The following is a 57671-nucleotide window of genomic DNA, read 5'->3' as shown; positions in this document are numbered from 1 at the left end:
CGTGCGGGCGAAGCCTGAAGCGGTCATGAGGGGTGGGCCGGTTATGCGCCATGAGATTGGCGCAGCGCGGTTTCGTTGGAAGCCCCTCGTTGTTTCGCCGCCGTGACGAAGGCGCCCTGTGTGTTACGCCTCGATGAACTGCCGGATGTCGGGTGCGTTCATCGTTATCGTGGCGCAACCTTCACCGAAGGAGAAAACCGGCCACGGGCGGCCTTCCGATGACCTGGCATGGGGGGAGCCGAGTCGGGCAGTTCGGGAGGGCCGGCCGTGACCGGGGCCAAGGGATTCAGACCGCCTCTGCGGTCTCCGGGAGCTCGACGGCGAGCTTCTCGGTGAGGTCCACGATCTCGGCGAGGTCCCCGAAATCGCGTACGGCCGTGTCGACCGTCTTTCGAATACGAGTGTTCACGCGCTCGGAGCGGACCTTCTTGGCGATGTGCATGGCCTGCTCGGCCAGCACCGCGCTCCGCTCGGGCTCACGCTGCAGCAGGTGCACCGTGGCCATGCCGATCAGGTTCAGTGCATACGAGCGCTGGTGCTCGGTGTCCCGGGAGAAGAGCTCGACGGCCTGCTGCATCACGGGCTCGGCCAGGGACGCGTAGGTGGGGCTGCGGCCCGCGACATAGGCGAGGTCTCGGTAGGAGTGGCTGTTCTCGCCGTGCAGCTCGGCCTCGGAGAAGAAGCGGATCCAGTCGGGGTCCGGGTCGTCCCACTCGTCCACATCCGCGAAGGTGTCTTCGGCCATCCGGACGGCCCGCTTGCACTTGCCGGGCTGCCCCATGTTCGCGTAGGCGCGGGCCTCCATCGCATACAGCATCGACTGGGTGCGGGGGCTCGCACAGTCCCGGCTGCCGTACTGCGCGAGGTGGATCAGTTCCAGCGCGTCGTCGGGCCTGCCGAGGTGGATCATCTGGCGGCTCATGCTGGAGAGGATGTACGAGCCGAGCGGCTTGTCGCCCGCCTCCTTGGCGGCGTGCAGGGCGAGGACGAAGTACTTCTGGGCGGTCGGCTGGAGCCCGACGTCGTACGACATCCAGCCGGCCAGCTCCGCAAGCTCCCCGGCGACCTTGAACAGCTTCCTGGTGGTGGCCTCTGGCTGGGGCTCCTGGAGGAGGTCCGTCACCTCGTGCAGCTGGCCGACGACCGCCTTGCGGCGCAGGCCGCCGCCACACTGGGCGTCCCACTGCCGGAACATCACCGTCGTGGACTCCAGGAGGTCCAGCTCGGGCCTGGAGAGCCGGCCGGGCCGGCGGGGCGCGGCCGGCGGCTCCGGCTCCGACTGCGGGGCCTGGGGCGAGGGCACCAGCCAACGCTGCATGGGCTCGATGAGGGACGGGCCCGCGGACAGGGCCAGCGAGGTCCCGAGGAAGCCGCGCCGCGCCAGCATCAGGTCGCTGCGCGAGAACTCGCTGAGCAGAGCCACCGTCTGCGGGCCCGTCCAGGGCAGGTCGACGCCGGACACGGAGGGTGACTGACGGGCCGCGCGCAGGCCGAGGTCCTCGACGGAGACCACGCAGCCGAAGCGCTCGGAGAACAGCTCGGACAGGATCCTGGGGATCGGCTCACGGGGGTTCTCGCCGTCCAGCCAGCGGCGCACCCGGGAGGTGTCCGTGGAGATGTGATTGGCGCCCAACTGGCGTGCCCTGCGGTTGACTTGACGGGCCAGTTCGCCCTTCGACCAGCCGCTGCGCACGAACCAGGACGTGAGCAGCTCGTTCGGGCGCTTGTCCGTGCTGGTCGCGGTCGTCCCGCTTCCGCCGTTGCCGCTCACTGGAACGCCCCCATCCCTGAGACCACTTGTCGCCGAGTGCGCCAAGCCCTATCAGAATGCCGGTAAATACAGCTGCCCGTCCGCCGGTTCTCACCCTTCGAACGGGATGCCGAGTTGCCTCCGGCATACCCACGAGTGCATGTGCCCCCAGGACTCGTGCACTCAAAGTAATCCTACGATCACTGGTCCAGCCATGGCGATCCCAGAAACGCCACCATTCGCCACCCCTTCGAATGAACTCACGGTGGCCTCCACGCGATTCACTTGACATAGACCGATCGGGAGTAGGCGGAGCGAAGCACTCAGGGGCGCGCGTCGCCGAGTTCACCACCCGGGGCACCCCCAGCGCCGCCCGGACCTCGCGGGGCCGGTGCCGTCCGGAAACACAGGGTCACGATCCGCATCCGCGTCGTAACCACCGGCGCGTCGGACCCGTTGGAGGGGGCATGGGCTTCACGATCGGCGGCATCCGGGAGATCCGCTCCGGCTCGCGTCGGCGCGGCCGCTCCTCGGAGTGCACCGCCGTCGCCGAGTTCACCGGGCTCTGGGGCTGGGACGTGGTCCCGGGGGCCCGGGCCGCGGCAGGCGACTGTTCCTGCGGCCGGGCGGACTGCAGCGCACCGGGGGCGCATCCCCTGGAGTTCGCGCCCCAGGTCCAGGCCGGCGCCACGCTCGACGAAGTGACCAAGGCATGGGGCGAGTTCCCCGGGGCGTCGGTCATGCTCGCGGTCGGCCGGGCGTTCGACGTCATCGAGGTGGCCGAGCCCGCCGGCCGCCGCGCCCTGGTCCGGCTGGAGCGCATGGGCCTCCCCGTCGGCCCGGTCACCGCGACCCCCGACGGCCGCGCCCAGTTCTTTGTCGCCCCCGGCGCCGCCGCCGAACTCCCCGAGCTCCTCTACCGCATGGGTTGGGACGACCCGACCTCCCTCGACCTGCGCGGCCTGGGCCTCGGCACGTACATCACGGCCCCGCCCTCCGACCGGGGCGGCCTGGGGCCGGTGCGCTGGCTGCGACCCCCGGCGCTCGATTCGGCCACGAAGCCGCCGGCGGCCCGGCTGCTGCTGGGGACTCTGGCCTATGTGGCGCATCGGTCGCGGGCGTAGATCTACGGCGTACCCGAACCACGACGTACACAGCGAAGCGCCCGGCCCCAACTGCACCTTGGGGGCGGGCGCTTCTTTACATTTCAGACATTCCGGACCGGTAGTGAATTTACCAGGCGCCCGGCGCTCAATCGCCAATAAGCGCATCCACGAACGCCTCCGGCTCGAACGGCGCCAGATCGTCGGAACCCTCGCCGAGACCCACCAGCTTGACCGGCACGCCCAGCTCGCGCTGGACCGCGACCACGATGCCGCCCTTCGCCGTGCCGTCCAGCTTGGTGAGCACGATGCCGGTGATGTCGACGACCTCGGCGAACACTCGGGCCTGCACCAGGCCGTTCTGCCCGGTCGTGGCGTCGAGGACGAGCAGGATCTCGTCCAGCGGGGCGTGCTTCTCGACCACGCGCTTGACCTTGCCGAGCTCGTCCATGAGCCCGGTCTTGGTGTGCAGGCGCCCGGCGGTGTCGATGAGGACGACGTCGGAGCCCATCTCCTTGCCCTCCTTCACCGCATCGAAGGCGACGGAGGCAGGGTCGCCGCCCTCCGGCCCGCGCACGGTGTGGGCGCCGACCCGCTCGCCCCAGGTCTGCAGCTGGTCCGCGGCGGCGGCACGGAAGGTGTCGGCGGCGCCGAGGACGACACTGCGGCCGTCGGCGACCAGGACGCGGGCGAGCTTGCCGGTGGTGGTGGTCTTGCCGGTGCCGTTGACACCGACGACCATCACGATGCCGGGCTTGCTGGTCTCGGGCTCGGTCTTCACCGTGCGGTCGAAGTCGGTGCCGACCAGCTTGAGGAGTTCCTCGCGCAGCAGGCCGCGCAGCTCGGCGGGGGTGCGGGTGCCGAGCACCTTCACCCGCTCGCGCAGGCCCTCGACCAGCTCCTGGGTGGGGGCCACGCCGACGTCGGCGGTGAGCAGGATGTCCTCGATCTCCTCCCAGGTCTCCTCGTCGAGGTGCTCGCGCGACAGGAGCGTGAGCAGCCCCTTGCCGAGCGCGTTCTGGGAGCGGGAGAGGCGGGCGCGGAGGCGGACGAGACGTCCGGCCGTCGGTTCCGGGACCTCGATCTCGGGGATTTCGAGAGCGGGCGGTTCCTCGACGGCGACCGGCGCCGAGCCGTCCGGAAGATCCACCTCCTCTATCGTCCGGCGCGGTTCGTCGCGGGGTGTCTCGGCCTCGTCGCCGACGTGCGGCTCGGCCGGAGGGGCGGTGATGTCGGGCGCGGCGGGCGGCGGCGGGGGCAGCGACTTCTTCCGTCGGCTGCCGATGACGAGCCCGCCGAGCGCGCCGAGCACGACCACGGCGATGACTACAGCAAGGATGACGGTTTCCATAACCCGTCCAGTATCAGTCATGGAGTCCTGCGACACCCCTCTGGATGTCTGACACACCGTCAGCTAACGTCCTCCTGCACACCCGCCCGGTGAAGGGGGACCCCCCATGCCCGTCTCCGTCGTACGTTTCAACCTCGTCGAACCCGGTGCCACCCCCGCCTCGCTCCGCGCCCGCTACCGGGCCGCCCTGGAGATGGCCGCGTACGCCGACGAGCACGGCATCACCACCGTGCAGACCGAGGAACACCACGGCGTCGACAACAACTGGCTGCCGTCGCCGTTCGCCTTCGCGGGCGCGGTCTTCGGCGCGACGCGGCGGATCGCGGTCACCGTGTCGGCGGTGATCGGCCCGCTGCACGACCCGCTGCGGCTGGCCGAGGACATCGCCGTACTGGATCTGCTGAGCGGCGGCCGGCTGGTGACCGTCGCCGGGATCGGGTACCGGCCCGAGGAGTACGCACAGTTCGACGTGGACTGGAAGCGGCGCGGCAGGCTGCAGGACGAACTGCTGGAGACGGTGCTCAAGGCCTGGACCGGGGAGGAGTTCGAGTACCGGGGCCGTACGGTACGGGTCACCCCGCGCCCCTTCACCGACCCGCACCCCCTGCTCCTGGTCGGCGGCTCCTCCAAGGCCGCCGCCCGCCGGGCCGCCCGCCTCGGCCTCCCCTTCTTCCCCAGCGCGCATCTGCCGGAGCTGGAGGCGTACTACAAGGAGCGGCTCGTCGAGTACGGCACCGAGGGCTGGACCATGATGCCCGCCGCCGAGACCCCGCTGCTGCACCTCGCCGAGGATCCAGACCGGGCGTGGGCCGAGCACGGCGAGCACTTCCTGCACGAGGCGCGGACGTACGCCTCCTGGCAGTCCGGCGACATCCGCTCGGCGGTGAAGTCGGCGGCCACGAGCGTGGACGAGCTGCGCGCGGAGGGCGTCTACCGGATCCTGACGCCGGACCAGTGCGTGGAGCAGGGGCTGGACAACCTCGTGCTGCATCCGCTGGCCGGGGGAATGCCGGTGGAGGAGGGGTGGCGGAGTCTGCGGCTGTTCGCCGAGCGGGTGCTCCCGGCGCTGGAGGGCTGATGCGGAGCGATATCCGATGGTCCGGTCCGGCGTGCGGGTGATCCACTGGCTCCCATGAGCCTGTTGGTGGAGGTCTTCGTCCGCGAGCCGGACGGCGGCATACGGATCCTCGACGTGCCGGACGACGTGTACCAGTCCGGCGGGTTCGAGTCCTGGCGTACGACGGTGTGGGGATCGGAGTTCGTACGCTCGCTGGGTGCCCGCTTTCTCCCGGTGCTGGCGGACGACGACCTCTACGTCGAGGCCGAGGAAGTGCCGGAGTTCCGGCGCGAGGTCGCCCTGCTGCGCTCCCGTCTCGACGAGCTCGCCCACGGCACCGAGCGGCCGCGGACGGTCGAGGAGCACCGGCACCAGATCGAAACGCGGCTGCGGATCATCGAGCAGAGCGTCCGCAAAGCCCTGGAGATCGGCGGGGGCGTCCTCATCTGGTGAGACAAGGGGCCGCCGCCCCCGCCCGGGCAGTGCCGGGCGGGGGCGGCGGACGGTACGAGGAGAGGGGCAGCGGGGACTTGGCCCTTCTCCCCGAGTGTGCGGGGCTGCTCAGCCCATCTCCTCCAGCGCCTTGCCCTTCGTTTCCTTCACGAACTTCAGGACGAAGGGGATGGAGAGCGCCGCGAAGACCGTGTAGATCACGTAGGTCGCGGAGAGGTTCCAGTCGGACAGGGACGGGAAGCTCGCGGTGATGGCCCAGTTGGCGATCCACTGCGCGGAGGCGGCCACGCCCAGGGCGGCGGCGCGGATCTTGTTCGGGAACATCTCGCCGAGCATGACCCAGACGACCACACCCCAGGACAGGGCGAAGAAGAGGACGAAGATGTGCGCGGCGATCAGGGCGGTCCAGCCCTGAGCGGCCGGCAGCTTGCCGTCGACCAGGTGGTACGAGAAGGCCCAGGCCTCCAGCGCGAGACCGATCACCATGCCGACCGAGCCGATCAGGGCCAGCGGCTTACGGCCGACGCGGTCCACGAAGATCATGGCGATCACGGTGCCGACGATGTTGATGATCGACGTCGTGAAGGAGTAGAAGAACGAGTCCGTCGGGTCGACGCCGACCGACTGCCACAGGGTCGAGGAGTAGTAGAACGCGACGTTGATGCCGACGAACTGCTGGAACACCGAGAGGCCGATGCCGACCCAGACGATCGGCTTGAAGAAGAAGCCGCCGCCGAGCAGATCCTTGAAGGCGGACTTGTGCTCGCTCCTCATCGCGTGCTCGATCTCGTTCACGCGGGCGTCCAGGTTGCCGTGCTCGCCCTCGACCTCGGCGAGGATCTCGCGGGCGCGCTCATGCCTGCCGACGGAGATCAGGAAGCGGGGGGACTCGGGGATGGCGAAGGAGAGCAGGCCGTAGAGGACGGCCGGGATCACCATGACGCCGAGCATGACCTGCCAGGCCTCGAGGCCCATCAGCTTGCCGCGCTGGTCGCCGTCCGCGGCGTTCAGCAGACCCCAGTTGACCAGCTGCGAGATCGCGATGCCGATGACGATCGCGGCCTGCTGGAAGGAGCCGAGACGGCCGCGGTACGCGGGCGGGGCGACCTCGGCGATATAGGCGGGGCCGATGACGGAGGCCATGCCGATGGCGAAGCCGCCGACGACGCGCCAGAGCGCGAAGTCCCACAGCGCGAAGGGCAGCGCCGAGCCGACGGCGCTGACGGTGAACAGCACGGCGGCGATCTGCATGACCCGGATGCGGCCGATCCGGTCGGCGATACGGCCGGCGGTCGCGGCGCCGATGGCACAGCCGATCAGGGCGATGGCGATGACCTGGGCCAGGGCCGCGGAGCCGATGCCGTAGCGGTCCCGGATGGCTTCGACCGCCCCGTTGATCACGGAGCTGTCGTAGCCGAACAGGAAACCGCCCATCGCGGCCGCCGCCGCGATGAAGGTGACGCGCCCGAGGTGCTCGGGACGCGCCGTTCTGGCTCCTGACTTCTGTGCCTGCACTGTGCTGGTCACGTTCAACTCCTCGGGCCACCGGCAGCGCTGCCGGGTGGGGGACCCTTCCCGGTAGGTAATACCTGAAGGTAAAAACAACGTTGCCGAGACTATGCCTTCAAGTATCGAAGTCAAGAGGTGACGGCTGTGACTTTTCAGCGCAGTCGTGACGGTAATGTGTTCAACTCTTGAAGAGGGTGTCTCGGCGCAGTCGCTGGCTTCAGCGCAGCCGCTGGCTGATGACCTTCGACACGCCATCGCCCTGCATGGAGACGCCGTACAGCGCGTCGGCGACCTCCATGGTCCGCTTCTGGTGCGTGATCACGATCAGCTGCGAGGCTTCCTGCAGCTCCTGCATGATGCGGATCAGCCGCTGCAGGTTGGTGTCGTCGAGCGCCGCCTCGACCTCGTCCATGACGTAGAACGGGCTCGGCCGGGCCTTGAAGATGGACACCAGCAGCGCGACGGCGGTGAGCGAGCGCTCGCCACCCGAGAGCAACGACAGCCGCTTGACCTTCTTGCCCGGCGGACGGGCCTCGACATCGACACCCGTGGTGAGCATGTTGTCCGGGTCGGTCAGGATCAGCCGCCCCTCACCGCCCGGGAACAATCGGCTGAAGACGCCCTCGAACTCCCGGGCCGTGTCCCGGTAGGCCTCGGTGAAGACCTGCTCGACGCGCTCGTCGACCTCCTTGACGACCTGGAGCAGGTCGGCGCGGGTCTTCTTCAGGTCTTCGAGCTGCTCGCTGAGGAACTTGTGGCGTTCCTCCAGTGCGGCGAACTCCTCCAGGGCGAGCGGATTGACCTTGCCGAGCTGCTGGTAGGCCCGCTCGGCGGCCTTGAGCCGCTTCTCCTGCTCAGCGCGGTGGAAGGTCTTGGGCTGGTTGCGGGGATGCTCCGGGTCCTCGGGCAGCTCCTCGCCCTCGGCGGGCGGGGAGGGCGGTACGAGCTGGTGCGGGCCGTACTCGGAGACGAGCCCGGCCGGCTCCACGCCCAGCTCCTCCAGCGCCTTGGTCTCCAACTGCTCGATCCTCATGCGCTTCTCGGCACCGAGCACCTCGCCGCGGTGGACGGAGTCGGTCAGCTTGTCGAGCTCGCCCTTGAGGTCGCGGCCGGCGCTCCGGGCAGCGGTCAGCTCCTGTTCGCGCCGGGCCTTGGCGGCGTCGGCCGCGGTGCGTTCCTCCTCGGCCCGGGCGAGGGAGACCTCGACGTGCGCGAGCAACTGGCGTGCACCGGAGGCGACGGCTTCCGCCACGGCGGCCTCGTGCCGCAGCCGCGCCCTGCGCTGCTCGGCACGCGCGCGTGCGTCACGCTCCGCTCGGGCGGCGCGGTCGAGGGAGTCGGCGCGGCCGGCGAGTCCTTTGACGCGCTCTTCGTGTGTACGGACCTGGAGCCGGGCCTCCATCTCGGTCTGGCGGGCGTTGGCACCGTCGGCGGCGAGACGGTCCCGTACCGACGTGTCCGGCTCCTCCTCGACGGGCATCTCCTCGGCGACGGCCAGACGTTCGGCAAGGACCTCGACCTCCTCGAGGGCCTTGTCCAGCGCGTCCTGCGCCCGCGCGGCAGCGGCGACGGTCCGCTCCGCTTCGCCCGCGGCCCCCCGTGCCTGCCCGGCGAGCCGTCCGAGCTGCTGGGCCACGGCCGACTTCTCCCGGTCGGCGGCGCGGCGGCGCTCTCCGAGCTCCTCGACCGCCGCGGCGCATTCCTTGCGCCGCTCCCCTGCCGCTTGCTGCGCCTCGGTGAGCTCCGCGCAGCGCACGGCCAACTCTTCGAGCTCGGCGGCGGCCTCGTCGACGGAGGCCTGCACCTCCAGCAGGCTGGGTGCGCCGGCGGAACCGCCGTGTGCGAAGTGTGCGCCCAGGAGGTCGCCTTCTGCGGTTACGGCGGTGAAGTGGGGGTGCGTGTATACGACGTTTTCGGCGTCTTCGAGGGTGTCGACTACGACGATGCCGTGCAGTAGGCGACGGATGGCGGGCATGAGGTCCGAAGGCGCGCGGACGAAATCTGCCGCATGAGGTTGTTGGGCGTCTACGGGTTCGTTGTGGCTGGTCGCGCCGTTCCCCGCGCCACTTTGGGGCGCGTCCGGCGCCCCCGCCAGCAGCAGTGCCGCTCGGCCACCGTCCTGCTTGCGCAGCAAGCGGATCGCGTCTGCCGCGGCCGACGGTGAGGTCACCGCCAGGGCGTCTGCCGCCACGCCGAAAGCCGCCGCCAGGGGGACCTCGTAGCCGGGAGTGATCGTCAGCAGTTCGGCGGCCGGACCGAGCAGGCCGGAGAGACGATCCTTCGCGCCGAGGAGCGCGCCCGTGCCGTCCTTGCGCCGCAACCCCATCGCCAGCGCTTCATGCCGGGCCTGCGTCGCGGCCCGTTTCCGCTCCGCCGCGGTGGCCGCCTCGCGGGCGGCGGTCAGGGCGGCCTCCGCCTCGGCCAACTGCTCCTTCGCCGCCGCGTGCTGCTCGCCCAGTTCCGCGTCGCCCGCGTCAAGGCCGTCGACCTCGGCCTTGAGTACCTCGTACTCCTCCTGCGCTGCGACGGCCCGCTCCTGGGCCTCGTCCCGCGCTGCGGCCAGGCGGTCGATCTCGGCCTGGGCGGAGGCGGCGCGCGAACGGGCCGCGCCCACCTGGCCGTTCAGCCGGGCGAGGCCCTCGCGGCGGTCGGCGATGGCACGGGCGACGTCCTTCAGACGCCGTTCTTCCTGCGTGAGTTCGCGCTCCAGCTCGGCCCGGTGCGCGACCGTGTCCTCCAGCGCCCGCTCGGCCGCCTCCAGGGCTGCTTCGAGCTCGGCCTCCTGCTCACGGATACGGGCGGCCTCGCGCTCCATGTCCTCGGGGTCGCGACCACGGCGCTCCTCCGGCGGCGCCGAGGTGGCGCTCTTCACACGCGCGTCGGCCAGCGAGATCGTGCCGCGCACCCGCTCGGCCAGCTGCGACAGCTCGTACCAGGTCTGCTGGGCCCGCTGGAGCCGGGGAGCGAGCTGCCGTACCTCGTCCTCCAGGAGCGCCTCGCGCTGCAGTGCCTTCTTCAGCTCCTGCTCGGCGGCTTCCTTGCGTTCCTTGAGCGCGGCCTCGTCCGCGACCTCGGCTTTCAGTGCTTGCCGCAGCCGTACGAGATCGTCGGCGAGGAGGCGCAGACGCGCGTCGCGGAGGTCGGCCTGGATGACGGCGGCCCGCCGGGCGACGGCCGCCTGGCGGCCCAGGGGCTTGAGCTGTCTGCGCAGTTCGTCGGTCAGGTCCTGCACGCGCGCGAGGTTGGCCTGCATCGCGTCGAGCTTGCGCAGGGCCTTCTCCTTGCGCTTGCGGTGCTTGAGGACGCCGGCCGCCTCCTCGATGAAGGCGCGGCGGCCCATGGGGTCGGCGTGCAGGACGGAGTCGAGCTGGCCCTGGCCGACGATGACGTGCATCTCGCGGCCGATGCCGGAGTCGGAGAGGAGTTCCTGGATGTCGAGGAGACGGCAGGTGTCGCCGTTGATCTGGTACTCGCTGCCGCCGTTGCGGAACATGATCCGCGTGATGGTGACCTCGGCATACTCGATGGGCAGGGCGCCGTCGGAGTTGTCGATGGTGAGGGACACCTCGGCGCGGCCCAGCGGCGGGCGCCCGGTGGTGCCGGCGAAGATGACGTCCTCCATCTTGCCGCCGCGCAGCGACTTGGCACCCTGCTCGCCCATCACCCAGCTCAGGGCGTCCACGACATTGGACTTGCCCGAGCCGTTCGGTCCCACGACACACGTGATGCCCGGCTCGAACCGGAGCGTGGTCGCCGAGGCGAACGACTTGAACCCGCGGAGGGTCAGGGCCTTGAGGTGCACGCCGCTGGACTCTACCTTCCGCCGGTATCCCACTCCATGAACCCGCGGTTTCACCCTTGAACGTGCAGGGCACACCAAACGTTAAAGAGGTTGAAAGGATGCGCGGGGAAAGAAAGAAGGGACGCCGAAGCGTCCCTTGCAAACTCTGACAACTTAGCGGTTGATACGGGCGGCCCAACCACTGCTGTCGTGGTTCGATGCAGTGATCAGGTGAGCGCAGGCTCCGCCTGGTGTGCGTCGATGCTCTCCATGATCCTGTCGTGAGAAGCGGCAGCCGCGAGCGCGTCGTTCTCCGCCTGGATCCGTACGAGCTCGGATTCCAGGTCCTGGACGCGCTGCTGGAGCCGTCGCATCTCGGCGAGGAGTCGAGGGTCGGAGCCGCCGACGTAACCGAGAAGCGCCTTTGCCATGATGGATGGTCCTCCACACTGAGTGACCGACCGAAGCGGTGTGGGTCGTGAGGGAATCGCACCCGCGGTGCTTGACACTCTTGAGTTCATGCTGCCGTTCATCCATGCCAAACAGCTAAGGTGCGCGGGGTGCTTTCAGCGTCTCACCAAAAAGTTTGACGGTCAACACGATCACGCCCTGTATTGGCGGGCAACCCCGGGGGCGCGCGGCCTGAAAACGGCGGCGCTGCGACTCCTGCGGGGCTCTCAGGGCGTGGCGATCATTCTTGGGTGCGCAGCCTGCCACGACAAGCGGTTCTTGGCAACCACCAGGCAATTTCTGCTCCGGGCACCTGCCGGTGGCATGTCCGTCCGCTTTCACCGGGGGCTCTTTACAGAATCGGCTCAGCGGATGGCGAAGCCGTCGTACCCCCCGCGAGGTGTGTCCCAGATCTCGGTGACACCCTCGACGCGGCCGGGCGTGTCGTCGCCCTGGAGCCAGCCGAGCAGTCCCTCGCACCGCTCCCGGGGGCCCTCGGCGACCACCTGGACCCGTCCGTCGCCCAAATTGAGAGCAAAACCACTCAGGCCGCCGAGCTCGAGGGCCTTGGCCCGCGTGAACCAGCGAAAACCCACACCTTGGACGCGTCCCCGCACCCAGGCAACCAGTCGCACATCCTCGCTCATGGGTGCAACCTAACCGGCCAATGTCTCTCGGGACACTTCCTCCTCTGACGCCATGCGGTACCGTCCCCACCCAATGAATCTCATATGAAACTCACTCGATCGAGTGAGTTGGGTCACCCGCAAGATCATATGGGACACGTTGATCGCAAGGACGAGGAAGGCCAAGACATGGGACGCCACCGACGCTCCGCCGCCGGCCGCGCCGCCACAGGCCGCGCCACGGGGGTCACAGGTAGGGACGGCTCGTACGCGAGCAGCTACGACCCCCAGCAGTACTCGTACAGCTACGACCCGCCGGAGGCCGGCGCGGGCGACGATCGGCCCACCCTGGGCACCGCCCCGTATCTGAACTCCACGGAGTACGCCGAGGCCTCCGCGAGGAGTGCCGCGTACCTGTTCGCCAGCGAGGACGACTACGCGACGGTGTTCCCGGAGCACGGGTTCACACCCGACAAGGGCGCCCGGCGAGGGGGATCGCGCCGCCGGAGGAAGGCCGTGACTCCGATGCGTACCGGTTTGCTCGGGGTCTCCGCCGCCGTCGCCATCGGTACGGTCGCGGTCGCCACGGGTGCGATGCCCGGCCTCGACAACTACAAGCTGGGCGGCAGCGGCAGCTCCGACAAGGTGCAGGCCGCGAACACGCCGTCCAACTCGGCGACCGAGCAGGGCGGCACGTCCGGAAGCGCCGCCGGCCGCGACGAGGGCTCCTCGACGAGCCGCGACGCCGACCGCTCGGCCTCGCCCTCGCCGAGCCCCTCGACCTCTTCGGCCGCGCCGACCGAGGCGCCGCCGAAGAAGCAGAAGACCACGCCCACCAAGAAGCCGAAGACCACGCCTCCGAAGAAGGAGACCAAGCCGCCCGAGCAGACCACCGCCCCGGTGGCGGTCTCCGCACAGGCAGCCGCCGAGGCGGAGGTGCTCAAGCTGGTCAACGAGGAGCGGGCCAAGGTCGGCTGCACTGCGGTCTCCGCCAACAGCACCCTGTCGGAGCTGGCGGAGAAGTTCAGCGACGCCATGGCCGCCGAGGGTTTCTTCGACCACACCGACCCCAGCGGCGCCTCGCCGTGGGACCGGGCGGCGAAGCTCGGCATATCCAACCTCGGCGGCGAGAACATAGCCCGGGGCCAGTCCGACGCGGCCGCCGTGATGGAGGCCTGGATGAACAGCCCCGGCCACCGGGCCAACATCCTGAACTGCGACTTCAAGACGCTGGGCGTCGGCGTGCACTTCGGGTCGGGCGGCCCCTGGTGGACGCAGGACTTCGGGTACTAGACGAGGCGGGCACTGGACGAGGGCACACTAACTGCCAGTTAGTGCAACCTGTTGGTTAGCGCTGCCCTCAAGTACGCTTGAGGGATGGACACCACGCAGGAGCTCATGGAGGCGGCCAACCTCCCGTACAACGTGTTCGCCAAGGCCTGTCCCTCGCGCGGCACGCTCGAGCACGTCACGGGACGCTGGGGCGGGCTGACCCTCTGCGCCCTGTTCGAGGGTTCCCTGCGCTTCAACGAGCTGCGCCGCCGCGTCGACGGCGTGAGCGAGAAGATGCTGTCCCAGACCCTGCACGCGCTGGAGCGCGACGGCCTGGTGCACCGCGAGGCCCAGCCGACGAACCCGCCCCGCGTGGACTACGAACTCACCCCGCTCGGCCACGAGGTCGCCGAGCGGCTGCTGGCCCTCGTCCATCTGCTGGAGGGCCGCATGGACGACGTCCTCGCAGCCCGCGAGCGTTACGACGGGACGCGCGGCGACCTCTGACACTTCGGGCAGAAATAGCTGGACCGGTTCATCCAGGGGCGCCGCCGCATCGGCGTGGCGCACCTCTTGCAGGGCAGACCCTCCCGGCCGTACGCATCCAGCGACCGGTCGAAGTAGCCCGACTCCCCGTTGACGTTGACGTACAGGCTGTCGAAGCTGGTGCCGCCCACGGCGAGGGCCTGGTTCATCACATCCCTGATGTGGCCGAGGAGTTCGGCGGTGCGCGGGCGGGTGAAGTTCGCGGTGGGGCGTTCGTAGTGGATGCGGGCGCGCCAAAGGGCCTCGTCCGCATAGATGTTGCCGACTCCGCTGATCAACGACTGGTCCAGCAGGGCCCGTTTGATGGTGCTGCGCTTGCGGCGCAGCGCCTGGTGGAAGGCCTCGTCGTCGAACAGCGGGTCGAGGGGGTCGCGCGCGATGTGCGCGATGACATCGGGCAGGCCCTCGGGGGTGCTGTCGTGCAACGACAGGCCGCCGAAGGTGCGTTGGTCGACGAAACGGAGTTCCGTCTTGAGGCCGTCGGCGAAGCGGACGCGGATCCTGAGGTGCTTCTCGTCCGGGGCCGCGTTCGGCTGGACCAGCAGCTGGCCGCTCATGCCGAGGTGGGCGAGGACCGACTGGTGGGTGTCCTCCAGGGGCAGCCACAGGTACTTGCCGCGGCGGCTGGGGACGCCGATGCGGTGGCCCTTGAGGCGGTGCGCGAAGTCGTCGGCGCCGGCCACATGACGGCGTACGGCACGCGGGTGCAGCACCTCGGCGTCGGCGACGACGCGGTGGGCGACCCACCGCTCCAGGCCGCGCCGGACGACCTCGACCTCGGGCAACTCGGGCATCGGGACCCCCGTACGGACTGTGGATGAGCCGAGCGCCCGCCCCGGGGTGGGACGGGCGCTCGGGTCGCTGTTCGTCAGACAGAGACGTTCGTCAGGCGGAGACGGACGACGGTCCTTCGCCGTCCTGGGCAGCCTTCTCGGCTGCGGCCTCCTCGGCCGCCGCCTTGGCGCGCTCGTCCGCCGCAGCCCGGATGGACCGCCACGCGGATTCCGCGGCCTGCTGCTCCGCCTCTTTCTTGCTGCGGCCGGTGCCGGTGCCGTACGAGACGCCTCCGACGCGGGCGGCAGCAGTGAAGGTCTTCTCGTGGTCGGGGCCGGTCTCCGTGACCAGGTACTCGGGCACGCCGAGGCTCTCGGTCGCGGTGAGCTCCTGGAGGCTGGTCTTCCAGTCCAGGCCGGCTCCGAGGTTGGAGGACTTCTCGATCAGCGGGTCGAAGAGCCGGTGGACGAGCTCGCTCGCCGCATCGAGACCCTGGTCGAGATAGACAGCACCGATCACCGCTTCAAGGGTGTCGGCGAGGATGGACGCCTTGTCCCGGCCGCCCGTACCCTCTTCACCCCGGCCGAGCCGGATGAAGGAGCCCAGGTCGAGCCCTCGGCTGACCTCCGCCAGCGCACGCGAGTTGACCACCGCGGCCCGCAACTTGGCCAGCTGGCCTTCGGGCAGGTCGGGGTGGGTGGTGTACAGCGTGTCCGTGACCACGAGACCGAGCACGGAGTCCCCGAGGAACTCCAGCCGCTCGTTGGTCGGCAGACCGCCGTTCTCGTACGCGTACGAACGGTGGGTCAGCGCTCGCACCAGAAGGGCGGACTCGAGCTTGTACCCGAGCCGCCCTTCCAGAAGCGTGTGGGACGAGGCTGTGTTGTCCGACTTTTTCCTGGCGGTTGGGTCCGCCATGGCGTCATCCGCCTTCTTGGCAGTGGACACGGTGCCTCTCACCAGCCGCTCAGACCTCGAGGACCTGGCGCTTGTTGTAGGTGCCGCAAGACGGGCACGCGATGTGCTGCTGCTTGGGCTCGTGGCAGCGCTCGCACGCAACCAGGGTGGGGACCGCAGCCTTCCACTGCGACCGGCGGTGGCGCGTGTTGCTGCGCGACATCTTCCGCTTCGGAACAGCCACGGCTACTTCTCCTGCTTCTCGTCGACGCCCGCTTCGGCGCCGCTCATCTCGTCCTTCTCGCCGTCTCCGAGTGAGCCGGCGAGTCCCTGCAGTGCCGCCCAACGGATGTCGACGGCGTCATGGTGGTGGTCCGGGTCGTCCGCCAGCCGTGCTCCGCACTCGGAGCACAGACCGGGACAGTCTTCCTGGCACACCGGCTGCATCGGCAGTGCGAGCACCACCGCATCGCGCAGCACGGGCTCGAGGTCGAACAGGCCGTCCTCGATGAAGAGCCTGTCCTCGTCTTCCTCGGCGTCGTCGGCCGGCTCCGCTTTGGGGCGGCCCCGGTCATCGGCGTCAGGGTACGAGAACATCTCCTGGAATTCCGCTTCGACGTCCAGCTGAAGCGGCTCCAGACACCTTACGCACTCCCCCTCGGCCTGTGCACGGGCGGTGCCTGTGACAAGCACCCCTTCCATGACCGACTCGAGGCGGAGTTCGAGCTCCACCGGGGCGCCTTCCGGCACTCCGATGACTCCCGCGATCCCGAGATCCTTGGGAGCGTCGATCTCGCGGGTCAGGCGCTGCAGCGCACCAGGCCGCCGCCCCAGCTCGTGTGTGTCGAACACGAGAGGCTTGCGGTGGTCGAGGCGGGCGTTCAGAGCCATTCCTGCTTTCGATCTTCCAGCTCAGGGGGACGCTGCCCCTCGGTGTCCCTGGGCAGCGCTGATCGCGGACGTGCACGCGACCGAAGAGCCAGGATACTGGACCATTCGCTCACGGCCCAATCCGGTGGCTGCTTACTGGCCGCGCCCCTGTTCGTAGGCTCTCAGCTGCTCGGGCGTGATCATGCCGGTGTCGAAGAGACTGGTCTCGTCGAGGGCGTACGACTGGTGCGCCTGCTGCGTCTGGTGCCCCTGCTGCGCCTGCTGCGCCTGGCCGGGGTCGTACGCCGCCTGCTGGGCGTCGTAGCCCTGGTAGGCATAGGGGTCGGCCTGCTGGTAGCCGTACGCGTCCTGCTGGCCGTACGCCTGCTGCTGGTACGCGCCGCCGTACGGGTCGGTCTGCTGCTGATAGCCGTACGCCGGCTGCGGCTGCCCGTAGTCCTGCTGCTGGGCGGGCTGCTCGGCCGGGGGCTTCGGCTCCGCGACGGCGGCGAGGTCGGCCAGGTAGTCGGCGTCGCTGGAGTGCTGGAAGGACGTGGCGTCGTCGGCGAGGGCACCGAGGTCGTCGGTGGCGATACGGCCGTGCAGCTTCTGGCGGCCGCGGCCGACGGCCTCCAGGGTCTTGGCGAGGACCGCCTCGAAGGCGCCGAGCTTGGCGTCGACGTAGGCGTCGGCGTCCTTGCGCAGGGTCTCCGGGTCGTGGCTGCGCTCGGGGGCGTCCTCGTCCTCGTAGCCCTGCTCGTCGAGGCCCGGGCCGGTGCCGAGGAGCTTCTCGCGGCCGCGGCCCACGGAGCCGAGGGTCTTGGTGAGGACGACCTCGAAGTTGGCGAGCTTGGAGTCGACGTAGTCGTCGGCCTCCGCGCGGACCTCCTCGGCCTCCTGGCGGGCCTCGGCGAGGATGCGCTCGGCCTCGGCCTGGGAACGGCGGGCGACCTCGGTGTCGGAGATCAGCGAGCCGCGTTCCTGGTGCGCCTGCCCGATGATCCGGTCGGCCTCCTGACGGGCCTGCTCGACCATCTGCTCGCGGTCGCCGATCAGCTCCTGGGCCTGGGCGAGGGAACCGGGCAGCGCCTCGCGCAGCTCTTCGAGCATCGAGAGCAGATCGGCGCGGTTGACCACGCACGAGGCCGACATGGGCATCGACCGGGCGCCGGAGACCGCGGCGACGATCTCGTCGAGCTTCTTCTGCACGTCCACCGTGTGCTCGCCACTCTCTACAGCTGTGTTGGAGACGGACGGGACGACTGTAGCCCCATCAGTCCTTGCGCAGGCGCTTGTTGAGGGCCTCCAGGACCATCGGCGGCACCAGGTGGGAGACGTCTCCGCCCCAGGTCGCGACCTCCTTGACGAGCGAGGAGGACAGGAAGCTGTAGGTGGGGTTGGTCGGCACGAAGAGCGTCTCGACCCCCGAGAGGCCGTTGTTCATCTGCGCCATCTGCAGCTCGTAGTCGAAGTCGCTGACCGCCCGCAGGCCCTTGACGATGGCCGGGATGTCGCGTTCCTTGCAGTAGTCGACGAGGAGACCGTGGAAGGCCTCGACGATCACGTTGCCGTACTCGGCGGTGACCTCACGGATCATGTCGATCCGCTCGTCGATCTCGAACAGGCCCTTCTTGGACTTGTTGATCATGACCGCGACATAGACCTCGTCATACAGACGAGAGGCACGGGAAATGATGTCGAGGTGTCCGTTGGTGATCGGGTCGAACGACCCGGGACAGACGGCGCGGCGCACTAGTGATCCCTCGCTCTCCGGTCCGGTCATCGTGCGTCTTCGCACGTAGAGGCGGCGCGACCGTACCAAAACGTTCCCTCGCCGTAGCGACGGGCCTTGACCGCGTCGAAACCATCGGGCCACCTGAATTCGCCGCCTCTGGTGCTGCGCTCCACGGTGACGATCGCCTGCGGTGCGAGCCAGCCTCCCGAGCGGAGTGTGAGGAGAATCTCGCGAAGATCGTGATCTGTGACTCGGTACGGGGGGTCGAGGAAGACGAGGTCGTACGGGTCTGTCGGCGCCGGGGTCTGGATGATCTGTTCGGCTTTGCCTGCCCTCACCTCGGCGCCGGGGAGTCCGAGAGATCTGACGTTCTCGCGGATGACCCGGGCGGCGCGGGCGTCCGCCTCGACGAGGAGGGTGTGGCTCGCGCCTCGGGAGAGGGCCTCCAGGCCTACGGCGCCGGAGCCGGCGTAGAGGTCGAGGACGCGTTCGCCTTCCAGGGGGCTGCCCAGGAGGGACTGCCAGGTGGAGAAGAGGCCCTCGCGTGCGCGGTCTGATGTCGGGCGAGTGCCATTGCCTGGCGGCACGGCGAGGCGACGTCCGCCGGCTGTGCCGGCGATCACGCGGGTCATCTTTGGTCCTTGGTCTGGGGTGGTTACTCAACCAGTTTGGCAGCAGGTTCATCGTGGTTGCTCGCGCCCGCGCGACGGAGCCGCACATCGACACAGCCCCGCGCCCCTGTCGGGGCGCTCCACCTCACCCCTTTTCCAGGTACTGCTCCCTTTCCTCGTCCAAGAGGGCGGCCAGGGCCGTGCGCAGGCCCGGGAGGTTCTCCAGCTCCGGGTCTGCCGCCACCACCGCCGCAGCCTCCTCCCTCGCCTCCGCGATCACCTCCTCGTCCTCGATGACCGCCAGGACCCTCAGGCTGGTGCGGGCGCCCGACTGGGCCTGACCCAGGACGTCGCCCTCGCGGCGCTGCTCCAGGTCGATGCGGGAGAGTTCGAAGCCGTCGAGGGTGGAGGCGACCGCGGTCAGGCGCTGGCGGGCCGCGCTCGCCTCGGGCATCTCGGTGACCAGGAGGCAGAGGCCGGGGGCCGAGCCGCGGCCGACGCGGCCGCGCAGCTGGTGGAGCTGGGAGACGCCGAAGCGGTCGGCGTCCATGATCACCATGGCGGTGGCGTTCGGGACGTTGACGCCGACCTCGATGACCGTGGTGGCCACCAGGACGTCGGTGTCGCCGGCGGCGAAGCGGCGCATGACCGCGTCCTTGTCGTCGGGGTGCATCCGGCCGTGCAGGACCTCGACGCGGAGGCCCTGGAGCGGGCCCTTGGCGAGCTGGTCGGCCACTTCGAGGACGGCGAGCGGGGGGCGCTTCTCGGCCTCGTCCTCGGGGGATTTCTTCTTGCCGGACTTCTTCGGGTCGTCCTCCTCGTCGCCGATGCGGGGGCAGACGACGTACGCCTGATGGCCGCTCTCCACCTCCTCGCGGACCCGCTCCCAGGCGCGGGAGAGGAAGTGGGGCTTGTCGGCGGCCGGGACGACGTGCGAGGCGATGGGCGAGCGGCCTGCGGGGAGCTGGTCGAGGACGGAGGTCTCCAGGTCGCCGAAGACGGTCATGGCGACCGTGCGCGGGATGGGGGTGGCCGTCATGACGAGGAGGTGCGGGGGCTGTTTGCCCTTGCCGCGCAGGGCGTCGCGCTGTTCGACGCCGAAGCGGTGCTGTTCGTCGACGACGACCAGGCCCAGGTCGTGGAACTGGACCTTGTCCTCGATCAGCGCGTGCGTGCCGATCACGATTCCGGCCTCGCCGGTGACCAGGTCGAGCAGGGCCTGGCGGCGGGCGGCGGCGCCCATGGATCCGGTCAGCAGCACCACCTTGGTGGAGTGCTCGGTCCCGCCCAGCATCCCGCCCTCGGCCAGGTCGCCCATCATCTCGACGACGGAACGGTGGTGCTGCTGGGCGAGCACCTCGGTGGGCGCGAGCATGGCGGCCTGGCCGCCGGCGTCGACCGTGGCGAGCATGGCGCGCAGGGCCACCATGGTTTTTCCCGATCCGACCTCGCCCTGCAGCAGCCGGTGCATCGGGTGCTCGGTCGCCAGGTCGTCGAAGATCTCCTTGGAGACGTTCTGCTGGCCCTCGGTGAGGGTGAAGGGGAGGCGGTCGTCGAAGGCGGTGAGGAGGCCGTCGGGTTTGGGTCTGCGGGCGACCGCCGGGAGTTGGGCGTCGGCGTGCCTGCGGCGGGCGAGGGCCACCTGGAGGACGAAGGCCTCGTCCCACTTGAGGCGGGAGCGGGCGTCCTCGATGTCGGCCTTGGTGTGCGGGCGGTGGATCTTGAGCAGGGCCTCCGGGAGGGAGACCAGGCCGCGGCCCTCGCGGAGTCCCTCCGGCAGCGGGTCGATGGCCTCCTGGGCGGTGGGCAGGACCGTCTGGAGCGCCTTGCCGATCTTCCAGGACTCCAGCTTGGCGGTGGCGGGGTAGATCGGGATGAGGGCGCCGGCCCAGGTCTCGACCGTCTCGTCGCTGTCGCCTCGTAGCAACTCGTAGGCGGGATGGGCGAGTTGCAGGCGGCGGTTGAAGACGGAGACCTTGCCCGCGAACATCGCGCGTGTGCCCGGCAGGAGTTCCTTGTGGGGCTTGTGGACGCCATGGCCGAAGAAGACCAGTTGGAGGCGGCCGCTGCCGTCGGTGATGGTGACCTCGAGGCGCTGGCCCTTGCCGCGGGGCGCTTTGGAGGAAGCGAAGGTGTGCAGGCGGGCGTCGGCGACCATCGCGACCACCGTGACGTGCTCGTCCATGGGGAGGTCGGCGAGGTGGGTGAGCTGACCGCGCTCCTCGTATCTGCGCGGGTAGTGGTGCAGGAGGTCGCCGACGGAGTGCAGGCCGAGGTGCTCGGCCATCACCTTCGCGGTGGCGGGGCCGAGCACTGACTTCAGTGGTTGCTTCAGTGGTTCTTCCAGTGCGGGCACGAGATCCATTGCACACCACGCCACTGACAATCCCGTATACGTCCCGCGAAACCCCTGGTCAGACGGCTCGTTCCGGCCTTAGGATGGCGCGCTCCGGCCATCCCCCGCGGTCACCGCCCCACCAGGGACCGCCCGACCCCGCGCCGTCGCGAACCTCCCCCCACCGGCGCTGCGACGATGGACTCCCAGACCTCGAAGTCATCCCAGCCGTCCCAGTCACCCCAGCCGCCTCATACGTTCCAGGTCGACCTGCGCGGGCTGGTGGATCTGCTCTCCCATCACCTCTACTCCAGTCCCAAGGTCTATCTGCGGGAGCTGCTGCAGAACGCCGTGGACGCCATCACCGCCCGGCGCGCGGAGCAGCCCGACGCGCCGGCGCGGGTGCGGCTGTACACGCAGACCGGTGCCCTGCGTGTCGAGGACACGGGAGTGGGGCTCACCGAGGCGGACGTGCACACCCTGTTGGCCACCATCGGGCGCAGTTCGAAGCGGACCGACGGGATCGCCGACGGGATCCAGGAGGTCCGCTCGGACTTCCTCGGGCAGTTCGGCATCGGACTGCTGGCCTGCTTCGTGGTCGCCGAGCGGATCCGGGTCGTCAGCCGCAGCGCCCGTACGCCGGACGCGGCTGTCGTGGAGTGGACGGCGAGCGACGACGGTTCGTACACCGTGCGGACGCTGCCCCAGGAGGCCCGGGCCGAACCGGGCACCACCGTGCACCTGGTGGCGCGGGCGGGGGCCGGCGAGTGGCTCGCGCCCGAGCGGGTGCTCACCCTGGCGCGGGACTTCGGGTCACTGCTGCCGTACGACGTCCGGGTCGGCGACGAGGCGGTCACCGACCTCCCGGCGCCCTGGGACCGGTCGTACCCCTCCCCGGCCAACCGGCGGGTGGCCCTGGCACGGCACTGTCACGATCTGTTCGGCTTCACCCCGCTCGACTCGATCGAGCTGAACGTGCCGCTCGCCGGGATCCGCGGTGTGGCGTACGTCCTGCCTTCGGCCGTGAGCCCCGCCCAGCGGGCGACGCATCGGGTGCATCTGAAGGGCATGCTGCTGACCGAGCGGGCCGAACAGCTGCTGCCGGACTGGGCGTTCTTCGTGCGGTGCGTGCTGGACACCGACAGTCTGCGGCCCACGGCCTCGCGCGAGTCGCTGTACGAGGACGAGACGCTGGCGGCCGTGCGGGAGGCGCTGGGTACAAGGATCCGGTCCTGGCTGACCGGGCTTGCAGCCGGTGATCCGGAACGGCTGGCGGCCTTCCTGTCGGTGCACCACCTGGGCGTGAAGTCCCTGGCGCGGCACGACAAGGAGATGCTGCGCACGATGCTGCCGTGGCTGCCCTTCGAGACCACCGACGGGCAGCTGTCCCTGGAGGAGTTCGCGCAGCGGCACCCGGTGGTGCACTTCACGCGGACCGTGGAGGAGTACCGGCAGGTCGCGCCGATCGCGTCCGCGCAGGGCGTCGGGGTGATCAACGGCGGTTACACGTACGACAGCGAGCTGGTCGAGGCGCTGCCGTCGGTGCGGCCCGGGACGGTGGTCGCGGAGTTGGATGCCGACACGGTGACCGCGCATCTGGACGCGGTGGACCCGGCCGAGGAGCTGGCCCTGTCCGGCTTCCTGGCGGCCGCGCGGGCGAAACTCGACCCCCTGGGGTGCGATGTGGTCCTGCGGGCCTTCCACCCGCTCTCCGTTCCCGCCCTGCACCTGGACGACCGGGCGGCCCGCCATGAACAGGCCCGCGCCGAGGCCGAGGAACAGGCCGACGACCTCTGGGCGGGCATCCTGGGGTCGCTCCGCGGCAGCGCCCCACGCGCGCGTCTCGTGCTCAACCACCTCAGCCCGCTGATCCGGCGGATCAGTTCGCTCGGCGACCCGGAACTGATCGGCACCGCCACCGAGTCCCTGTACGGGCAGGCACTGCTCATGGCGCAGCGCCCGCTGCGGCCGGCGGACACGGCGCTGCTGAACCGGGCGTTCATCGGCCTGCTGGAATGGGCGACCCACGGGGAGGACGGCAACTGATGAGCGGGATCACGGACTTCGACTCCCTGCGCCGCGCGATGGCGGAGAACTCCGAACGGCCGGAGGGCCCGGCCCGCAACGCGCGCGCGGAGCAGCTGCTCGCCGATGCCGAGAAGCTGGGAATCCCGCTCGCCGTGATCGAGGCGCTCGGGCATCAGCTGAAGGTCTACAACTACAGCTCCGAGAAGGACAAGATGTTCGTCCCCTTCGCGCGTCTGCTGCGCATGTGGGACGAGCGGCCCGGGGACTTCGACGAGTACGAGGTGCACTCGCTGCACTGGGTCTTCAAGTGGATGTCGTCCGGCATGCTCGACCAGCCGCATGTGCCGCTCGCCTCGATCGAGAAGTGGCTGGGCGAGATGGAGCACCGCTACCGGCTCGCCGGGCACTCTGAACGGGCCGTGCGCAGTGCCGAGTTCAGCGTGGCCGCCCACATCGGGGACATCGCGCGCGCGGAGCGGGCGTACGCCGCGTGGCTGGCCGCCGACCGGGACAGCATGGCCGACTGCCATGCGTGCGAGCTGCACGGGCAGGGCTGGTGGCAGGCGGAGCAGGGGAGGGACGCGGAGGCGCTGCTGCTGTGGCGGCCGGTCCTGGAGGGCGAGTTCACGTGCGCGCACGAGCCGCACACGGTGCTGGCGTCGTCCCTGGTGCCCCTGCTGCGACTGGGCCGCACGGACGAGGCGCGTGCACACCATCTGCGGGGCTTCCGGCTGGTACGGGGCATGGAGAGCATGCGGGGCGCGTACGCGGACCACGTGGAATTCTGCGCGCTGACCGGCAACGAGGCGCGTGGCCTGGAACTGCTCGCGGAGCGGCCGGCGTACTTCACGGACACCGGGCATCCGCGCAGCAGGCTGGACTTCCTGAGCGTGGTGGCGCTGCTCATGGAGCGGCTGGGCGAGGCGGGGCCGGTCGACCGTGAGGTGCCCGGACCGGCCGGCCGGACGTGGACGGCGCGCGAACTCGGCACGCACGCGCGTGCCGAGGCGCTCGCCCTGGCCGCGCGTTTCGACGAGCGCAACGGCAACTCGTACGTCAGCGAGCGGGCACGCGCGCGTATGGCGCAGCGACCGCTGGTCGAGCGGCTGCCGCTCGGGGTGCGGGCGACGCGTCGCCCGGTCTCCGCGCCTTCGGTGGCGGCGCCTGCCGCCGCGACTGCGGACGTGCCGGACCTGGCCGCCCTGCTGGCCGAGGCACGCCGGCTCTCGCACACCCTCCAGCCGAACGCCATGGACGCCTGGGCGGCCGTCTCGCGTGCCGCCGAGGGCGTCGAGCTGGACGCCCGTGACCGCGCGGAGATCGCGGACCACGAGGCGATGGACCGGGGCCCGGAGGGCGCCGCACTCTTCGAACGGGCCGCCGAGTTGTACGCGGAGGCCGGCGACCCCGGTGAGGCACTGGCGGCACGCACGCGTGCGGCCTACGTACGCGCTCTGTCCGGCCGGGTGGACGAAGCGCTGGCGGCGGTCGCCGAGCCGTACGACCAGGTCCTGGCGCTGTACGCCGACGACGCCACCGGCGTACGGCAGACGGCGTCCGTGCTGATGGGACGGGCGCGGATCCTGATGCGGCGGGTGCAGGAGGGAGGCGAGCCGGCTGAGGAAACGGTTCTCGCCGACGCCGAGAGCGCCGTACGTGAACTGCTCGCGCTGGTCGGCGGGTACACCGGGGACGATGTGCGGATCGCCTCGCGGGAGGCCGAGGCTCAGGCCATGCTCGCGGAGCTGGCGGTGCGCGGCGGTGACCTGGAGACGGCCGTGGAGCTGTTCGGGCGGGCCACGGCCGGGTTCGTCAAGGCCGGGCTGCCGTGGTTCGCGGTGGAGTACGAGGCACGGCTGGCCGGCCTGGCGCATCACCTGGGCGACATCTCGGGGGCGGAACGGGCACTGCGGGCGGCCCTGGAGCACGGCGGGGCGCATCTGGAGGCGGTCGGGCGGGCCCAGCTGCACCTGCAGCTCGCCGAGGTGCTGGGCGGCCGGGGGCTGTCCGTGGAGGCCGCCGAGCATGCCCTCGAGGCGGCGCACTGGGCCGACGAGGCGGGCGAGGGCCCGACGCTCGGCGCCTGGGCGCGGCAGCAGCTCGGCGGGTTCCTGCTGCGGCAGGAGCGGTGGGCCGAGGCGGCGGAGGTGCTGGAGTCGGCGCTGCCCGACCTGAGTGCCGAGACGCACGGGGACGGTGCCGTCGTCCAGACGCAGTGGTGGCTCGGCGACTGTCTGAGCGAACTCGGCGAGCACCGCGCGGCGGCCGAACGGCGCCTGCAGGCCGCCGAGATCGCCCGCCACTGGCCCGAGCAGCACGACCACGCCACGCTCGCCCACCTCGCCGCAGAGTCCCTCGGAGCGGCGGGGCTGCCCGCCGAGGCGGACCATGCGTATGCGCGCGCGGGTGAACTGTGGCGCTCGCTCGGCAACGTCCACGGCCTCGTACGCTCCCTGCGCGCCCGTGCCTGGCTCGCGCTGCGCGCGGAGGACGGAACGGACGCGGCACGGGAGCTGATGGCGGGCGCGGTGCGGGAGTGCGAGGCGGCGGTGGGCACCGTCGGCACCGACGAGGAGGCCCGGCAGCGGCTCATCGCCGAACTCGGCCATACCCACCGCCAGTTCGGCGACCTGCTCGCCCGCTCCGCCACGGAGGACGCCGACGACGACTCGATCCGGGCGGCACTCGAGGACGCCCTGTCCCAGGTCACCGAGGCGATCGCAGTGTTCGCCTCCCTCGGCGGCGACGCCCTGGACAGCCGCACCGGCGCCGAACTCGCCGCAGGCTGGCTGGAGGCCGACCTCACCCGCCCCACCCGAGCAGCGGCACGCGCACGCGCGGTCCTCGCCGCATACGACGGCGCAGGCGACGAGGACGAGACGGCACAGGACCGAAAGGCGGAGGCGGAACAGATGCTGCAGGTGGTGGAGGAGCAGGGGGCGGGCTGAGGGGGGAGGCCGGCGGAGACCGAAAGCCCGGCAGACCGGCAGACCGGCAGACCGGAAGCCCGGGAGACCGGAAGGCCGGAATGCCAGGAACCCGGACGGCGGACGGCGGACGGCCAAGACGACGAGCCCCGGGCCGGCCGGGGTCAGGAACGGCCGAACCACCCTGTGGTCAGAAGCTCCGGCCCGCCCGACATGGAGCAGCAGGCTCGGGCCCACTGAGAGCAGCTGCGGAAGAGTCGCAGGGGCCAGAAGTTCCGCCACCGGCCGAAACCAGGAACCCGAGCCGCCCAGGACCAGCAGCGGACGAACCGCACAGGCCACACGCCCCGGTCCGACCGGGACCAGGAAACCCAAGCGGGCCAGGACCAATAACGGACGAACCACACAGGCCCCCGGCCCGAGAGGACCATGAAGCCCGAACCGGCCAGGCCCGCAGCAGAGAAGCCGCAGAGGTCAGAAACTCTCCGTCGGCCGAGGCCTGCAGCCCGAGTCGGCCGAGGTCAGGACTGTAAGAGCCGTACAGGGCCGGCAGAGGCCGAGCGTGGACGGCGTCGAGGCGCTATTCGACGCCGATCAGTAGGAGGGCGCCCTGGCGGCCGCCCCGGTACACCACCGTGTCGACGGCGAGGTACGACTCGCGGACGCGTGTCTCCAGGCGGTCGGCGACGGAGTCGGGAGCCTCGTCACCCAGGACGAGGGTGACCAGTTCGCCGCCGGCCTGGAGCATGCGGTCAAGGACGGTTTCGGCGGTGAGCGTGACGTCGGTGCCGATCACGGCCACGTCGCCGTCGATGAGGCCGAGGACGTCCCCGGCCTGGCAGATTCCCGCCATGGTCCAGGACTGGCGCTCGGCGACGGCGACCTCGGCGTAGCGGGTCGCGCCTGCCGCCGAGGTCATCGACACGACGTCCTCGTCGAAGCGGCGCTCCGGCTCGTGCACGGCGAGCGCGGCGATCCCCTGGACCGCGGAGCGGGTCGGGATCAGGGCCACCCGGATGCCCTCGACCCGGGCCTGCTCGGCCGCCGCGGCGGCGGTGTGGCGCAGGTCGGCGTCGTTGGGCAGCAGCACGACCTCGCGCGCGTGGGCGCGCCGTACGGCGTCGACGAGCTCACCGCTCGCAGGCGGCTCCCCCGGGCGCGCGAGCACGGTGGTCGCGCCGGCCTCGGTGTACAGCCCGGCCAGCCCCTCGCCCGGCACGACGGCCACGACCGCCCGCTGGACCTGCTCCCTGGCGGGCCGCTGCCCGCCGGTGGTGTGCACGTCGCCGGCGCCGAAGTGGGTGATCCGGATCCGGTACGGCCGCCCCGCCTCGACGCCCGCCTCCACGGCGGCGCCCGCGTCGTCCACGTGCACGTGCACGTTCCACAGTCCGTCGCCGCCGACCACGACGAGCGAGTCCCCGAGGGTGTCGAGGCGTGCCCGCAGCCGGTCCACGGCCGCGTCCTCGGCCTCCAGCAGGTAGATCACCTCGAAGGCGGGGCCTCCCTCCTCCAGAGGAGGGAGGACACAGTCCTCGGCGACGAGCGTGTTCTCGGCGGCGGCCGTATCGGTCTGCACGCGCGCGTGCCCGCCGGAAAGCGCGAGGGCCGCCGGCGCCTCCCCCGTGAACGTCTCCACCAGCGCCGCTAGCACCGCCACCAGCCCCCGCCCGCCGGCGTCGACCACTCCGGCCCGCCCCAGCACGGCCAGCTGCCCCGGGGTCGCGGCCAGCGCGGCGCGCGCTCCCTCATAGGCCGCCCGTGCCACCGCCCCGCAGTCGCCCTCCGCTCCCGTGGCCGCATCAGCGGCGGCGGAGGCGACCGACAGGACCGTGCCCTCGACGGGGTGCGCGACGGCCTGGCGGGCGGAGTCGGCCGCGTGCCGCAGGGCGAGCCGGAGACCGGAGCCGTCGGTGTGAGGCGTCTCACCGTCGGCGGCCAGCACCTGCGCCATGCCGCGCAGGAGCTGGGCGAGGATCGTCCCGGAGTTCCCCTGGGCCCCTATCAGCGCCCCGTGCGCCATCGCGCGCACGGCGTCGGCCAGTGAAGGCTTTCCTGACACCTCGGCGCCCATCTCATGGCCCGCGAAGACGGCCTCGACCGCCCCGACGGCGGACTCCACGGTCAGATAGAGGTTGGTGCCCGTGTCCCCATCGGCCACGGGGTAGACATTGATCGCGTCGATCTCCTCGCGCGCGCGGCCGAGCGCCTCGAGCGCGAGGCCGCACCAGGTGCGCACCGCGAGAGCATCGAAGAATGTCTGCGGCACCTGCGCCACCTGCGCCTCCTCAGGATCTGGACTGGACGCAGCGTAGACCCAGAGCGGGTGACCACCGGAAGAGGGCCGGGAGCGGGGCCCTGATCAGCCATGGTAGTTTCGTTGTACTGGCGCAGTCGTTGTATGCTGCTCCGGTTGCCCGATCCCGATCGGGCCAATCTCCTGGCAGCGCCACTCAGATCTCTGATCCTGCGATCTCGATCCCGGCCCGCCGGGATCCAACCGTAAGTGCATCTGAAGTCTTTGGAGTGACCCGTGGCTGCCAACTGCGACGTCTGCGGCAAGGGGCCGGGCTTCGGCAACAGCGTCTCGTTTTCGCACCGCCGTACGTCCCGTCGCTGGAACCCCAACATCCAGCGTGTGCGTACCGTGGTCGGCGGGACGCCGAAGCGCCTGAACGCCTGCACCTCGTGCATCAAGGCCGGCAAGGTCTCGCGCTGACGCACAGCTAAGCGCGCGGCCACTGCTGGTTCGCTGCTCTGAGCCGGTCCACCTCGGTGGACCGGCTTTTTGCTGTGCCAAAAGGCCGTGCCCGGATACCCGGTGTGCTGCCAGAATCTTGCGAATGCGCTTCGGCATCCTGGGCCCTCTGGACGTACGCACAGACGACGGCACCCCGTTGGACCCCGGCGGCCCCCGCCCTCGCGCGCTGCTCACCCTGCTGCTGCTGGACGCCGGCCGCGCGGTCTCCACACAGCGCCTCACCGACGGCCTGTACGGCGCCGAGCCGCCCGCCGGGGCCGCGGGCGCCCTCCAGTCGCAGATCTCCCGTCTACGGCGGCGCCTGGCCCCGCACACGGACATCGATGCGGGGCCCGGCGGTTATCGCGTCGCCGCCTCGGCCGACTCCGTCGACGCCCACCGTTTCGAGCGGTTGTCCCAGGAGGGGCGGGCCGCTCTCGCCGCCGGTGACCACGCGCGCGCGGCGCCCCTGCTCCGGGAGGCGCTCGCCCTGTGGCGCGGCCCGGCACTGCCCGACCTCCCGGACGCGCACGCCGAGACCGCCCGGCTCGAGGAGCTCAGGCTGGCCGCCGTGCAGGACCGGATCGAGGCGGACCTGGCGCTCGGCGGCGGCCCGGAACTCGTACCGGAGCTGCGGGCGCTGCTGGCGGACCAGCCGCTGAGCGAGCGGCTGTACGGTCAGCTGATGCGGGCCCTGCACGCGGGCGGGCGGCCCGCCGAGGCGCTCACGGTGTACGAGGAGGCGCGGCGCACACTCGCCGACGAACTGGGCGCCGACCCCTCGCCCGAGCTGTCCGCGCTGCACCTGGAGCTGCTCCAGGGCGGCGAACCCGAGCGGCGCCGCTTCCCGGCCCAGCTCACCCGTTTCGTCGGCCGCGAGGGCGAACTCACCCGGATCGCAGCGCTGCTGACCGACTCCCGCCTGGTCACGCTCACCGGACCCGGCGGTGCGGGCAAGACCCGCCTGGCGATCGAGGCGGCGCAGCAGCAGCCGGAAGTCTGCTTCGTGGAGCTCGCTCCTCTCACCGACGGCAAGCAGATCCCGTACGCCGTCCTGACCGCCCTGGGTGTGCGTGAAGGTTTCCGCACGCCCACGACCGACAGCACGGACCGGCTTCTGTCCGCTCTGGAGGACCGCGAGCTTCTCCTTGTGCTCGACAACTGCGAGCATCTCGTGGAGGACGCGGCCCGGCTGACGGCGCTGCTCCTCGCCACCTGCCCAGGGGTCCGTGTGCTCGCCACCAGCCGTGAGTCCCTCGGCATCACCGGCGAGACCCTGGTCCCCGTACCGCCGTTGCAGCCGGAACCCGCGGTCCGGCTCTTCCTCGATCGTGCGCGGGCCGTGCGCCCGGGTTTCGACGGCCACGCGCGCGTGGGCGACATCTGTGCCGCCCTCGACGGACTCCCCCTCGCCATCGAGCTGGCGGCGGCCCGGCTGCGCACGCTGACCCCCGAGGAGCTGGCCGAGCGGCTGGACGACCGGTTCCGTCTGCTCTCCCGGGGCGATCGCTCCAAGGCGCCCCGGCACCGCACCCTGCGGGCCGTCGTGGAGTGGAGCTGGGGGCTGCTGGACGAGGAGGAGCGGGAGCTGGCGCGGCTGCTGACGGTGTTCTCCGGGGGCGCGACGCTGGACGCCGTCGAGGCGGTGTGCGGGCTGCCGTATCCGGAGGACGTGCTGGCGTCCCTGGTGGAGAAGTCGTTCCTGGAGGTGTCCGAGGGGCGTTACCGGATGCTGGAGACCATCCGCGCGTTCGCCGCCGAGGGCGTGCCGGACCCGGACAGCCTGAAGGACGCGCACGCCGGGTACTTCCTGCGGCTCGCCGAGCGGGCGGAGCCGCGTCTGCGCGGCGGCGGTCAACTGCCCTGGCTGGACCGGCTGTCCGCCGAGCACGGCAACCTGGACGCGGCGCTCCGCCATCTCGTGCGCCACGGCCCCGAGGACGCCCTGCGCCTGACGGCCGTCCTCTCCGGCTTCTGGCGGCTGCGCGGCCTGCACGGCGAACAGGTGGCGGCGGCCCGCGCGTTGCTGACCGTCGTGGGGGACGTCCCGCCACCGGGGCTGACGGAGGAGTACGTGCTGTGTGCGGTCAACGTGCTCCTGGGCGAGGGCGATCACGCGGTCGGCCGCGAGGAGCTCGTCGCGCGCGTGGACGCCCTCATGGCCACCTGCGAAGGCCCCTTGCGGCTGCCGTACGTCCTGATGCTGTGGTCCCTGGTGGTCGGCCCCCGGCCGGAGGGCAACGCGCGGGCCCTCGCCCTGGCCGGCGACGACCCCTGGGCGCGTGCGCTGCTCGATGTGGGCCTGGGCTTCCAGGAGCTGTACGCGGGCCGGACACGGGAGTCCGAGGAGTGCTTCGTCCGGGCGCTGGATGCGTTCCGGGTGACGGGCGACCGCTGGGGGATGGCCAACTGCCTCGACCCGCTCGGCGCGTTCGCCCACGCGCGCGGGGACTCACGGCGCGCCCTGGAGCTGCTCGACGAGGGGCTGGCGTACATGCGCGAGGTGGCGGCTCCGGAGGAGACCGCCGATCTGCTGCGTACCCGTGGCACCGTACTGCTGCACCAGGGCGACACGGCCGGCGCCGAGGCCCACTTCGAGCAGGCACTGTCACTCGCACGCGTCGCCGGTCTGCCCGACAAGATGGCGGGCGCCCGGCGCGGCCTCGGTGACGCGGCCCGGCTGTCCGGGGACACGGCACGCGCACGCGTGCACTACGAGAACGCCTTGGAGGCCTGCGCCGCCAACTGGTTCAGCGTCGGCGAGACCGTCCGCATCCTCATCGGGTTCGGCCGCACGGCCGCCGCCGAGGGGCGGACCGAGGAGGCTCGCGACTGGTTCGGGCAGGCCGCCGAACTCTCCGTCGAGGGGCCGGGCAACTTCATACTCTCCGAGACGGCCGAGGCGTTGGCGTCCGTCGCCGACACCGCCGAGCGGGCCGCCGTCCTGCTCGGCGCGGCGACGGGCCTGCGGGGCGCCGCTGCCGGGGGCGACCCGGACGTCGTACGCACCGAGAAGGAAGTCCGCGCGCAGCTGTCACCGCAGGCGTACGAGACGGCCTTCGAGGAGGGCCGGAGGCTGCGGTCAGCGGCGGTCAGCGAACGGTAGGAGGACGGTCAGCGGCTCCCCCGAGGCTGCTGCACATGACGAAGACACAGAGCCTCAGTCACCTCACCGTCCTGGTCTCCGGCGCGAGCGTCGCCGGCCCCGCCCTCGCCCTCAACCTGGCCCGCCTCGGCGCCCGCGTGACCGTCGTCGAGAAGGCCCCGGAGCTGCGCGGCGGCGGCTTCGCGGTCGACTTCCGCGGCCACGTCCACCGCACGGTCCTCACCTCGATGGGCATCTGGGACGAGATCCACGCCCGGCAGACCCACATGGGCCGGCAGACCGTCGTCGACGCGGACGGCAACCCGCGCGTGGACCTGCCCGCGGAGCTGATGAGCGGTGACGTGGAGATCTTCCGCGGCGACCTCGCGCAGCTCATGTACGAGCGCACGAAGGACGAGGTCGAGTACGTCTTCGACGACTCGATCGCCTCCCTCACTGAGGACTCGCAGGGTGTCGACGTCACCTTCGAGCGGGGTGCTCCCCGCCGCTTCGACCTCGTCGTCGGTGCGGACGGCCTGCACTCCCACACCCGCCGTCTCACCTTCGGTGACGAGTCCCGCTACCTGCGCTTCTTCGACCACTACGTGGCCGGCTTCGACATCCCCAACCACCTTGGCCTGGACCGCACCGGCCGCGTCTACAGCGAACCCGGCCGCGCGATCGTCGTCGCCAACTACGACGGCGACCCGGACCGCGCGGGCGCGCTGCTGGTCTTCCGGTCCGAGGAGTTGTCGTACGACCGCCGGGACGTCGCGGCGCAGAAGCGCATCCTCATGGAGCGGTTCGACGGGATGGGCTGGGAGGTCCCGGACGTCCTCAAGGCCCTCGATGAGGCCGACGACCTGTACTTCGACGCGATCGCCCAGATCCATGTCGACCGCCTCACGAAGGGGCGTGTGGCACTGCTCGGGGACGCCGGTTACGGGGCGACCATGGGTGGCATGGGCACGGGCGTGGCGATCGTCGGCTCGTATGTCCTCGCCGGTGAACTCGCGCTCGCGGGCGGCGATTTCCGCACCGCCTTCGCCGAGTACGAGACCCGGATCCGGGACTTCGCCAAGGGCTGCCAGAAGATCTCCGGGAACGCGGGCCCGTTCTTCGCCCCGCCGACCGAGCGCCGTATCCGCAGCCGGGACCGCATGTACCGGGTCCTCGCCTCCCGCCCCCTGGCCCGCTTCTTCAAGAAGCTGACCGAGAAGGCGGCCACGGACATCAAGCTGAGGGAATACCCCTACTGAGCGCCCACCCGTGGTCCACGGGCCCGATCCCGCCGCCGAGGGCGAACCCGGCCGCGATCGCCCCGGTGACGTACTCCTTGGCCGCCGCCACGGACTGCGGCACGGACTGCCCCTTCGCGAGCTGCGACGCGATCGCCGACGCGAGGGTGCAGCCCGTTCCGTGCGTGTGCCGGTTGTCGTGCCGGGGAGCGCGCAGCCAGTGCTCCTCGGAGCCGTCGGTGAGCAGGTCGACGGCGTCACCGGGCAGATGACCGCCCTTGATGAGCACCCAGCTCGGCCCGTACGACAGCACGGCCCCAGCGGCCTCGCGCAGATCCGACTCCGACTCGACGTGCACACCGGCGAGTTGGGCCACCTCGTCGAGGTTCGGCGTCGCGAGGGTCGCCGCGGGCAGCAGCTTCGTCCGTACGGAGTCCAGCGCGGAGGCCGCCAGCAGCGAGTCGCCGTGCTTCGAGATGCCGACCGGGTCGACGACCGCGGGAGCATCGGTCGCTGCGATCAACTCGGCGACCGTCTCCACGAGTTCGGCCGAGGCCAGCATCCCGGTCTTGACCGCCTGTACGCCGATGTCGTCGACCACACTCCGGTACTGGGCCCGCACGGCGTCCACCGGCAGCTCCCAAGCCCCCTGCACGCCGAGGGAGTTCTGCGCGGTGACCGCCGTGACGACGCTCATGCCGTGCACGCCGAGCGCGAGCATCGTCTTCAAGTCGGCCTGGATCCCGGCCCCGCCGCCGGAATCGGAGCCCGCGACCGTCAGCACCCTGGGCGGGGCGCTCATGACTCGATGTCCCCGAAGTGGTCCCAGCCGCCCTTGCTGGTCCACGGCGCCCCGTCGACCGTCACCTGGGGCAGCGCCGAGGGGTTGAGCACCTCGCCGATCACCTTCCAGCGAGCCGGCAGTTTCACGTCCGGCGGGAAGGTCGCCACGATCGCGTGGTCCTCCCCCCCGGTCAGCACCCACTGCATGGGGTCGACGCCGACTGCCTGCCCGATGTCGTTCATCTGGGACGGGATGTCGATCGCGCCGGAGCGGATGTCGATACGGACCTTGCTGGCCTCGGCGATGTGCCCGAGGTCGGCGATGAGTCCGTCGCTGACGTCGCACATCGCGGTCGCGCCGAGCCCCGCGGCCGCGGGACCCGCGTGGTACGGCGGCTCGGGGCGCCGATGCGCCTCCACGAAAGCGCGGGGCGAACGGAAGCCCCGGGAGAGCACCGCGTAACCGGCGGCCGACCAGCCCAGCCAGCCGGTCACCGCCACCAGGTCCCCGGGCTGGGCGCCGCCCCGGGTGATCGGCTCCTGGTTGCGCAGATCACCGAGCGCGGTGATCGACACCACGATCGTGTCGCCTCGTACGACATCCCCGCCGACCACGGAGGCGCCCGCGACCTGGCACTCGTCGCGGATGCCGTCCATCAGCTCGCTCGGCCAGGTCACCGGGAGTTCGGCGGGCACCACCAGTCCGAGCAGCAGTGCGGTCGGTACGGCACCCATGGCGGCGATGTCCGCGAGGTTCTGCGCAGCGGCCTTACGTCCGACGTCGTAGGCGGTGGACCAGTCGCGGCGGAAGTGCCGTCCCTCAAGGAGGATGTCGGTGCTGGCCACGACCCGTCGGTCGGGTGCGGCCACCACCGCGGCGTCGTCGCCGGGGCCGACCCGGACCGCCGGGGTGGTGGTGAGACGGGAGGTGAGCTCCCTGATGAGCCCGAACTCCCCGAGCTCACCAACAGTGCCCTTCATTGCCCTTGCTCCCCTTCTGTCCCTGGCCGTGCCCGGTCGCGCGTCATCAGTGTCCTCGATACGGTCGAGATGACCGTCAACCTTTGCCGTGCCCGCACCCCGGCGCGCAAGCCCCGGCCTCCGCGGGTCTCCCCGCGGCGAGCGGCGACGCGATACCGTGGCGTTCCTTTTCCCCACATGATCCTCGTGGCCGCCCTGGAGGTTCCGTGGTACAGGCGTACATCCTGATCCAGACGGAGGTCGGCAAAGCGTCGACCGTCGCCGAGACGATCAGCAAGATCCCTGGAGTCATCCAGGCCGAGGACGTGACAGGACCTTATGACGTGATCGTGCGGGCCCAGGCCGACACCGTGGACGACCTCGGCCGCATGGTGGTCGCGAAGGTCCAGCAAGTGGACGGCATCACCCGTACCCTGACCTGCCCGGTCGTCCATCTGTAGCCCCCGTCTACGCTTGGCCGGTGAAGTTCTTGCGCCGCCGGCTCATCGGTCTGCCCGTGCTCGCCCTGCTGATCACCGCGGCAGGCTGCTCATCAGCAGACGGCGGTGCCCGGGCTGCGGTTCCCAGTCCGGGCACGAAGGTCACCGCGCTGTGCCAGAAACTGGACAAGGCGCTGCCTGCCAAGGTCGACGGTCAGGATCGCCGGGATCCCACACCCGCGTCCACGCTGACCGCGGGCTGGGGGAACGCGGCGATCATACTGCGCTGTGGTGTTGCGCGGCCCGCGAAGATGAGTGACCCGGAGGCCGACGGGGTCGAGGTGAACGGCGTGGGCTGGTTGCTGGAGAAGCAGAACGACGGATCGTTCCGGTTCACGACGACGCTGCGGAAGGCGTATGTCGAGGTGAGGATCCCTGCGGGGCGGAGCGGCGATGGCATGGCGCCGTTGGTTGATCTGGCGCCTGCCATCAAGAAATCGGTGCCGACGGGTATTGCCGACTAGTCGCCGTGACTGGATCGGTCACTCGTCGACTGCAAGTCGTGTGTGGTTCCTCGCGCCCACGCGGCGGTGGCCGCATATCGACACAGACCCGCGCCCCTGACGGGGCGCTTCAGCGCAGGCCCGTTGACCTGCGCAGTGCCGCCTGGATGAGTTTGTCCACCAGCTCGGGATAGCTGATGCCACTCGCCGCCCACATCTGCGGGTACATCGAGATCGGGGTCATGCCGGGCATGGTGTTGATCTCGTTGATCACGAACTCGCCCTCCTCGGTGAGGAAGAAGTCCGCACGCACCAGGCCCTCGCAGGACGCGGCCTCGAAGGCATCCACCGCGAGCCGCTGCACCTCGGCGGTCTCCTCGGGCGTCAGCGGCGCCGGCACGATCCCCGGGGTCGAGTCGATGTACTTCGCCTCGAAGTCGTAGTACGCGTGCGTGTCCGGCGGCGGGATCTCAGAGGGCACGCTCGCCCGCGGACCGTCCGCGAACTCCAGCACCCCGCACTCGATCTCGCGGCCGCGCAGCGCCGCCTCCACGAGGATCTTCGGGTCGTGCCGCTGGGCCTCCGCGATCGCGTCGCCCAGGCCGGCGATGTCGTCGACCTTGGTGATGCCGATCGACGAACCCGCGCGCGCGGGCTTCACGAAGAGCGGCCAGCCGTGCTCGCCGGCGAAGTCGACGATCTTCTTGCGGGCGGCCGACTCGTCCTGCTCCCATTCGCGCGGCCGGATCACCACGTAGGGGCCCACCTTGAGCCCGAAGGAGGTGAACACCCGCTTCATGTACTCCTTGTCCTGGCCGACGGCCGAGGCGAGCACGCCCGAACCCACGTACGGGACGCCGGAGAGCTCCAGCAGGCCCTGCAGGGTGCCGTCCTCACCGTACGGGCCGTGCAGGACGGGGAAGACGACGTCGACCTCGCCGAGCGCCTTGGGCACCGATCCGGGCTCGCTGACGACGACTTCGCGGTTGCCGGGGTCGAGGGGGAGCACCACGCCGCCCTCGCCCGACTCGGCCACGTCCTCCACCTCGGGCGTACGGCGGTCGGTGATCGCCATGCGTTCGGGCTCGTCGGCGGTGAGGGCCCAGCGGCCTTCCCGCGTGATGCCGATCGGCAGGACGTCGTACTTGGTCCGGTCGATGGCTCGCAGGACGGCGCCGGCGGTGACCACGGAGATCCCGTGTTCGGAGCTGCGCCCGCCGAACACGACGGCCACGCGCGGCTTGCGAGGCGGCTGCTCAGGGCTCTGGGGGAGGTTCTCGGTGCTCATATCGCGTTGAGCGTACCCGTTGGTAGAGCCTCGATACAGCGTCGACTCAGGAGGTTCGCTCAGCGTCGTTCGGGCTTCGCGCTGCGCGACATCAGCTCCTTGAGGGCGACCACGGGAGGCTTGCCCTCGTGCACGATGTCCACGACGGTCTCGGTGATGGGCATCTCCACGCCGTGCCGGCGGGCCAGATCCGCCACGGACTCACAGGACTTGACGCCCTCGGCGGTCTGCTTGGTGACCGCGATGGTCTCCTGCAGGGTCATGCCCTTGCCGAGGTTGGTGCCGAAGGTGTGGTTGCGCGACAGCGGCGAGGAGCAGGTCGCCACCAGGTCGCCCAGGCCCGCGAGTCCGGAGAACGTCAGCGGGTCGGCGCCCAGCGCGACGCCGAGCCGGGTGGTCTCGGCGAGGCCGCGCGTGATGAGCGAGCCCTTGGCGTTGTCGCCGAGGCCCATGCCGTCCGCGATGCCGACGGCGAGGCCGATCACGTTCTTGACGGCACCGCCCAGTTCGCAGCCGACCACGTCCGTGTTCGTGTACGGCCGGAAGTACGGCGTGTGGCAGGCGGCCTGGAGCCGCTGGGCGACCGCCTCGTCGGTGCAGGCGACGACGGCGGCGGCCGGCATCCGGGCGGCGATCTCACGCGCGAGGTTGGGACCGGTGACGACGGCGATACGGTCGGCACCCACCTTGGCGACGTCCTCGATCACCTCGCTCATCCGCATGGCGGAGCCGAGTTCGACGCCCTTCATGAGGGAGACGAGGGTCGTGCCGGGCGCGAGCAGCGGCGCCCATTCGGCGAGGTTGCCGCGCAGCGTCTGCGAGGGGATCGCGAGGACGGTGAAGTCGGCGCCGCGGGCGGCCTCGGCGGCGTCCGCCGTCGCCCGTACGTTGTCCGGAAGTTCGACACCGGGAAGGTAGTCGGGGTTCGTACGCGTGGAGTTGACCGCATCCGCGAGTTCGGCTCGCCGGCCCCACAGAGTGACGTCGCACCCCGCGTCGGCGAGCACCATGGCGAAGGCGGTGCCCCACGAACCGGTGCCGAAGACGGCCGCCTTGACGGGCTTGCTCACGTACCCTGCCCCTCTTCCTGCTCGGCCCTCTCCTGGACCTGCTTCTGCTCGTGCGTCCTGCGCCGCTGCTCGATCCGCTCGCGGCGCGGGTCGTACGGCGTCTCGGGCGCCTTCTCGCCGCGGATCTCCTCCAGCTGGCGGGTGATGGCGGCCATGATGACCTCGGTCGCCTCCTTCAGGAGGTCCGGGGTCATCTCCTTGTCGTAGAAGCGCGAGAGATCGACGGGCGGCCCTGCGAGCACGTGATGGGTCTTGCGCGGGCGCAGGCTGGGCTTCTTGGCGTACGGCGGCAGCAGCTCGTTGGCGCCCCACTGAGCGACGGGAATCACCGGGCACTTGGTGGTGAGGGCGACGCGCGCGGCACCCGTCTTGCCGGTCATGGGCCACTGTGCGGGATCCCGGGTGATGGTGCCCTCCGGGTAGAACGCGACGCACTCACCGCGCTCCACGGCGGCGATCGCGGCGCGGAATGCGCTCAGCGCGTCCGTGGTCTCGCGGTAGACGGGGATCTGTCCGGTGCCGCGCATCGCGGCACCGACGAATCCCTTCTTGAAAAGGCCGCTCTTCGCCAGGAATCGCGGAACCCGTCCGGTGTTGTACTGATAGTGCGCATACGCGAAGGGGTCCACATGCGAATTGTGGTTCACCACGGTGATAAATCCGCCGTCGGCCGGAATGTGCTCCATTCCGCGCCAGTCCCGCTTGATCAGAACCACCAGTGGCGGTTTGCAGAGCACCGCTGCGAAGCGGTACCAGAAGCCGATTCTGCGGCGGGGCACGCGGACACCTTCCTCTAGGGCCTTGGGGGGCCGCACAAGTGTCGCCCCAGGCCGCCGGTCTGTCGAGAACACGGTACGCCCCGACGACGCGACCGCCAGATGGTCCAGGTGACGGCTGAGTGACAATGGCCGCGACAAGAGAGGGACGGAACGCCGGTGCTGTGGACCTTGGTCATACCCCTGAAACCCCTGACGCGCGCCAAGAGCAGGCTCTCGGACACCGCCGGCGACGGGCTGCGCCCCGGCCTCGCCCTCGCCTTCGCCCAGGACACCGTGGCGGCCGCGCTGGCCTGCCCGGCGGTCGGGGATGTGGCGGTCGTCACGGACGACGCCCTGGCCGGCCGCGAGCTCACCGCGCTGGGCGCCCGGATCGTCCCCGACGAGCCCCGGGGTGGCCTCAACGCGGCCCTGACGCACGGAGTGACGGCCGTACGCGCCGCACGTCCCGCAAGCCCCGTTGCAGCCCTGAACGCCGATCTCCCGGCGCTACGCCCGCTGGAATTGTCCCGCGTCCTGGACGCGGCCGCGGAATTCCCCCGCGCTTTCCTCGCCGACGCGGCCGCAATCGGCACGACTCTGCTGGCCGCAAGCTCCGCCCAGGAATTGCTTCCGGCATTCGGCCCGGATTCCCGCGCCCGGCATCGGGCGTCCGGGGCCGTGGAGCTCGCGCCCGGGGACGTGGATTCCGTACGGCAGGACGTGGACACGGGCGACGACTTGCGGGCGGCGCTGGCGCTGGGGGTCGGGCCGTACACGGCGGCCGTTTCGGCGGGTTTGCTGATTCCCGGGACCTAAAGTGCCGGTGCGGCTGGGCGCTGCCGGCTTAGAGGTGCCGCCTTCTGCGGGACGGGCGCCGCCCCAGCGGCACGATCGCCCGCAGGCTGAGCTGAGCGCCCCACAGGGGCGCGGGGCTGTATCGGTTTGCGGCTCCTCCGAGTGGGCGCGACCAGCCACAACGCATCCACAGTCGGCAGACAACCGCACCCCGACAACGAGCCGCCGCAGGCACTAGGCTGGCCGTCATGCAAGCCACCGCATACACGTACGACGCCGACACCCGAACCGGCAGCGTGCTGCTGGACGACGGCACCCCCGTGCCCTTCGACGCACCGGCGTTCGACGCGGGCGGCCTGCGGCTGCTGCGCCCCGGGCAACGGGTCCGTATCGAGACGGAGGGCACCAAGGACAGCCTCCGGATCACCCTGGTGACGCTGCAAACCCTCTGACGCGGGACCCGAACACGCCGCGGGCCGGACTCCGATGCGGAGTCCGGCCCGGCGCGTGAGTGCCCCTGTGCCCTTACCTCTTACCTCTTGCGGGCCGTGGCCGTCTTGGCGGTGGTCTTGCGAGCCGTCGACTTCTTGGCGGGGGCCTTCTTGGCCGTCGCCTTCTTCGCCGGGGCCTTCTTGGCGGTCGCCTTCTTGGCCGTGGTCTTCTTCGCCGCGGTGGTCTTGGCGGCGCCCGTGGTCTTCTTGGCCGTCGTCTTCTTCGCGGTCGTCTTCTTGGCGGCGGGCGTCGTCTTCTTGGCCGTCGTCTTCTTCGCCGTGGTCTTCTTGGCGGCTGCCGCCTTGGTGGTCTTCTTGGCGGCCGCCTTCTTCACGGTCGCCGCAGCGCCACCGGTCAGGCTGCCCTTGGGCGCCTTCTTGACGGCGACCTCGCCGCCGCGCGGGAGCTTCTTCGAGCCGCTCACCAGGTCCTTGAAGCCCTGGCCCGCACGGAAGCGCGGAACGGAGGTCTTCTTGACCCGAACCCGCTCGCCGGTCTGCGGGTTGCGGGCGTAGCGGGCCGGACGGTCGACCTTCTCGAACGAGCCGAAGCCGGTGACCGAGACCCGGTCCCCGGCGACGGTCGCGCGGACGATGGCGTCCAGGACCGCGTCGACAGCCTCGGCGGCCTGCTGGCGGCCGCCCAGCTTGTCGGCAATCGCTTCTACGAGCTGCGCCTTGTTCACGTCTTCCCCTTCGGAGACATTGCCAGAACGAAAGTGTTCAAGCTTTTTCGCACGTTAGGCAGATATATACCGCAAATCAAACACGAAACGGGCTAATCACCCGTGCGCCGCAACGAACTCGGCTGTCTCGAACGCGTTCAGCGGTCCTCTTCGGGGAATCGACCCTCGTCGAGGTCCATGGTGAACGCCTCCAGACGCCTTGCCGCGTCGGCGAGATCGTGCTTGGCCGCGGCCGTAATGACCAGCAGCTTCCGGGTCAGCGCCATCCGTACGCCCTCCGGGACTTGCAGTGCGCGCACCCTTGAGTGCGCTTCCTTCAGTTGGTCCGCGACTGCCGCATAGAGCTCGAGTTGGCCGTCGTGTTCCATGCACAGATTGTGCCATCTGGGGCGAGTTGTCGCCTGCGGGGGTCGCAACTGATGCCTCAAACGGCCTTCCGGGCTCCGGCGGAAGTCACGCCTACACAGCTCGGCTACCCCGGCAACAACCGTCGTAACGTGGGAAGTTGGGAACAAGCGCGAGTGCCCCCGAGTCCGTTCGGGCCCGGACACAGCTGTACCCCCGATCGGGCTGATCGGGGGTACAGAGGGGGCGTTCAGGTGGCCGAAACCCGACCTGCTCAGGGGCTCCGGATCAGACCTTGAGCGTCCGCGGCTTGTACGACGGGCGCTTGGCCTCGTACGCGGCGATGTCGGCCTCGTTCGAGAGGGTGATGGAGATGTCGTCCAGCCCGTTCAGCAGCCGCCAGCGGGAGTTCTCGTCCAGCTCGAAGGAGGCGGTGACGCCCTCGGCGCGCACCTCGCGGGCCTCCAGGTCGACGGTGATCTCGGCCTGCGGGTCCCGCTCCGTGAGCTCCTGCAGCGCGTCCACGATCTTCTGCTCCAGAACGACCGTGAGCAGGCCGTTCTTCAGCGAGTTGCCGCGGAAGATGTCGGCGAAGCGGGACGAGATCACGGCTTTGAAGCCGTAGTTCTGCAGCGCCCACACCGCGTGCTCACGGGAGGAGCCGGTGCCGAAGTCGGGGCCGGCGACCAGGACCGTGGCGCCCTGCCGCTCGGGGCGGTTGAGGATGAAGTTCTCGTCCTTGCGCCAGGCCTCGAACAGCCCGTCCTCGAAACCGTCCCGCGTGACCTTCTTGAGCCAGTGAGCAGGGATGATCTGGTCGGTGTCGACGTTGGAGCGGCGCAGCGGGACGGCCCGGCCGGTGTGCGTGGTGAATGCTTCCATGACTCTCAGACTCCAGCGGGCGTACGGGTCTCGGCGTCGGACAGGTCGGCCGGGGAGGCCAGGTGGCCCAGGACCGCCGTCGCGGCGGCGACCTGCGGCGACACCAGGTGCGTACGACCGCCCTTGCCCTGCCGGCCCTCGAAGTTGCGGTTGGAGGTGGACGCGGAGCGCTCACCCGGGGCCAGCTGGTCGGGGTTCATGCCGAGGCACATCGAGCAGCCCGCGTGCCGCCATTCGGCGCCGGCCTCCTTGAAGACGACGTCCAGACCCTCGGAGACGGCCTGCAGACCGACCCGCGCGGAGCCCGGGACGACCAGCATCCGTACGCCGTCGGCGACTTTGCGGTCCTTGACGATCTCGGCGGCGGCGCGCAGGTCCTCGATGCGGCCATTGGTGCAGGAGCCTACGAAGACGGTGTCCACCTTGATGGAGCGCAGCGCCTGTCCGGCCTCCAACCCCATGTATTCCAGGGCCTTTTCGGCGGCGAGGCGCTCCGAAGCGTCTTCGTACGAAGCCGGGTCGGGGACGGACGCCGAAAGCGGCGCGCCCTGGCCGGGGTTGGTGCCCCAGGTGACGAACGGCGACAGCGACGCGGCGTCGATGACGACCTCGGCGTCGAACTCGGCGCCCTCGTCCGTCTTCAGCGTCTTCCAGTACGCGACGGCGGCGTCCCAGTCCTCGCCCTCGGGGGCGTGGGCGCGGCCCTTGATGTACTCGAAGGTGGTCTCGTCGGGGGCGATCATGCCCGCGCGGGCACCGGCCTCGATCGACATGTTGCAGATGGTCATGCGGGCCTCCATCGAGAGCTTCTCGATGGCGGAGCCGCGGTACTCCAGGATGTAGCCCTGGCCGCCGCCCGTACCGATCTTGGCGATGATCGCCAGGATCAGGTCCTTGGCCGTGACACCCTCGGGCAGTTCGCCGTCGACCGTGATCGCCATGGTCTTCGGACGGGCCAGCGGCAGCGTCTGGGTGGCCAGCACGTGCTCGACCTGCGAGGTGCCGATGCCGAACGCCAGCGCACCGAACGCGCCGTGCGTGGAGGTGTGGGAGTCACCGCACACGACCGTCATACCGGGCTGGGTCAGACCCAGCTGCGGGCCGACGACGTGCACGACGCCCTGCTCTACGTCGCCCAGCGGGTGCAGCCGGACGCCGAACTCGGCGCAGTTCTTGCGCAGCGTCTCCAGCTGGGCCCGGGAGACCGGGTCCGCGATCGGCTTGTCGATGTCGAGGGTCGGGGTGTTGTGGTCCTCGGTCGCGATGGTGAGGTCGAGACGGCGCACCGGGCGGCCGTTCTGACGCAGGCCGTCGAAGGCCTGCGGGCTGGTCACCTCGTGCAGGAGGTGGAGATCGATGAAGAGGAGGTCGGGCTCGCCCTCGGCGCGCCGGACGACATGGTCGTCCCAGACCTTCTCCGCGAGTGTCCTACCCATCGCTTTCCCTCCGGCCGGCAAACGTCCACCGGCCCAACTAGAGATCTTGAGGAGACGGCACCCGGCCCCAATTCACGGGCATCCGTCATCCGGCCCGTTCGGTCAGCGGGCCGCTGTGCATACAAGGGTTGCGCGTCTCACGAAAAAAGGAACTTGCGTTTCACAGAGTGAGACGTGAGTATCGTTTCATGGACAACAGCAGCGGCGTGGGCGTTCTGGACAAGGCAGCCCTTGTCCTCAGCGCCCTGGAGTCCGGTCCGGCCACCCTCGCGGGACTGGTGGCGGCCACCGGACTGGCACGACCGACGGCCCACAGACTGGCCGTGGCCCTGGAGCACCACCGTATGGTGGCACGCGACATGCAGGGCCGTTTCATTCTCGGCCCGCGCCTGGCGGAGCTGGCTGCGGCCGCCGGCGAGGACCGCCTCCTCGCGACGGCGGGCCCGGTGCTCACGCATCTGCGGGACATCACGGGCGAGAGCGCCCAGCTCTACCGCCGCCAGGGCGACATGCGCATCTGCGTCGCCGCGGCCGAGCGCCTGTCCGGACTGCGGGACACCGTCCCGGTCGGCTCGACGCTCACGATGAAGGCCGGTTCCTCGGCGCAGATCCTGATGGCCTGGGAGGAGCCCGAGCGCCTGCACCGCGGCCTGCAGGGCGCCCGCTTCACGGCCACCGCCCTCTCGGGCGTACGGCGCCGCGGCTGGGCCCAGTCCATCGGCGAGCGCGAGCCGGGCGTCGCGTCCGTCTCCGCACCCGTACGCGGCCCGTCCAACCGCGTGGTGGCCGCCGTGTCCGTCTCCGGTCCCATCGAGCGCCTGACGCGCCACCCGGGCCGTATGCACGCCCAGGCGGTCATCGACGCCGCCGCCCGCCTCTCCGAGGCGCTGCGCCGCACGGGCTGACCCCCGGGACGCAGGGAAACGTCAGCGAGGAGAGCCCGCCTCAACGCCGCGGCAGGCCCTCCCCGCTCCCCCGATCCCCCCTGGTCACCCGGTCTTCTCGGCCGCCTTCTGCTCGGCCCCGGCCGCCGACCGGTGTGCGAACCGGTCCTTCGCGTAGCGCCCCCGCTTCTCCAGCGGCACCTGCCCGTGCGCACCGGCGAGCCCGAAGGCCGGCATGTCGAAGTAGATGGCCTCGTACGACCCCTCGGGCACCACGTACGCCTCGTGCCACAGCCCCACATGACCGTGCGCCTTCCCTGCACGTTCCTTGCCGTTGAAGATCGACCAGGCCCGGTGGTGGAACATCTGCGGCGAGTGCGCGTAGGTGTACAGCTTCTCCTTGGACTCCCAGTACTGGACGATGTAGTACGTCCGCGGCGAGGCCGTCAGCATCACACGCCCCAGCAGCCCCCGGTCATGGTTCCGCGCAAGCTCCCCAAGCATGCGGAACATCGCCAGCATGACCGGCAGCCACTGGTGCACCGCCCAGAAGTGGTTCACGCGCATGCCGATGAGCAGGACCACCACATCACCTTCCGCATCCGCGGTCGTGCGACCTCGTACCGGCTTCGCGAACATGGCGGTCCCCTGGTTCCCTCGTCGGATAGCGACGCTATCCTTCTGTTCGGTGCTTGGATAGTGACACTTCCCAAGGAGAGGCGCAAGAGATGCGGCTGGCTGAGCTCAGCGAGCGCAGTGGGGTGTCCACCGCGACGATCAAGTACTACCTGCGCGAAGGCCTGTTGCCGCCGGGCCACCAGATCAACGCCACTACGGCCGAGTACGACGAGGAGCATCTGCGCCGGCTGCGGCTGGTGCGGGCGATGATCCAGGTGGGCCGGGTGCCGGTGGCGACGGTCCGGGAGGTGCTGGGGCATGTCGACGACGACTCCCTGCCGCGGGCGATCCGCCTCGGCGCCGCGGTCTGGGCGTTGCCGCAGGTGCCGGAGCCGGACGCGGACGACGAGTTCGTCCAGGCCGCACACCAGGAGGTCACCGCACTCCTGGACCAGCTCGGCTGGCAGAACGCCAAGCGGCTGACGTCCCTCTCCCCCGCCTACCGCTCACTGGTGGTGGGAGTGGCGGCGCTGCGCCGGCTCGGCTACGACTTCGGGACCGAACTGCTCACGCCGTACGCCGAGTTGATGTACCGGACGGCCGTCCTCGACCTGGACAACATGGAGGCGCACTCCTCGCAGCAGGAGGAGCAGATCGAGTTCGCGATCCTGGGGGCGATCCTCAACGAGCCGGTGCTCCAGGCACTGCACCGACTGGCCCAGGAGGAGGAGACGACGCGGCGGTACGGCCTCGAGTAGCCGTCACCGGGCACGACGAAGGCCCCCCGCCGAAGCGAAGGGCCTTCCTGGTGTACCCCCGACCGGATTCGAACCGGCGCTACCGCCTTGAGAGGGCGGCGTGCTAGGCCGCTACACAACGGGGGCGAGGATCTTGCAAGCGTTTGACTTACACCGCCGCAGATCCGAGCTGGTCTACCTGGACTCGAACCAAGACTAACTGAACCAGAATCAGTCGTGCTGCCAATTACACCATAGACCAATGTGGTTTAGACCAGTTTGTACCCCCGACCGGATTCGAACCGGCGCTACCGCCTTGAGAGGGCGGCGTGCTAGGCCGCTACACAACGGGGGCCCTAGCGATCCCGAGTTGATCGAGATCAGTACCCCCGACCGGATTCGAACCGGCGCTACTGCCTTGAGAGGGCAGCGTGCTAGGCCGCTACACAACGGGGGCTTAGCGGATGACATCCGCGGTGCGGATGAGCTCCGCGAGCTGGCCTACCTGGACTCGAACCAAGACTAACTGAACCAGAATCAGTCGTGCTGCCAATTACACCATAGGCCACTGGAACGCAAGCCCCTGCGGGGATCTTGTTCTAGTTTGCTCCTCCGGTTCCCGGCCTTTCGGCCCGCTCTCCGGCGGCGCAGGAAGAACATTACCTGAAGGTGGACGGGGCTCCAAAACGGGTATCGGCGCGGAGGATCGCGGGGAGTTCGGCGAGGGAGGCGATCCGGTGGGGGCCCGTGGGTGCGTCACCGCTGGTGTGCGCGCCGTCGCGGTCGATCCACACCGACAGCAGTCCGGCCTCGGCGGCACCGCGCCCGTCGATCTCCGGGTGGTCCCCGACGTACGCGACCTGGTGCGGTGCGAGTTCCAGGGCCTCGCAGGCGGCCAGGAAGGCGCCGGCCTCGGGCTTGGAGACGCCGAGTTCGGCGGCGCACAGGATGACCTCGAAGCGGTCGTGCACGCCGAGGGTGCGCAGCTTGCGGTCCTGGACGGTGAGGCTGGAGTTGGACAGCACCGCGTGACGGTGGCTGGCCGCGAGGGCGTCCAGGGCGGGCAGGACGTCCGGGAAGAGGGCCCAGGCGGCCTCATAGTGCGCCATGTACCGCTGGAACCAGTCGTCGGCCCGGGCGTCGGTCAGCTGCTCGCCGAGGAACACCCTTACGCGATCGCGGCGCTGGCCCTCGAAGGTCACCTCGCCCGCCGAGAACCGCGCCCACTGCCGGTCGGTGATCTCACGCCAGTGGGCCAGGGCCTGCTCCACGGTGTCGTACCCGTCGAGCAGGCCCTCGGCGGCGAGATGCGCGCCCATGCCGACGCGGTCCGCGGTCGTGTAGTCGAAGAGGGTGTCGTCCACGTCCCAGACGACGGCTCTGATCGCCATGGCACCGACGGTACCCCCGGCCCGGCTGGGGGTCCGGGGGTCAGCCCCCGAAGTACGCAGCGTCGAAGAGGGTGTCGTCCACGTCCCAAACGACGGCTCTGATCGCCATGGCACCGACGGTACCCCCCGGACCGGCTGGGGGTCCGGGGGTCAGCCCCCGAAGTACGCAGCGTCGAAGAGGGTGTCGTCCACCTCCCGGACCACGGGCCGAATGCTCGTGATCCGACGGTGACGCGGCGAGTCCGTGACGTGTCTCTCAGTTGACCGTGGTCGTGCCGGTCAGGGTGAGGGTCGGGCCCTGGCTGTCGCGGGGTTCGGCGGTGAGGGTCCAGGTGTAGGTGCCGGGGGCCCGGGTGCCGTCCTGGCGGTAGCCGTCCCAGGAGGCGCGGACGGCGGCGGCGGTGGAGGTGCCGGTGAGGGTGCGGACGACCGTGCCGGTGCCGGTGGCCAGGGTCAGGGTCCAGGTCGACGGCTTGCTGAGCTGCCAGACCGGCTTCCAGGGGTTGGACGTCGCCGGACCGCCCGCCACGGGGTCCGTCTGCGCCTCCATCTGTGCCAGGGGCGAGGTGGGGACGTCGGCGGTGACGAGCGCCACCTTGGCCGTGTCCGTGAGGTACGCGACGTTGCCACCGAAGCGGTCCACGGCCCACCGTCCGTTGCCGCCGCCGGTGTTCTGGTCGGTCGTGGGGAGCACGGCCACGGTGCGCGTGGTCGCCGTACCGGTGTGGAAGTCGGTGAGCAGCAGTTCGTGGGTGGTGCGGTTCTCACGGACCAGGTAGCCGTCGGCGAGGCGGGCCGGGCCGGAGGGCACGGTGATCGCGCGGCCCGTGGCGCGGTCGTAGACGCCCGTCGGTCCCGCGGTGCCGCAGGTCCAGTAAAGCCAGGTGTTCACGGCCTGGAGTTCGCTCGGGGTGCAGGGGGCGCCGGTGCTGACCGAGGCGACGTTCTTCTTCGTCTTGAGGTCGTAGGCGACGACCGTGCCCTGGGTGCTGCCCGGGGTCCACAGGCGCTGGCCCCAGAGGGCGGCGGCGGTGCGGGTGCGGTTCAGCGTGATGGTTCCGGCGGCGGCCTTCGGGAAGTCGGCGACCTCCTGCACGCCGGCGGTGCCGCCGTTGTAGAGCGCGTAGCGGCCGGTGCCGGTGAGGAGGCGGCCGCCCGCGTCGCCGGTGGGCAGGTTGCGGATGGTGGTCGCGTCCTCGCCGACGACGTTCATGGACTCCTTGCCTGCGGAGTCGGTCCACAGGTAGGCGACCCTGCCGTCGCCGAGGGCCTCCATCTGCGGGCAGGCGGCGTCGCCGCCCAGGCACGGGGACGCGGGGGCCAGCGCGGGGCCGCGGCGGGCCTGGAGGGCGGTCGGGCGGCCCGTCGTGTCGAACGGGATGGTGTAGAAGCCGTAGGCGCCGTTGTTGCCGGTGTTGCCGTACATCTGGAGTTCGCCGCCCGCGAGCGCCAGGCCGTCCGGACGGGTCTTCCAGGCCGGCACGTCGAGGACGTTCTTGCTGGTGACGTCGGAGTCGGCGGTGGGCGTGACGCGGTAGACGTGCCAGTCGACGCTGGACGGGCCCGCGGTGATGAGGAGGCCGCCGTCCGGGGTGATGCCGAAGTGGCCCTCCGCGCCGGGGAGGAGCGTGCGGGAGCTGTTGTCCGTGAGTGAGACGTCCCACAGGGCCGGGCCGACTCCCGCGGGCAGGAAGATCGGGTCGTTCTCGTCCTTGCTGATACCGGCGAGCAGGTGGTCGCCGACGACGGCCTGCGGGGTGCCGTAGTACTGGCCCGTGATCGTGCCGGGAGCGGTGCCCGGCTCCGAGTCCACGCGGATCGCCTTCTTGTCGGCGACCAGCCAGCGGTCGTTGAACAGGACCTTCGTGGGTGCCGCGGTCAGACCGGTCACATAGGGGCGCAGGGAGCCGTCCGCGAGGTCGACCAGGCCCACGCCGGTCGTGCCGTCCACGGTGTAGACGACGGCGGCGCGGCGCACCGAGCCGCCCGTGACGTACTTGGTGGGCCTGGCGTCGGCGGGCAGGCCGGTCACCGGGAGGTCGGTGGTGGTGCCGTCGGCGGCGGCGCGCAGGACGTGCGGGGCGCCCGAGCCGTCCTGGGTGAGGACGCTCCAGCCCGTGGCGGCCTCGTAGGTCTGGCCGTCCGGGATCTGCACGGTCGCGGTGGCACCGGTGGAGCGGTGCTTCTGCGTGACGGTGCTGCCGCTGCGGGTGTTGCTGACATCGTTGCCGGTGGCCAGGTCGTCGGGCCCGGCGTGCTGCGGCGGGGTGAAGTCCGGGTAGTCGGCGGACATCGTCGCGCCCGAGCCGCCCTCCGGCAGCCAGTACTGGAACCCGGACGCCCCTGACCACCGGTATTGCACCTCGGTCGGCACGGTCCTGCTCAACTGCACGGTCGCCACGGGTGTGTCGGCGCTCGGCGCGGCCTGCGCCTGCGTGGCGGACACCGCGCAGGACAGGGCCACCACCCCGGTGAGCGCCACCTCGGCAAATCTTCGTGAACGGGTCACGTCCCCTCCCCCAAGTCACATGCTGAGCAGGATGAGCTTGTGCCTCACCTGCAAGGCGACCATGCAACGTCGGCCCGGGGAGCGGGAGTTGCACGGAAGGGAGAACTCCGGGTGACAAGTCCGTGTACGGCAGGAGGGCGGCTTCCGTTACGGAAGCCGCCCTCCTGTGAGTTCACCGGGTCGGTGTCACCCTGCGGTGAGCCTGACCAGCGCCGCGTCGATGCGGGCCAGGGTCTTCTCCTTGCCCAGGATCTCCAGGGACTCGAACAGGGGCAGGCCGACCGTGCGGCCGGTGACGGCGACGCGGACCGGGGCCTGGGCCTTGCCGAGCTTGAGGCCGTGGGCCTCACCGGCGGCCAGGACGGCCTCCTTGAGGGACTCGGCGGAGGTCCAGTCGGCGGACTCCAGCTTCTCGCGGGCCGTGCGGAGGAGGGCGTCGGAGCCCTCCTTCATCGCCTTCGTCCAGGACGGCTCGTCGAAGACCGGCTCGGCGAGGAACAGGAAGTCGACGTTGTCCGTGATCTCCGAGAGGACCTTCAGGCGGGTCTGGGCGTGCGGGGCGACCGCCTGCCACTTGGCCTCGTCGAAGTCCTCCGGGGCCCAGGGGGCGAAGGGAGCCTTGAGCCAGGGGGCGCAGCGCTCCGTGAAGTCCTTCACATCCAGCAGGCGGATGTGGTCGGCGTTGATCGCCTCGCACTTCTTGAGGTCGAAGCGGGCCGGATTGGGGTTCACGTCCGCGATGTCGAAGGCAGCCACCATCTCCTCGATGGTGAAGATGTCCTTGTCCGCGGAGAGCGACCAGCCCAGCAGGGACAGGTAGTTGAGCAGGCCCTCCGGGAGGAAGCCGCGCTCGCGGTAGAGGTTCAGAGAGGACTGCGGGTCGCGCTTCGAGAGCTTCTTGTTGCCCTCGCCCATGACGTACGGCAGGTGGCCGAAGTGCGGGATCTGCTGGGCGATGCCCAGCTCGATCAGCGCCTTGTAGAGGGCGATCTGGCGGGGGGTGGAGGAGAGCAGGTCCTCGCCGCGCAGGACGTGGGTGATCTCCATCAGGGCGTCGTCGACCGGGTTGACGAGCGTGTACAGCGGGGCGCCGTTCGCGCGCACGATGCCGTAGTCGGGGACGTTCTCCGGCGTGAAGGTCAGCTCGCCGCGGACCAGGTCCGTGAAGGTGATCGTCTCGTCGGGCATGCGGAAGCGGACGATCGGGGTGCGGCCCTGGGCCTTGTACTCCTCGACCTGCGCGTCCGTGAGGTCGCGGCAGTGGCCGTCGTAGCCGGACGGCTTGCCGGCGGCGCGGGCGGCCTCGCGGCGGGTGTCCAGCTCCTCCTGCGAGCAGTAGCAGTGGTACGCGTGGCCGGCGTCCAGGAGCTTGGCGGCGACGCCCTTGTAGAGGTCCATGCGCTGCGACTGGCGGTACGGCGCGTGCGGGCCGCCGACCTCGGGGCCCTCGTCCCAGTCGAAGCCCAGCCAGCGCATCGAGTCGAGCAGCTGGTTGTACGACTCCTCGGAGTCGCGGGCGGCGTCGGTGTCCTCGATGCGGAAGACCAGAGTGCCCTGGTGGTGCCGGGCGAACGCCCAGTTGAACAGGGCGGTGCGGACCAGGCCCACATGGGGGTTACCGGTGGGCGAGGGGCAGAAACGGACGCGTACGGGGGAGCCGGGTGCGCTAGCCACGCTTGACAACCTTGTTGGTGAGAGTGCCGATGCCTTCGATGGTGACGGCGACCTCGTCGCCGACGGTGAGCGGTCCGACGCCTGCCGGGGTGCCCGTGAGGATCACGTCGCCGGGGAGCAGCGTCATGGCCTCGGAGATGTTGACGATCAGATCCTCGATGGAGTGGATCATCTCGCTGGTGCGGCCGAGCTGGCGTTGTTCGCCGTTGACCGTGAGCTGGACGGTCAGGTCGGACGCGGTGGCGAGGTCGAGGTCGGTCTCCACCCAGGGGCCGAGCGGGCAGGAGGTGTCGAAGCCCTTGGCCCTGGCCCACTGCTTCTCGCGCTTCTGCACGTCGCGGGCGGTGACGTCGTTGGCGCAGGTGTAGCCGAAGATCACGTCCGCCACGCGCTGGCGCGGGACCTCGCGGCACATGCGGCCGATGACGACGGCAAGTTCGGCCTCGTGGTGCAGTTCCTCGGAGAAGGGCGGGTACTGGATCTCGTCGCCGGGGCCGATCACCGAGGTGGAGGGCTTGAAGAAGGCGAACGGGGCGTCGGGCACCTCGTTGCCGAGTTCGCGCGCGTGCTCGGCGTAGTTGCGGCCGAAGGCCACGACCTTGTTGGGGAGCACCGGGGGCAGCAGCCGCACCTTGCTCACGGGCACCTTCGTACCGGAGAGCTCGAAGTCCGCGAAGGGGATGCCCTTGATGATGTCGAGGACGAGCTCGTCCGGCTTGTCGCCCTCGACCGCGCCGAAGGCGACGTTCCCGTCGATGGAGAACCTGGCGATGCGCACGGGATCCTGCGCCCCTCACTTGAGCCGGCTGGAGTCTGACGCTCCAGGCTAACGCGGTGAGAGGGCTGCGCCGCGCGCATTTGAGGCGTGCGCGGCCGCGGTGAGTGATCTACGGCCGGTGCGCGTACTACTGCGCGACGGAGGCCGTGGCGGGGACCTCCACCAGGATGGTGCGACGGGGATTGGCGGTCTGGGTGGGAAGATCGACGGAGTGCTCCGGCTGCTGCGGCGTCTGCAGTGCGTCGGCGTCCTCGAGGTGCGCCAGCGTCGTGCGCCGCGGGTTGGCTATGTTGCGGAACATCATCGTCGTCTTCACTGTTGTACGTGACCTTGTCGTCTACGGGCGCCCGGCCGGGCCCTCGGGGCCCTCGCGCAGGCGCGGTTGTCAAAGTGTTACGTCCTGTAAAGCGTCAGGCTAAACATTCAATTCCCTTCCCGAAGCGTGAAGACCCCATGATCAGCATGTGAGTTTCCTCACGACCCGACAGGCAAAACGGTCAATTCAGGCCCGTTGTCGACCCCCACGAAACGGACATTGCCCACCTGAAGCCATCATTCCGCTCCTGATCATGGCGACTAGGACACCGCTCCCACGTGGGTGACTCACACACATAAGTCCGTTATGGACGAGATCACTTTCTACGTCCGGTAATCCTGCACTCACGTGCAGTCACGTGGGTCACGGCATAGTGCTCGGCCCTTGTTGGAGATCCGGCACTGTGCTGGAATTCCACGGACCGCCGCAGGATCGAGCCGGCGCACAGGGGGCGCAACGAGCGCCGCGTTGCGGCGAGAAGGGGAGCCAGCGCCGGTCACTTCACGACCACAGGGGGCGCATTCAGGGCGCCGCCTAAAACGCCGACACCGTGTCTTTCCGTTCACGCGGAGGGGCGCCTGGTCCAGAGGTTGCGACGCTAGTGCAGGGACGTTTCAAGAGGGATGGCAGTGCTTCGGCGGAGCCGGAGCCGCACGGCGGGACTGGCCCCAATGCCGGCAGTCCCTCCCCCCAGCACGCCCAGAACCCGGGCCCGGCCCCGTCGGGCGACGGCGGAGAGCGCTCCGGGCGCTCCGGCGCGTCGGCACCTCCCGGGTCCCCCGGCTCCGCCGCTCCGGCGGTCAAGCCGCCCAAGGGCCCGAGCGGTCCGGGATCCCGCGTGGCGCTGCGCAACTGGCGCATCTCCACGCGCCTGGTGTCGCTGCTCGCGCTTCCCGTGGTGGCGGCCACCTCGCTGGGCGCGCTGCGCATCAGCGACAACATGGACGACATCCAGCAGCTCGACAACATGAAGCTGCTGACGGACATGACCAAGCAGGCCACCGAGCTGGCCGACGCGCTCCAGAAGGAACGCGACCTGTCCTCCGGTCCGCTGGCACACGGCTCCAAGGCGAGCGACTACACGGTCAAGGGCTACCGGGACAAGACGGACCGGGCCAAGACCAACTTCATCGACGCCGCCGAGGAGATCGACACCTCCAACAAGGACGGCTCGCTCCAGGGCGTCCGGGAGAGCCTCGTCGGTGTGGTCGGCGACCTCGAACAGCTGTCGAAGATCCGCTCCACCGCCTACCAGGCCAAGAACAACTCGACCCAGACCGTCGAGGCGTACCACCGTCTGGTCACGCACCTGCTGGACCTCTCCCAGGACATGGCCGAGGCCACCAGCAACCCCGAGATGATCCAGCGCACCCGCGCCCTGGCGTCCTTCTCCTCCGCCAAGGAGTACGCGTCGATGCAGCGCGCCGTTCTGGCGGCGGCGCTCCCCGCGAACAACACCGCGGTCGGCGACCTGTCGGAGAACGACCGGCTGTACGCGCAGTCGGCGCTGGAGAGCCAGAAGTCCGAGCTGCGCAGCTTCCGGAGCATCTACGGCACCGAGACGGCCACCGCTCTCCTCAAGCCCATCGAGGAGAACAACACGACGATCACGGCCAGCGACAAGTACGCCAGCCGTGCCCTCGCCTCCCAGAACGCCCTGGACGACCTGCCGAAGCGCTCGTACCAGGACTGGGTGGACGACAGCTCGACCAAGATCGAGCAGATGAAGAAGATCGAGCACACGCTGCTCGAGGACATGGAGCAGAAGGCCCGCGAGCTGCGCGCCGCCTCCGAGCGCTCGGCGATCATCTCCGGTGCGCTGATCCTGCTCGTGCTCGGCGTCTCCCTCGTCGGCGCCTTCGTCATCGCCCGCTCCATGATCCGCTCGCTGCGCCGCCTGCAGGAGACCGCCAACAAGGTCGCCCAGGACCGGCTGCCCGAGCTGGTCAAGCAGCTGTCCGAGTCGGACCCGCAGGACGTCGACACCTCCGTCGAGTCGGTCGGTGTGCACTCCCGGGACGAGATCGGCCAGGTGGCCGCGGCCTTCGACGACGTGCACCGCGAGGCGGTCCGCCTCGCCGCCGAGCAGGCCCTGCTGCGGGGCAACGTCAACGCGATGTTCACCAACCTCTCGCGCCGCTCCCAGGGCCTCATCCAGCGCCAGCTGTCGCTGATCTCCGAGCTCGAGTCCCGTGAGGCCGACCCGGACCAGCTGTCCTCGCTGTTCAAGCTCGACCACCTCGCGACCCGTATGCGCCGTAACGGTGAGAACCTTCTGGTTCTCGCCGGTGAAGAGCCCGGCCGTCGCTGGACCCGCCCGGTCCCGCTGGTCGACGTGCTCCGCGCCGCCGCGTCCGAGGTGGAGCAGTACGAGCGCATCGAGCTGGCCGCCGTGCCGACGACCGAGGTCGCCGGCCGCGTGGTCAACGACCTCGTGCACCTGCTCGCCGAGCTGCTCGAGAACGCGACCTCGTTCTCCTCGCCGCAGACCAAGGTCAAGGTCACCGGTCACGCGCTGCCCGACGGCCGCGTGCTGATCGAGATCCACGACACCGGTATCGGCCTCTCCCCCGAGGACCTCGCGGCGATCAACGAGCGGCTCGCCTCGCCGCCCACCGTGGACGTCTCCGTCTCCCGCCGCATGGGTCTGTTCGTGGTCGGCCGGCTGTCGCAGCGCCACGGCATCCGCATCCAGCTGCGCCCGTCCGACTCCGGTGGTACGACCGCGCTGGTCATGCTGCCCGTCGATGTCGCCCAGGGCGGCAAGAAGCCCGCTCCGGGCAAGCCCGGCCAGGGCGGTCCCGGTGTCTCCGGCGGTCCGGCCGCCGCGCAGGCCGCCGCAGGTGTGGCCGCCGCACGGCGCCAGGCCGGTGCCGGTGCGCCCGGTGGTGGCGCCCTCGGTGCCGGTGCCTCCGGTGGTGGTCTGCTCGGTGCCGGCCAGGGCCCGCGGGCCGCGCTGCCGGGTACCGGCGACGGCCGTCCGGGTGCGCCCGGCGGAGCGCGTGGACCGCAGTCTCCGGCAGCCCCGCAGCAGGGCCGGCCGGCTCCCGCGGGGGCGGGCGCCGGGTTCGGTCAGGCGCCGGGTGCGCCGCAGGGCCTGCAGGCCGCGGGCATGGGGCAGGACAGCTTCGGCGGCGCTCGTGGCGCCGTACCGCCGCAGTCCTCCAAGAACGCCGACGCCGGCAATGAGCAGGGCCGCGGCCGGCGGGGCCGTCAGCCGCAGCTGCCGGGCCGTGGCGGTCCGCGTGCCGAGCTGCCGGGCGGCAACCCGCAGTCCAGGCCGAGCTGGAGCGACGAGAACGCGCAGCCGCCAGTGCCTCGTGACTCGCTCGACACCCCGCGCGGCCACGACGAGACCTCCCGGATGCCGCGCATCGACGCGACGTCCGAGATGCCGGCGATCCCGCGGTCCGACGACCGTCAGGGCCCCGGTTCCACCTCGGAATTCGCGCGCCCCGACTTCGGCGCCCCGGCGCCGGGCAACCCGCAGCACACCGGCCAGTTCGCCGCCCAGGACTTCGGGGCGCAGCAGCCGAGCAGCAACGGTTCGCAGAACACGGGCCAGTACGTCCGCCCGGACGTCTTCGGCGCTCCGTCCGGCCAGAACGGGCGAGGCGGACAGAACAATCTGAACAACCCGAACAACCCCGCAAACACCGGACAGTTCGCGAGTCCGCAGGCGTACGACGGCAGCTCCACGGGCCAGTTCGCCACGTCGGGCTACGACAACGGCTCCACCGGGCAGCACTCCCTGCCGGGCCGCCAGAACCCCGGTGACACAGGGCAGTTCGAGCGTCAGCAGCCGGGTGGCGACTTCGGTGCTCCGCGGCCGCCGGCCCCGCAGCGTCCGCAGCAGCGGCCCGTCCGCCAGGAGCCCGAGGCACTGCCGCCGGCGCAGGGCCCCGGTGATGGTCGTACGCCCCTGTACGACACGCTGGAGACCAACTGGTTCCACGGCCAGCAGGGCGGTCAGCAGAGCAACGGCTCCGCACCGGCCCCGCAGCAACCGCAGGCTCCGGCCGCTCCCGCGGCCCCGCAGCACTCTGCGGCTTCACAGCGTCCCGCCACCTCTTCCTGGCGCACCTCGCCGAACGACGATCTCGTCCGGCAGGCGGAGCGTGTCAGGCAGCCGGCGGCGGGCGGCGTCACCACCTCCGGCCTGCCGCGCCGGGTGCCCCGGGCGAACCTCGTTCCGGGCACGGCTCAGCAGCAACAGCACCAAGCCGGTCCGCAGGTCTCGCGTGCGCCTGACGACGTACGCGGCCGGCTGACCAATCTCCGTCGGGGCATCGCGCAGGGTCGCCAGGCCGGTACAGGTACCGGTCAGACCGGCAGTTTCCCGAGCCCCACTCACCAGCAGGAGCGTTAGTTGAGCCAGATGAGCCAGGCGGCACAGAACCTCAACTGGTTGATCACCAACTTCGTGGACAACACCCCCGGTGTGTCCCACACCGTCGTCGTCTCCGCCGACGGACTCCTTCTGGCGATGTCGGAAGGCTTCCCCCGTGACCGCGCCGATCAGCTGGCGGCCGTCGCATCCGGGCTGACCTCGTTGACGGCCGGGGCCTCCCGGATCTTCGAGGGCGGCAACGTGGCGCAGACGGTCGTCGAGATGGAGCGGGGTTTCCTCTTCCTGATGTCCGTCTCGGACGGCTCGTCCCTGGCCGTGCTCGCGCACCCGGAGTGCGACATCGGCCTGGTGGGCTACGAGATGGCGCTGCTCGTCGACCGGGCAGGTGCGGTCCTCACGCCGGACCTGCGCGCCGAGCTACAGGGCAGTCTGCTCCACTGATCCACCCAGGATCCACCCCCGTCACCACATCACCGTCCGGCCGCCACAATCCCCCCACCGGCCCCGTCAGACGGCCAGCCCGACCGACTTGCTGTCCCGCCCGGAGGATTCATGACCCCGCCCACCGCCTCTCATGATCCGTACGCGGAGCCGTACGAGGATGAGGGCGACCAGCCACTGGTACGTCCGTACGCGATGACCGGTGGCCGGACGCGGCCGCGCTATCAGCTCGCCATCGAGGCGCTGATCAGCACCACGGCCGACCCGGCAGCACTCATGGGGCTGCTCCCGGAGCACCAGCGCATCTGCCACCTGTGCCGTGAGGTGAAGTCGGTCGCGGAGGTGTCGGCGCTTCTGTCCATGCCGCTGGGCGTCGCCCGGATCCTTGTCGCGGACC

General features: G+C 70.5%; 49 protein-coding genes and 5 tRNA genes (1 of these 54 cut by a window edge). 19 read left to right on the top strand and 35 right to left on the bottom strand.

Going from position 1 to position 57671, the window contains the following annotated elements; genetic code table 11:
- Positions 1–286 precede the first annotated feature (286 nt).
- On the bottom strand, positions 287–1771 hold the full coding sequence (locus tag EDD92_RS33290; protein WP_123967733.1) for a hypothetical protein: 1485 nt from the start codon (positions 1769–1771) through the stop codon (positions 287–289).
- 446 nt (positions 1772–2217) lie between these two features.
- Between EDD92_RS33290 and EDD92_RS33285 the strand changes: the two genes are divergently transcribed.
- Positions 2218–2874, top strand: coding sequence for a bifunctional DNA primase/polymerase (locus tag EDD92_RS33285; protein ID WP_123967732.1), 657 nt, complete (start codon positions 2218–2220; stop codon positions 2872–2874).
- Between the two features lie 127 nt (positions 2875–3001).
- Here EDD92_RS33285 and ftsY read toward each other — a convergent pair whose 3' ends face one another.
- A complete protein-coding gene (gene ftsY / locus EDD92_RS33280; RefSeq protein ID WP_123967731.1) occupies positions 3002–4204 on the bottom strand; it encodes a signal recognition particle-docking protein FtsY in 1203 nt (400 codons plus the stop codon).
- 106 nt (positions 4205–4310) lie between these two features.
- Here ftsY and EDD92_RS33275 point away from each other — a divergent pair, with 106 nt between their 5' ends.
- Together EDD92_RS33275 and EDD92_RS33270 are read left to right on the top strand one after the other, a co-directional pair.
- On the top strand, positions 4311–5282 hold the full coding sequence (locus tag EDD92_RS33275; protein WP_123967730.1) for an LLM class flavin-dependent oxidoreductase: 972 nt from the start codon (positions 4311–4313) through the stop codon (positions 5280–5282).
- A gap of 54 nt (positions 5283–5336) precedes the next feature.
- On the top strand, positions 5337–5714 hold the full coding sequence (locus EDD92_RS33270; protein ID WP_123967729.1) for a hypothetical protein: 378 nt from the start codon (positions 5337–5339) through the stop codon (positions 5712–5714).
- A gap of 108 nt (positions 5715–5822) precedes the next feature.
- On the opposite strand, the gene EDD92_RS33265 is transcribed toward EDD92_RS33270, so the two are convergent.
- From EDD92_RS33265 to EDD92_RS33250, 4 genes are all read right to left on the bottom strand, one after another.
- Positions 5823–7241, bottom strand: a complete 1419-nt coding sequence (locus EDD92_RS33265) for a sugar porter family MFS transporter (protein ID WP_123967728.1) — start codon at positions 7239–7241, stop codon at positions 5823–5825.
- Positions 7242–7440: 199 nt separating this feature from the next.
- Positions 7441–11025, bottom strand: coding sequence for a chromosome segregation protein SMC (gene smc / locus EDD92_RS33260; RefSeq protein WP_123967727.1), 3585 nt, complete (start codon positions 11023–11025; stop codon positions 7441–7443).
- A gap of 206 nt (positions 11026–11231) precedes the next feature.
- Complete coding sequence (locus EDD92_RS33255; RefSeq protein WP_016432419.1) at positions 11232–11435, bottom strand: hypothetical protein; 204 nt, start codon at positions 11433–11435, stop codon at positions 11232–11234.
- 384 nt (positions 11436–11819) lie between these two features.
- Positions 11820–12101, bottom strand: coding sequence for an acylphosphatase (locus EDD92_RS33250; protein WP_078912750.1), 282 nt, complete (start codon positions 12099–12101; stop codon positions 11820–11822).
- Between the two features lie 168 nt (positions 12102–12269).
- On the opposite strand from EDD92_RS33250, the gene EDD92_RS33245 reads away from it, so the two are divergent.
- Both EDD92_RS33245 and EDD92_RS33240 read left to right on the top strand, forming a co-directional pair.
- Positions 12270–13373 carry a CAP domain-containing protein gene (locus tag EDD92_RS33245; protein WP_123967726.1) on the top strand — a complete coding sequence of 368 codons (1104 nt, stop codon included), beginning with the start codon at positions 12270–12272 and terminating at the stop codon, positions 13371–13373.
- Between the two features lie 84 nt (positions 13374–13457).
- Positions 13458–13859 (top strand): helix-turn-helix domain-containing protein, encoded by a 402-nt coding sequence (locus EDD92_RS33240; RefSeq protein ID WP_123967725.1) that lies wholly within the window; start codon positions 13458–13460, stop codon positions 13857–13859.
- On the opposite strand, the gene mutM is transcribed toward EDD92_RS33240, so the two are convergent.
- From mutM to recG, 8 genes are all read right to left on the bottom strand, one after another.
- On the bottom strand, positions 13832–14692 hold the full coding sequence (gene mutM / locus EDD92_RS33235; protein ID WP_123967724.1) for a bifunctional DNA-formamidopyrimidine glycosylase/DNA-(apurinic or apyrimidinic site) lyase: 861 nt from the start codon (positions 14690–14692) through the stop codon (positions 13832–13834). The genes EDD92_RS33240 and mutM overlap by 28 nt on opposite strands.
- Before the next feature lie 91 nt (positions 14693–14783).
- Positions 14784–15632 (bottom strand): ribonuclease III, encoded by an 849-nt coding sequence (rnc, locus tag EDD92_RS33230; protein WP_180292276.1) that lies wholly within the window; start codon positions 15630–15632, stop codon positions 14784–14786.
- A 7-nt stretch (positions 15633–15639) separates the two neighbouring features.
- Positions 15640–15813, bottom strand: coding sequence for a 50S ribosomal protein L32 (rpmF, locus tag EDD92_RS33225; protein WP_003951102.1), 174 nt, complete (start codon positions 15811–15813; stop codon positions 15640–15642).
- A 2-nt stretch (positions 15814–15815) separates the two neighbouring features.
- Entirely contained in the window at positions 15816–16460 is a 645-nt protein-coding gene (locus tag EDD92_RS33220) for a DUF177 domain-containing protein (RefSeq protein WP_123967723.1), read from the bottom strand.
- A 132-nt stretch (positions 16461–16592) separates the two neighbouring features.
- A complete protein-coding gene (locus tag EDD92_RS33215) occupies positions 16593–17654 on the bottom strand; it encodes an ATP synthase F0 subunit B (protein WP_123967722.1) in 1062 nt (353 codons plus the stop codon).
- A gap of 58 nt (positions 17655–17712) precedes the next feature.
- Positions 17713–18192 carry a pantetheine-phosphate adenylyltransferase gene (gene coaD / locus EDD92_RS33210; RefSeq protein WP_030943075.1) on the bottom strand — a complete coding sequence of 160 codons (480 nt, stop codon included), beginning with the start codon at positions 18190–18192 and terminating at the stop codon, positions 17713–17715.
- A 26-nt stretch (positions 18193–18218) separates the two neighbouring features.
- Positions 18219–18806 (bottom strand): 16S rRNA (guanine(966)-N(2))-methyltransferase RsmD, encoded by a 588-nt coding sequence (gene rsmD / locus EDD92_RS33205; RefSeq protein ID WP_123967721.1) that lies wholly within the window; start codon positions 18804–18806, stop codon positions 18219–18221.
- A 124-nt stretch (positions 18807–18930) separates the two neighbouring features.
- Entirely contained in the window at positions 18931–21150 is a 2220-nt protein-coding gene (recG, locus tag EDD92_RS33200; RefSeq protein ID WP_123967720.1) for an ATP-dependent DNA helicase RecG, read from the bottom strand.
- A 168-nt stretch (positions 21151–21318) separates the two neighbouring features.
- Here recG and EDD92_RS33195 point away from each other — a divergent pair, with 168 nt between their 5' ends.
- Positions 21319–23166 (top strand): HSP90 family protein, encoded by a 1848-nt coding sequence (locus EDD92_RS33195; protein ID WP_123967719.1) that lies wholly within the window; start codon positions 21319–21321, stop codon positions 23164–23166.
- Positions 23166–26096, top strand: a complete 2931-nt coding sequence (locus tag EDD92_RS33190; RefSeq protein WP_123967718.1) for a tetratricopeptide repeat protein — start codon at positions 23166–23168, stop codon at positions 26094–26096. The genes EDD92_RS33195 and EDD92_RS33190 overlap by 1 nt, the downstream gene beginning before the upstream one ends.
- Before the next feature lie 559 nt (positions 26097–26655).
- Here EDD92_RS33190 and EDD92_RS33185 read toward each other — a convergent pair.
- On the bottom strand, positions 26656–28353 hold the full coding sequence (locus EDD92_RS33185) for a DAK2 domain-containing protein (protein ID WP_123967717.1): 1698 nt from the start codon (positions 28351–28353) through the stop codon (positions 26656–26658).
- 255 nt (positions 28354–28608) lie between these two features.
- On the opposite strand from EDD92_RS33185, the gene rpmB reads away from it, so the two are divergent.
- The 3 genes from rpmB (at position 28609) to EDD92_RS33170 (ending at position 33159) form a co-directional block, all read left to right on the top strand.
- Positions 28609–28794 carry a 50S ribosomal protein L28 gene (gene rpmB / locus EDD92_RS33180; protein ID WP_123967716.1) on the top strand — a complete coding sequence of 62 codons (186 nt, stop codon included), beginning with the start codon at positions 28609–28611 and terminating at the stop codon, positions 28792–28794.
- Positions 28795–28918: 124 nt separating this feature from the next.
- Positions 28919–31921: a BTAD domain-containing putative transcriptional regulator gene (locus EDD92_RS33175; RefSeq protein WP_123967715.1), complete on the top strand. Its 3003-nt coding sequence runs from the start codon at positions 28919–28921 to the stop codon at positions 31919–31921.
- Positions 31922–31956: 35 nt separating this feature from the next.
- Positions 31957–33159, top strand: a complete 1203-nt coding sequence (locus EDD92_RS33170; RefSeq protein WP_185124206.1) for an FAD-dependent monooxygenase — start codon at positions 31957–31959, stop codon at positions 33157–33159.
- Here the strand turns inward: EDD92_RS33170 and thiD are convergent.
- Together thiD and EDD92_RS33160 are read right to left on the bottom strand one after the other, a co-directional pair.
- Positions 33134–33940, bottom strand: a complete 807-nt coding sequence (thiD, locus tag EDD92_RS33165) for a bifunctional hydroxymethylpyrimidine kinase/phosphomethylpyrimidine kinase (protein WP_123967713.1) — start codon at positions 33938–33940, stop codon at positions 33134–33136. The genes EDD92_RS33170 and thiD overlap by 26 nt on opposite strands.
- The gene (locus tag EDD92_RS33160) at positions 33937–34902 is read right to left on the bottom strand and encodes a thiamine-phosphate kinase (protein WP_030943058.1); all 966 of its coding nucleotides are present in this window, start codon (positions 34900–34902) and stop codon (positions 33937–33939) included. Before EDD92_RS33160 ends, thiD begins: the two co-directional genes overlap by 4 nt.
- Positions 34903–35108: 206 nt before the next feature.
- Here EDD92_RS33160 and EDD92_RS33155 point away from each other — a divergent pair, with 206 nt between their 5' ends.
- Together EDD92_RS33155 and EDD92_RS33150 are read left to right on the top strand one after the other, a co-directional pair.
- On the top strand, positions 35109–35342 hold the full coding sequence (locus EDD92_RS33155) for an Lrp/AsnC family transcriptional regulator (RefSeq protein ID WP_003997603.1): 234 nt from the start codon (positions 35109–35111) through the stop codon (positions 35340–35342).
- Between the two features lie 20 nt (positions 35343–35362).
- Entirely contained in the window at positions 35363–35845 is a 483-nt protein-coding gene (locus EDD92_RS33150) for a DUF3515 domain-containing protein (RefSeq protein ID WP_123967712.1), read from the top strand.
- 109 nt (positions 35846–35954) lie between these two features.
- Here the strand turns inward: EDD92_RS33150 and EDD92_RS33145 are convergent, their stop codons facing one another.
- Genes EDD92_RS33145 through EDD92_RS33135 form a run of 3 tightly spaced genes read right to left on the bottom strand, consistent with a single transcriptional unit; the run spans position 35955 to position 38961 of the window.
- Positions 35955–37112, bottom strand: a complete 1158-nt coding sequence (locus tag EDD92_RS33145; RefSeq protein ID WP_123967711.1) for a D-alanine--D-alanine ligase family protein — start codon at positions 37110–37112, stop codon at positions 35955–35957.
- A 59-nt stretch (positions 37113–37171) separates the two neighbouring features.
- A complete protein-coding gene (locus EDD92_RS33140) occupies positions 37172–38182 on the bottom strand; it encodes an NAD(P)H-dependent glycerol-3-phosphate dehydrogenase (RefSeq protein WP_123967710.1) in 1011 nt (336 codons plus the stop codon).
- Positions 38179–38961, bottom strand: coding sequence for a 1-acyl-sn-glycerol-3-phosphate acyltransferase (locus tag EDD92_RS33135; RefSeq protein ID WP_123967709.1), 783 nt, complete (start codon positions 38959–38961; stop codon positions 38179–38181). Before EDD92_RS33135 ends, EDD92_RS33140 begins: the two co-directional genes overlap by 4 nt.
- A 156-nt stretch (positions 38962–39117) precedes the next feature.
- Here EDD92_RS33135 and cofC point away from each other — a divergent pair, with 156 nt between their 5' ends.
- The gene (gene cofC / locus EDD92_RS33130; RefSeq protein ID WP_123967708.1) at positions 39118–39756 is read left to right on the top strand and encodes a 2-phospho-L-lactate guanylyltransferase; all 639 of its coding nucleotides are present in this window, start codon (positions 39118–39120) and stop codon (positions 39754–39756) included.
- A 227-nt stretch (positions 39757–39983) separates the two neighbouring features.
- Positions 39984–40187: a hypothetical protein gene (locus EDD92_RS33125; RefSeq protein ID WP_123967707.1), complete on the top strand. Its 204-nt coding sequence runs from the start codon at positions 39984–39986 to the stop codon at positions 40185–40187.
- 80 nt (positions 40188–40267) lie between these two features.
- Here the strand turns inward: EDD92_RS33125 and EDD92_RS33120 are convergent, their stop codons facing one another.
- From EDD92_RS33120 to leuC, 4 genes are all read right to left on the bottom strand, one after another.
- On the bottom strand, positions 40268–40912 hold the full coding sequence (locus tag EDD92_RS33120) for an HU family DNA-binding protein (RefSeq protein WP_030943039.1): 645 nt from the start codon (positions 40910–40912) through the stop codon (positions 40268–40270).
- Between the two features lie 137 nt (positions 40913–41049).
- Positions 41050–41280 (bottom strand): hypothetical protein, encoded by a 231-nt coding sequence (locus tag EDD92_RS33115; protein WP_099931534.1) that lies wholly within the window; start codon positions 41278–41280, stop codon positions 41050–41052.
- A gap of 265 nt (positions 41281–41545) precedes the next feature.
- Positions 41546–42139 carry a 3-isopropylmalate dehydratase small subunit gene (gene leuD / locus EDD92_RS33110; protein WP_123967706.1) on the bottom strand — a complete coding sequence of 198 codons (594 nt, stop codon included), beginning with the start codon at positions 42137–42139 and terminating at the stop codon, positions 41546–41548.
- A gap of 5 nt (positions 42140–42144) precedes the next feature.
- Entirely contained in the window at positions 42145–43575 is a 1431-nt protein-coding gene (gene leuC / locus EDD92_RS33105) for a 3-isopropylmalate dehydratase large subunit (RefSeq protein ID WP_123967705.1), read from the bottom strand.
- Between the two features lie 188 nt (positions 43576–43763).
- On the opposite strand from leuC, the gene ndgR reads away from it, so the two are divergent.
- Positions 43764–44480 (top strand): IclR family transcriptional regulator NdgR, encoded by a 717-nt coding sequence (ndgR, locus tag EDD92_RS33100; protein WP_007384919.1) that lies wholly within the window; start codon positions 43764–43766, stop codon positions 44478–44480.
- A gap of 84 nt (positions 44481–44564) precedes the next feature.
- Here ndgR and EDD92_RS33095 read toward each other — a convergent pair whose 3' ends face one another.
- Positions 44565–45098: a DUF4188 domain-containing protein gene (locus tag EDD92_RS33095; protein WP_123967704.1), complete on the bottom strand. Its 534-nt coding sequence runs from the start codon at positions 45096–45098 to the stop codon at positions 44565–44567.
- An 89-nt stretch (positions 45099–45187) separates the two neighbouring features.
- Here EDD92_RS33095 and EDD92_RS33090 point away from each other — a divergent pair, with 89 nt between their 5' ends.
- Complete coding sequence (locus EDD92_RS33090) at positions 45188–45835, top strand: MerR family transcriptional regulator (protein WP_123967703.1); 648 nt, start codon at positions 45188–45190, stop codon at positions 45833–45835.
- A gap of 53 nt (positions 45836–45888) precedes the next feature.
- Here EDD92_RS33090 and EDD92_RS33085 read toward each other — a convergent pair.
- The 10 genes from EDD92_RS33085 to EDD92_RS33040 all read right to left on the bottom strand — a co-directional run bounded on the left by EDD92_RS33085 (position 45889) and on the right by EDD92_RS33040 (position 52482).
- A tRNA-Glu gene (locus tag EDD92_RS33085) sits at positions 45889–45961 on the bottom strand.
- 43 nt (positions 45962–46004) lie between these two features.
- A tRNA-Gln gene (locus EDD92_RS33080) sits at positions 46005–46076 on the bottom strand.
- Between the two features lie 20 nt (positions 46077–46096).
- A tRNA-Glu gene (locus tag EDD92_RS33075) sits at positions 46097–46169 on the bottom strand.
- Between the two features lie 29 nt (positions 46170–46198).
- A tRNA-Glu gene (locus tag EDD92_RS33070) sits at positions 46199–46271 on the bottom strand.
- 39 nt (positions 46272–46310) lie between these two features.
- A tRNA-Gln gene (locus tag EDD92_RS33065) sits at positions 46311–46382 on the bottom strand.
- 91 nt (positions 46383–46473) lie between these two features.
- Positions 46474–47205 carry an HAD family hydrolase gene (locus EDD92_RS33060; protein WP_123967702.1) on the bottom strand — a complete coding sequence of 244 codons (732 nt, stop codon included), beginning with the start codon at positions 47203–47205 and terminating at the stop codon, positions 46474–46476.
- A 256-nt stretch (positions 47206–47461) separates the two neighbouring features.
- Entirely contained in the window at positions 47462–49714 is a 2253-nt protein-coding gene (locus EDD92_RS33055; protein ID WP_123967701.1) for a FlgD immunoglobulin-like domain containing protein, read from the bottom strand.
- Between the two features lie 186 nt (positions 49715–49900).
- On the bottom strand, positions 49901–51388 hold the full coding sequence (gene gltX, locus EDD92_RS33050; RefSeq protein WP_123967700.1) for a glutamate--tRNA ligase: 1488 nt from the start codon (positions 51386–51388) through the stop codon (positions 49901–49903).
- Positions 51381–52166, bottom strand: coding sequence for a fumarylacetoacetate hydrolase family protein (locus EDD92_RS33045; protein WP_123967699.1), 786 nt, complete (start codon positions 52164–52166; stop codon positions 51381–51383). The genes gltX and EDD92_RS33045 overlap by 8 nt, the downstream gene beginning before the upstream one ends.
- Positions 52167–52293: 127 nt before the next feature.
- On the bottom strand, positions 52294–52482 hold the full coding sequence (locus tag EDD92_RS33040; protein ID WP_030943007.1) for a hypothetical protein: 189 nt from the start codon (positions 52480–52482) through the stop codon (positions 52294–52296).
- A 601-nt stretch (positions 52483–53083) separates the two neighbouring features.
- On the opposite strand from EDD92_RS33040, the gene EDD92_RS33035 reads away from it, so the two are divergent.
- From EDD92_RS33035 to EDD92_RS33025, 3 genes are all read left to right on the top strand, one after another.
- A complete protein-coding gene (locus EDD92_RS33035) occupies positions 53084–56851 on the top strand; it encodes a nitrate- and nitrite sensing domain-containing protein (protein WP_123967698.1) in 3768 nt (1255 codons plus the stop codon).
- Positions 56852–56860: 9 nt separating this feature from the next.
- Complete coding sequence (locus tag EDD92_RS33030) at positions 56861–57274, top strand: roadblock/LC7 domain-containing protein (protein WP_003973453.1); 414 nt, start codon at positions 56861–56863, stop codon at positions 57272–57274.
- Between the two features lie 111 nt (positions 57275–57385).
- Positions 57386–57671 carry the 5' portion of a DUF742 domain-containing protein gene (locus tag EDD92_RS33025; protein ID WP_030943001.1) on the top strand. 110 nt of this gene lie beyond the right edge of the window, so 286 of the gene's 396 nt are visible here — the first part of the coding sequence; its start codon is at positions 57386–57388; its stop codon lies off the right edge, out of view.

The organism is Streptomyces sp. TLI_185 (assembly GCF_003814765.1).
GTDB lineage: Bacteria > Actinomycetota > Actinomycetes > Streptomycetales > Streptomycetaceae > Streptomyces.
The sequence above is the reverse complement of the archived record's forward strand: the minus strand, read 5'-3'. Positions and strand labels throughout refer to the sequence as shown.

Bases quoted from the DNA above. Each gene is read 5' to 3' on its own strand.
- EDD92_RS33285 (WP_123967732.1), top strand. From the start codon at position 2,218: ATGGGCTTCACGATCGGCGGCATCCGGGAGATCCGCTCCGGCTCGCGT.
- ftsY (WP_123967731.1), bottom strand. From the start codon at position 4,204: ATGGAAACCGTCATCCTTGCTGTAGTCATCGCCGTGGTCGTGCTCGGC.
- EDD92_RS33275 (WP_123967730.1), top strand. From the start codon at position 4,311: ATGCCCGTCTCCGTCGTACGTTTCAACCTCGTCGAACCCGGTGCCACC.
- EDD92_RS33270 (WP_123967729.1), top strand. From the start codon at position 5,337: ATGAGCCTGTTGGTGGAGGTCTTCGTCCGCGAGCCGGACGGCGGCATA.
- EDD92_RS33255 (WP_016432419.1), bottom strand. From the start codon at position 11,435: ATGGCAAAGGCGCTTCTCGGTTACGTCGGCGGCTCCGACCCTCGACTC.
- EDD92_RS33250 (WP_078912750.1), bottom strand. From the start codon at position 12,101: ATGAGCGAGGATGTGCGACTGGTTGCCTGGGTGCGGGGACGCGTCCAA.
- EDD92_RS33245 (WP_123967726.1), top strand. From the start codon at position 12,270: ATGGGACGCCACCGACGCTCCGCCGCCGGCCGCGCCGCCACAGGCCGC.
- EDD92_RS33240 (WP_123967725.1), top strand. From the start codon at position 13,458: ATGGACACCACGCAGGAGCTCATGGAGGCGGCCAACCTCCCGTACAAC.
- mutM (WP_123967724.1), bottom strand. From the start codon at position 14,692: ATGCCCGAGTTGCCCGAGGTCGAGGTCGTCCGGCGCGGCCTGGAGCGG.
- EDD92_RS33220 (WP_123967723.1), bottom strand. From the start codon at position 16,460: ATGGCTCTGAACGCCCGCCTCGACCACCGCAAGCCTCTCGTGTTCGAC.
- rsmD (WP_123967721.1), bottom strand. From the start codon at position 18,806: ATGACCCGCGTGATCGCCGGCACAGCCGGCGGACGTCGCCTCGCCGTG.
- recG (WP_123967720.1), bottom strand. From the start codon at position 21,150: ATGGATCTCGTGCCCGCACTGGAAGAACCACTGAAGCAACCACTGAAG.
- EDD92_RS33195 (WP_123967719.1), top strand. From the start codon at position 21,319: ATGGACTCCCAGACCTCGAAGTCATCCCAGCCGTCCCAGTCACCCCAG.
- EDD92_RS33190 (WP_123967718.1), top strand. From the start codon at position 23,166: ATGAGCGGGATCACGGACTTCGACTCCCTGCGCCGCGCGATGGCGGAG.
- EDD92_RS33175 (WP_123967715.1), top strand. From the start codon at position 28,919: ATGCGCTTCGGCATCCTGGGCCCTCTGGACGTACGCACAGACGACGGC.
- EDD92_RS33170 (WP_185124206.1), top strand. From the start codon at position 31,957: ATGACGAAGACACAGAGCCTCAGTCACCTCACCGTCCTGGTCTCCGGC.
- thiD (WP_123967713.1), bottom strand. From the start codon at position 33,940: ATGAGCGCCCCGCCCAGGGTGCTGACGGTCGCGGGCTCCGATTCCGGC.
- EDD92_RS33160 (WP_030943058.1), bottom strand. From the start codon at position 34,902: ATGAAGGGCACTGTTGGTGAGCTCGGGGAGTTCGGGCTCATCAGGGAG.
- EDD92_RS33145 (WP_123967711.1), bottom strand. From the start codon at position 37,112: ATGAGCACCGAGAACCTCCCCCAGAGCCCTGAGCAGCCGCCTCGCAAG.
- EDD92_RS33125 (WP_123967707.1), top strand. From the start codon at position 39,984: ATGCAAGCCACCGCATACACGTACGACGCCGACACCCGAACCGGCAGC.
- EDD92_RS33115 (WP_099931534.1), bottom strand. From the start codon at position 41,280: ATGGAACACGACGGCCAACTCGAGCTCTATGCGGCAGTCGCGGACCAA.
- leuD (WP_123967706.1), bottom strand. From the start codon at position 42,139: ATGGAAGCATTCACCACGCACACCGGCCGGGCCGTCCCGCTGCGCCGC.
- leuC (WP_123967705.1), bottom strand. From the start codon at position 43,575: ATGGGTAGGACACTCGCGGAGAAGGTCTGGGACGACCATGTCGTCCGG.
- ndgR (WP_007384919.1), top strand. From the start codon at position 43,764: ATGGACAACAGCAGCGGCGTGGGCGTTCTGGACAAGGCAGCCCTTGTC.
- EDD92_RS33095 (WP_123967704.1), bottom strand. From the start codon at position 45,098: ATGTTCGCGAAGCCGGTACGAGGTCGCACGACCGCGGATGCGGAAGGT.
- EDD92_RS33090 (WP_123967703.1), top strand. From the start codon at position 45,188: ATGCGGCTGGCTGAGCTCAGCGAGCGCAGTGGGGTGTCCACCGCGACG.
- EDD92_RS33060 (WP_123967702.1), bottom strand. From the start codon at position 47,205: ATGGCGATCAGAGCCGTCGTCTGGGACGTGGACGACACCCTCTTCGAC.
- EDD92_RS33030 (WP_003973453.1), top strand. From the start codon at position 56,861: ATGAGCCAGGCGGCACAGAACCTCAACTGGTTGATCACCAACTTCGTG.